Here is a 57,671-nt window from a genome sequence, read left to right on the forward strand (position 1 = left end):
TTTCGTTCAATTAATAAAGACCTGGCCGCTTGATCCCCTTTTGGTAATTTATTTAATAAAACTTCTTCTTCCTCTTTTGTTAAAGGCGGTGGTAATGCCTCACTGCCACCAATATAATAAATTTCATCGGTCTTAATTCCCAACTTCATCAATATTTTATACCAAAGATAAACGAAATACAGCTTCAACTTCACCATGTTTCCCCACCTCTCCCTATTAAGCAATCGTTACTTTTTGTGATATCAACATCTTCGGATGAACGATACATTGATACTCCCCATTAGTAGAGAACCGTTGTACATTTAAGCCAAGTAGCACTTTATTTACAATAATATTTCGTCCTTCATGTTGAATATGAACAGCATCAGGCTTGATAGCCCATAAAAATTGATGATCAATTCCTACTGCTCGAAAAGGAATTAAGCGCAATCGCGTCGCCCAGCCCGAATCATCTTCCGGTATTTGAGGAACTTCCGTTTTCGTATAAACTTGTTCGGTTAACCATGCTGGCAAACAATGTTCTAAACATGAAATATGAATAACCATAACTGGTGTTTTTGTTAATGGATCATAAAGCTGATTTCCACTATCAATTAAACCATCTAACACAATTTCATTTTCTGCAAGTTTAATATTCACTTTAATAATTTGATCATAATGAATTTTCGTTACTTCTACATTTTCAATGCGCTTCTTCGAAAAATAATAAATAATGGGAAAACCAACAACGACAAATATCCAACTGACTGGATCACCATAAGAAATAGATTGTGATTGTACCAAACCATTTACCATTTCATTTGTTTGGAGAAAAAAATGAGTTCCTATTAAACCTCCTCCTACCATGAATGTAACAAAATAAAAAGTAAAAACGGTCTGTGCATAATCTCTAAAATTCGAAAAGCCAAATGCTGTATACACAATGCATAACGAATATAGTAGTTTCATAATTGGATGTGTCATCATAGAAGAAAAAGGAGTAAAGGCAAAAATAACAATTGTGGAACCAATCAACGCTCCCAGCACTAGCCTCCATCTTTTGATCCTCTTTTTTAGCACAGTTGCTGTTAATAAAAGCAAAAGAAAATCAATGCAGGCGTTTAACAACCAAACAATGTCGGCGTAAACAACCAAACCATTCACCTCTTTTTTTTAGTTGAGACTAGTATAATGCATATCCAATGAGAAAGTGTGTCAATTTGCGGAGTGGTTTTTTTGTTATTTTGGTGGTTCTAGACAGAATCTGTCGCAGAGAATAGGAAACAAGCAAAAGGGACCTATAAAAATATAGATCCCTTTTGCTTATTGTAATAGTTTTCAAAATAAAAAGGAGCTTTATAATGCTCCTTTTTATTTCCTTATCTTCTACGACGGTTGCGTAAAAATGCTGGAATATCAATATCATCTGCGTCTGTATTACGATCGTGGATAACAGGCTCTTCGCGCTTCACTTCTCGTTTGACTTCACGATGTTTTGGTGGTTGAACTGCAGCCTGTTGTTGTACATGACTTGAATTTATTTTTGGACGTACTAATGTTTTTTGTTGTTGCGCTACAATGCTATCATCGAAACCAGTTGCAATAACAGTTACAACAATATCATCTTTTAATCCTTCATTGATTACAGAACCAAAAATCATATTCACTTCAGGATCTGAAGCTGAAGCTACAATGTCTGCTGCTTCTTGTACTTCATATAAACTTAAGTTTGCGCCACCTGTAATATTCATAATAACACCTTGCGCACCATCAATAGATGTTTCTAGCAATGGGCTAGAAATTGCCTTTTTCGCAGCCTCTGCAGCACGGTTTTCACCATTACCAGAACCGATACCCATTAATGCTGAACCTCTATTAGACATAATTGTTTTCACGTCTGCAAAGTCTAAGTTGATTAAACCAGGCGTTGCAATTAAATCTGAAATACCTTGAACACCTTGGCGTAATACGTTATCCGCTTCACGGAAAGCTTCTAACATTGGTGTGTTTTTGTCTACAATCTCTAATAAGCGATCATTTGGAATGACAATCAATGTATCTACATTTTCTTTAAATGCAGCGATACCAGATGCTGCTTGCGTAGCACGTTTGCGTCCTTCAAATGTAAACGGGCGTGTTACGACACCTACTGTTAATGCGCCTAATTCCTTTGCAACTTGTGCAACAACTGGAGCTGCACCAGTTCCAGTTCCACCGCCCATACCAGCCGTTACAAAGACCATATCTGCGCCGCGAAGTGCTTCTTGAATCTGTTCTTTGCTCTCTTCAGCAGCTTTTTTTCCTACTTCAGGATTCGCACCAGCACCAAGCCCACGCGTTAGTTTTTCACCAATTTGCATTTTGGTTTCAGCTTTTGATAGATTTAATGCTTGTGCATCAGTATTCACAGCGATAAAGTCTACACCTTGTACGCCATGTTCAATCATACGGTTTACAGCATTATTTCCGCCACCGCCGACACCGATAACTTTAATATTCGCTAATTGATCTTGAGTAGTATCAAACTCTAACATGTCGAAATCCCCCTAGAACCTCATTTTTCGTGTCCAAATTTAATCCCATAAATACTGGAATACACGTTTTACTTTTGACATCATACGTTCATCTTTTTGTTTTTTGTTGTTTTGATTACGAGTTTTTTGTTTCGCTGGTTGCTGTTGTTGTACCGGCATAGGCGCAGGCATCGGTTCAAACTGCTCCTCAGTTTCTTGAACACTTTTTCCTCGTAATTTTGCTTTTTGGTAAGAGTATTTGATTAATCCAACCCCAATTGTATATTGAGGTTCACGAACACCGATATAATCTGGCGTTGTAATACGAACATTTTCATGTAAAATATCATACGCAAGATCAAGAACACCTGGCATAGAAGCAATACCGCCTGTGAGCACATAACCAGAAGCTACCTGCTTCACTCCCAATTTACGCACTTCTTCTTGAACAAGCATTAAAATTTCCTCTACACGTGCTTCGATGATATCAGATAACTCTAGTTGAGAATATTGTTCTGTTTGGTCACTTCCCATAATAGGAACTGTGAACACCTCTTCTTCAGAAGCAGTGTCATAAAAGGCATGTCCATATTTCAGTTTAATTTGCTCCGCATTCTCTGTTGAAGTTTTTAGCCCAATTGCAATGTCCTTCGTTATGTGATCTCCACCAATTGGCAATACACTTGTTGCTTGTAACTCTCCATCTCTAAAAATAGCTAAAGTGGTAGAACCTCCGCCAATATCAACAAGGGCTACTCCTCTATTTTTTTCATCTGATGATAAAGCAACTGTGGCAGCCGCTAAAGGCTGTAAACAAATATCAACAATTTCAAGACCCGCCTTCTCTACACAACGAAGTAGGTTATGTAGTAAAGTTCTTGAGCCTGTAATTAATGTACCTTCCATCTCTAATCTTACACCAATCATCCCGCGTGGATCGTTAATCTCGTCAAGGCCGTCTACAATAAACTGTCGAGGTACCACATCAATAAATTCACGTTCAGGAGCAATCGACACAACTTGTGCTGCATCTAGAACTCGTAAAACATCTTCATTTCCGATTTCACGATCTTCATTTGAAACAGCTACTACTCCATGACAAGGGAGTAACTGCACTTGGTTTGCATTGACACCTACAACAACCTGTTCAATATGGATCCCTACCATACGCTCAGCTTGTTCAATTGCTTTTTTTATCGATTGAACAGTCTCGTCTATGTCAACTATTGAGCCTTTTTTTAACCCATTTGATTTTACATTTCCAACACCAATAATGTTTAAAGTATCATTGACCATTTCGCCAATGATAACTTTAACATTGGATGTACCGATGTCAAGACTAACATATATTTCATTGCTGTTCATTCTTTGGCACCTCCTTCTTTATTTATACCATACAACTCCATATATGGAACAACAATCGCAGCTTTACTATTTATAAGAAAAATATTCAACGTCTTTATGCGTTTCCCTTTTTTAACCCTATATTTTTCTTATTTTTATTTCATATTCATTTTAAAATAGGCTGTAACCCACAAATGAATGCTTTATCTTGAAATAATTCTATTTCAAGTGTAAAGACTACCGCCAAATATAAGTCTACACTAAGATGTTCTTATAGAAAAGTGAAACTTGTATCAATCCTAGGCGAATCAAAGAAAATCTAACTATTTTTTAACAAATCGTTCCTTATCGCTAAATAAAATCTAATTAAAAGAACATACGTGCTTATATGCTATTAAAAAGAAACAAAACTACTATTCTACTATTTCTTCTTTTCATCATCTAAATATTTAAAGTATGTGGCAACCTCCAAATCAATTAAAGCCTTTCTACCCGGCTCAATTTGTTTCAAAATTAATGGATAAGCTTCCATCCGCTTTGCAAAATCTTGAATGGTTGTACTAACTTCATAACCTTCATTCATATATAAGGTAAGATGACTTTCATTTGAGGTCGTTGGAGTATAACGAATCTCAGAAATGGATCTTAGAATAGTTGGAGTTAATTTTTCTAATTCTGAAATTAATTCTTTCATTTTTTCCTCTTTAAACGGTTCAAAAATTGGAGCTGCGACAGGCAACTTTCCGCTCGGTAGTATATCTAATGTTTTCCCATTTTCTAAAAGCGGTTGTAACTTCCCATTCTTATTAATATAACCTATCGTTACGTATTCTTCGATGTGTATGTCAATTTTATTTGGAAAACGTTTCTTAACATCCACCGATTTAATTTCTATTTGCTTCTTTAAATTTTCTTCTGCTTGACGCGCTGTTACTCGGAAATAACTTGTTTTATACGTTATCCCAGACTTCTCCATAACCTGCTCATCTGTCATATAATGATTACCAAAAACACTAATCTTTTTTATATTACTTAGCGGAGACCGAAAATAAATTAAAAAAAGCACTAATAAAAATAAAATTGATATGTATAAAATTAATCGGTGATTGACAGGCGGTTTATTCCTCTTCTTTTGATTTTTTAATTTTGGTACACGATCTTGTAGCTTGATAACTTTACTATTTTTCATGTACGATCCCCCTATGTAACATAAAGAACGGCATGTTTGTCATGCCGTTCTATCTTCTTATTATACCATAAATGATATCGAGCGGAACAGATAACAGTTATCTTCCAATGATTTCTACTTCTGTATGCATATCTATATCAAATTTTTCTTTAATGTTTCTTTTAACAAAGCCAATTAAGTCTAAAACATCTTGAGCTGATGCTGTTCCTGTATTGACAATAAAATTCCCATGCACTTCAGACACTTTCGCACCACCAATTTGGTATCCACGAAGTCCAGCCCTTTCGATTAAATCTCCAGCAAAATGGGGCAGCGGATTTCTAAATATACTTCCTGCGCAAGGGTGGCTCCACGGCTGTGTGTCACGGCGATACTCTTTATTCTTTTGCATAATGCGAACAATTTCTTCTCGATTTCCTCGTTCGAGTTGAAATTCAGCTCCTAATACAATGCCCGGAAGCTTTGTCTGTAAAACCGAAGTACGGTAAGAAAATTCCATTTCTTCTTTTGACAACCAGGCAACTGTTCCATCTTCCAACATAACGCAAGCTCTCGTTAAAATTTTCGAAATATCGGACTTATGAGCTCCAGCATTCATATATACTGCACCGCCAACACTTCCTGGAATTCCACTTGCAAATTCCAATCCTGCTAATCCTTGGCGGCTAAGTAATGTTGACAACTTAATAAGGGGGTATCCTCCACCAACTCTTACAGTAGCTTCTTCGACTTCAAGATGGTCTAATCCTTCTCCTAAGCGAATCACAACACCCTCTATACCTTTATCAGAAACAAGAAGGTTGGAACCACGTCCAATTGCCGTCCAGTTCACTTTATATTTCTTCACTAAAGCTAAAATCTTTTCAATACTAGAAATGCTTGTCGGAATAACAAATATATCAGCTGGCCCACCTATTTTCATAGTTGTATATCGAGCTAATGATTCATTTAGGAACACTTTCCCAACTTTTGCTTCTATGAGTTCCTTTGCTAATTGTTTCATAATGATCTCCCCCATATTAAGTCTCCTTATTACAGTAATATGCAGGACATTCACCTAAGGTTATTTTTTCATAAGTTGTTTCATTACTTCAAATAGCTTATTCGCCGCATCTGGAATCCCTAACTGTTTCGCAGCTAGTTTCATATTTTGCAATGTTTGAGTGTTTAACAAAATTTCATCAATATTATGAAGAAGTGTTTCAGCTGTTAAATCTTTTTCAAGAAGCATTTTAGCTGCTCCTTTATCAACAATGGATTTCGCATTTTTCTCTTGATGATTATTTGTTACATAAGGACTCGGAATAAGAATACTCGGCTTTCCTAACGCAGTCAATTCTGCCAATGTCGTTGCACCAGCTCGTGAAACAACGAGATCCACGCCAGTAAGTACCTCTGGCATATTATGAATAAACGGCTTAATCATAACGTTATCTGGATTTCCTTTTTCTCTCACAATTTCCATAACTTTATCATAATGTACTTCACCAGTAATATACAATACTTCATAGTTTTTGTTACCAAATTGTTCAATCGCTTCTACAAAAGCATCATTAATCGGTCTTGCGCCACGGCTTCCGCCAAAAATAAGAACCGATTTTTTAGAAAGTGATAATCCAACAGAACGCTTTCCTTTCATTCCATTTTGATTCATTACTTCCGACGCACGTGGATTTCCCGTCATTACGACTTTAGATTGTGGGAAATGTTCCGCCGCTGCTTCAAAACAAACCGCAACTTTATCCACATAGCGACTTAAAAACTTATTTGTTACACCTGGTACACTATTTTGTTCGTGCACAATCGTTGGAATTCCTAATTTTGCTGCTGCATATACAACAGGACCACATACATATCCACCCGTTCCGATTACGACATCAGGATTAAAACGACGAATATATCTTTTACTATCTTGTACACCTTTCACAAAACGCATAACAGTTTTCACATTATCAAAGGATATTTTACGTTTAAATCCACTAATTACAATGGATTGGAATGGTATACCTGCCTTTGGAACGATGGTACTCTCCAGTCCATTTTCTGTACCGATATATAAAAATCGTGCTTCTGGATGTAGCTTCTTTATTTCTCTAATTAAAGCAAGAGCTGGATAGATATGACCACCTGTGCCACCACCACTAACTAATATTCGCACTACAAATTCCTCCGCTTCTCTATTCTAATTTCAATTGTACACATGTTTATATTTGTATGATAAAGTGAAACTTTAATGAATGGGGTTCTTCATCCCCCATTCATTATGAGCCCTCACCAATCAGGCTGTTGCGAGATAAATGACGTTCTCATACATACGAAAAACCCTGTCTTATAAACAGGGTTTAGTAGCGAGAATGTCGGCTTATATTCAACAATACGCCCACTGCCATTAGCATCAAAGTCAAACTTGATCCACCATAACTTAAAAATGGCAAAGTGATTCCTGTAACAGGCATCAGCCCTGTTACAACACCAATATTAATCATCACTTGAATCGCAATCATCGCCACAATACCTACTGCTAAAAACGTGCCATATAAATCAGGCGCTCCTAACGCTATACGAATTCCACGCCACAATAACAGACTAAATAATAATAACACAAACGAACCGCCAATAAAACCTAGTTCTTCTGATAAAATTGCAAATATAAAGTCTGTTTGTGGTTCTGGTAAATACAGAAACTTTTGTCTGCTTTGCCCTAACCCTAGTCCAAATAAACCGCCCGGACCAATCGCAAGTAATGATTGAATAATTTGGAATCCACTTCCAAGAGGATCCGACCAAGGATCTAAATAAGATGTAATTCGCTTTATTCGATAAGGTGCTGAGGCAATTAGTCCAACAAATCCAGCTATACCAACTAATCCTAACATTGCAAAATGAAAAACACGCGCTCCTGAAATAAAGATCATAATAATACATGTCCCAACCATAACTGTTCCTGTTCCTAAATCAGGCTGAAGCATAATCATTCCAAAAGCTACAAAAACAAAACTAAGTGCAGGAAGTAACCCTCGTTTAAACGACGGAATCACCTTCTGTTTTTCAGCCAAAAATTTGGCTAAGAAAATAATCATCGCAAACTTCATAAACTCTGAAGGTTGAATGGAAAACGCTCCGATACCAATCCAGCTCCGCGCTCCTCCTCGAACAAGTCCGACTCCAGGAATGAGGACAAGAATAAGAAGAATAAAACAAACAAGTAAAATGACCTTGGAATAGTTTCGCCACACCCAATAATCGACTTTCATAATAAAAAACATCGCCACTACTCCAAGGCCTGCAAATAGTAGTTGCCGTTTCGCAAAAAAGAATGAATCTCCCATCTTATAGGAAGCCCAGACAGCGCTTGCACTGTAGACCATAATCATTCCGATTGTTAATAATAAAAGCGTAACAATAATGAGAATAAAATCAGGCGTTTTTTTCATTGGCAATGACCACCACCTTTATAGACAAAGCATTTTTGTCCTATGTAACAAAACATCAGTAGGTGTTAGCCTACTGATGTTTTGTTTTACTTTATATAAGTTTATGCACAGCTTGTATAAAAATGTCTCCTCTTTCTTCAAATGTTTTAAATTGATCCCAGCTCGCGCATGCTGGTGAAAGTAGGATAACATCTCCATCAGCAGAGTGAGCATATGCTCTTTCTACCGCTTCTTCTAAATGATGGACAGCTTCAATAATTGCTACCCCTGCTTTTTCAGCTGCATGAACGAGTTTCGGTGCAGTTTGTCCATAAGTTACAATCGCTTTTACATGTTGTTCAAAATACGGAATTAAATCATCAAATTCATTCCCGCGATCTAGTCCGCCTGCAAGTAGAATAACAGGGCTTGTAAATGCTGATAATGCCTTCTCCGTCGCCAATATATTCGTTGCTTTTGAATCATTATAAAACTTTCGGTTATGAATCGTTGTTACATATTCTAAACGATGCTTTACACCTGTGAATCGTTTTAACACGGCAACAATTGCCTCATTTGCTACACCTAACAATTTCGCAATACTCATTGCCGCCAAAATATTTTCCAAGTTGTGTTTACCTGGTAAAACAATGTCCTTGATTTCAACAACTTTCTCACCTTTAAAATACAGAGCATTCTCTTTTATACATGCGCCATCTTCAATTTCTTTTGTAGTAGAAAACAATATCTTTTGCCCTTTGCTATTAGCAGATAATTCCATCACATCCGCATCATCTGCATTTATCACACTATAATCTGCTGCCGTCTGGTTTTTAAAAATATTCGCTTTCGCTAAACCATATTCTTTTTTTGTACCATGGTAATCTAAATGTGCTTCAAATAAGTTTAAAAATGCGGCAATCTTAGGCTGAAATGTCTCCACACCCATTAATTGAAATGATGAAAGTTCTGTCACAAGCACTTCATTCGCTTTCGCCGCCTGTGCTACTTCACATGCTACTGTTCCTATGTTACCAGCAATAGCGGGATGCTTTTCTCCCTCTTTTAACATTTCAAACGTTAGCATTGTTGTTGTTGTTTTACCATTTGATCCTGTAATACCAATAAATGGCGCCTCTGAAATACGATATGCTAATTCTATTTCCGTGATAATAGGAATCTGTTTCTCTGTCGCTGCAACTAGCAGTGGGTTGGAATATGGGATTCCTGGATTTTTCACTACAAGCGCAATATTTCTTTCTAATAATTCTAATGGATGGCCTCCACATACTACATCCATCCCTTTCGCTTGTAGTTCTGCTGCTAACTCATTATTCGCTAAAGGCTTCCCATCATTTACAATGACATTTGCTCCTAAGCTTTTTAATAAATTTGCTGCTGCATACCCACTTTTTGCAATACCTAATACAAGAATATTTTTATTTTGATAATCAGTTACCGTTTTCAATTACATCCACACCCCGATATAAATTCCTAATACTGCTAGTAAAAATCCTACAGACCAAAATGTTACAACAACACGCCATTCTGACCAACCACATAATTCATAATGATGATGTAGTGGACTCATTTTAAAGACACGTTTTCCAGTTGTTTTAAATGAAATAACTTGGATAATAACAGATAAAGTTTCCATTACAAATACGCCGCCAATAATAACAAGTAATAATTCTTGTTTTAACAAAATCGCCACAGCTGCAATTGCGCCCCCTAAAGCAAGTGAGCCTGTATCACCCATAAAGACTTTGGCAGGGTTCGCATTAAATACTAAGAATCCAAGTACAGCCCCTACAACTGCCATACAGAAAATCGCTACTGCATATTGTTCTTGCGCTACTGCTATGATACTAAACGCACCAAATGCGATAGCGGCTGTTCCTGATAGTAATCCATCTAGGCCATCTGTCAAATTGACTGCATTTGATCCCCCAATAAGCATAAACAACACAAGAATAAAATATGCCCAGTATAAATCAAATGTAATATCAGTTCCTGGAATCATTAAATGTGTATCAAACCCTTGCCCTTTCGCAATAGCAAAAAACGCAATGGCAATAATCAGTTGCCCAAGTAGTTTCTGTTTTGACGTTAAACCTAGGTTACGTTTCTTAACGACTTTTATATAATCATCTAAAAAACCAATCAACCCGTAACCAAACGTTACTAATAATAGTAATGACACTTCTGCACCTAAATGTTCAAACTTAATTGCCATAATGAGTGTTGTTACCATCATAGACACATAAATAACAATACCACCCATCGTTGGTGTTCCTGATTTTTTTTGATGTGATTTCGGTCCTTCATCGCGAATGCTCTGTCCAAACTTTAATTTTCGTAAAAACGGAATAAACAATGGCGAAAGGGCAACTGAAATTAAGAACGCTACCCCAGCCGTTACTAATAAACCTTGTTCAAGCACATGTAGTCCCCCTCTCATGTTGTTACTCTCTGTTGTTTAAACGTTCTGTGATTGCTTCTTTAGCAACTTCACGATCGTCAAAATGATGTACTTCTTTTCCAATAATTTGATACGTTTCATGACCCTTTCCAGCAATAATAATAACATCTTCCGCTTGCGCTTCAGAAATAGCATGGAAAATCGCTTTCTTCCTATCAACAATTACTTCATAATTATTCCCTTTTACACCAGTTAACATATCATCCAAAATAGCTTGTGGATCTTCACTTCTCGGATTATCTGAAGTTAAGATGGCATGGGTTGCATATTCTGTCGCAACGCCTGCCATAATCGGTCTTTTCGTTCTATCACGATCACCACCGCAGCCAACGATGCAATATACATTACCTTTTGCAAATTGCTTCGCCGTTGTTAATACATTTTCTAAACTATCAGGCGTATGCGCATAATCAACAATTACTGTATAATCCTGCCCACCATCTACAACTTCAAATCGGCCTGCAACACCAGTTAAATGTTCTAAAACATCTATGATTGTTTGCAGAGATACACCAGATACAAGTCCTGCTGCTGTAGCGGCTAAAGCATTATATACATTAAACTTCCCAATTAATTTCATCGTAATTTTTTTACTTTCGTGCGGTGTAACAAGAGTAAATGTCGTACCGCCGCTTGTCATAACGATATCCTTCGCCATTACATCACTATGGGTATCAATTCCATACGTAACAACCGTAGCTGCTGTACTTCTTATATACGCTTCTGTTGCTGCATCATCATTATTTAATACGGCATACTTTTCTCGATTATGATGATAGCTATTACCAAGCTGAGCAAAAAGTAATCCTTTAGCATGCTTATACTCTTCCATCGTCTTGTGATAATCTAAATGATCTTGTGTTAAATTTGTAAATACTGCTACATCATAATCACAACCATGTACACGACCACGATCTAATGCATGTGAAGAAACTTCCATAACTGCACTATTCACATTTTCTTCCACCATACGGTGAAATGCTTGTTGAAGCGTCAATGCATCAGGTGTTGTATTTTTCACTGCAAATGTTTCATCGCCAATTTTCATATTAATTGTTCCAATTAGTCCTGTTTTATGACCGTGTGCTCGCATAATTTCATCTATAATGTGCGATGTTGTTGTCTTTCCATTTGTACCTGTAATACCAATGAGGTGCAATTTGTGTGTTGGCTGCTCATAAAAATAGTCCGCTAACACAGCTAATGAACGAAAAGTATCTTTCACAAGTACAACTGGAACGTCAACATCAATCGGTCTTTCCGCAACAATAGCAGCCGCACCTTGCGCGGCTGCTTGCTCAGCAAAATCATGGCTATCAACCGTATATCCTTTCATACATACAAATAAGCTTCCATTTGTTACCTTACGTGAATCTGCTTCAATAGATGTAATTTCTGGATTTTCTTTTGGAACAACTGGAAAATCATGCAAACATGATACAAGTGTGTGCAACTTCATTTCACTAAACCCTCTCTACATTGTTTATTTATCTTTTCTATAAATAAGTTACCTCCCACTTCTCATTTAAACCGGGAGGTAACACCCCATGGTCTAACAACAACCATGTATGAATGAGACTATCATTGTCTCATTCCAGTTCCCTTACCTTTCGTTCTCATACTTAAAAATCATATGCCTTCTTTTCATAAGAATGCATTTTCACGAGAACATTTCTCTAAATGATAGAACTAACTTCCACCAATTGTACCATAAAACACAATCTCTTACCTTTAATTACCGAAGTAAATTCTAATTTTTGAGCCTTCTTTTACTTTTGTACCAGCTTCTGGTGATTGCTTAATCACCTTTTTTCCTTCACCGCTCACATCAAGCTTCAAGTCTATGAGTTGTGTTTGTAAATCTTTTTTATCCATACCAATTAAATCCGGAACTTCTATAGTAGGTGTATCGCCCCATTTATATTCTTTTTCCACTTGTTCTTTTCTCGGTTCTACCCCCATAGCAGGAAGAACGTCACGAAGTATATTCCCTACAATCGGCGCAGCAACTACCCCACCAAATTGCGTGATCCCTTTCGGATTATCAACAGCAACATACACAACAATTTGCGGATCATCTGCTGGTGCAAAGCTGATAAAAGATACAATATAGTTATTGTCTAAATATTTTCCATCCTTTACCTTTTGCGCTGTTCCTGTCTTTCCCCCAACGCGATACCCATCAATATAAGCGCTCCTACCAGAACCCTTCGCAACAACATTTTCTAACGCATATCGAACCTTCTCTGATGTTTCCTTGGAAATAACCTTCCTTTTCACACTTGGACTTTTTTTACTGACAACTTGCTTCGTAATTGGATCAACGAATTCCTTAGCAATATAAGGTTGATATAAATTCCCGCCATTGACAGCAGCGGCTACTGCGGCTACTTGCTGAATAGGTGTAACAGAAACTCCTTGCCCAAATGATGTTGTCGCTTGTTCAACTGGTCCTACCTTATCAAGATTAAATAAAATCCCTTTTCCTTCTCCTTGCAAGTCAATTCCCGTTTTTTGCCCAAATCCAAAATCTCGAATGTATTGGAATAACTTCTCTTTACCGAGGCGGTCTCCAAGCTCAATAAATCCAGGGTTGCAAGAGTTTTGTACGACCTCTAAAAACGTTTGACTTCCGTGGCCTCCAGCTTTCCAGCATCGCAGCCTAGCGCCACCAACTTCCGCTGCTCCATCATCATAAAACGTATCTTTCTCTAAGTCTACTAATTTTTCATTTAGAGCCGCAGCTAAAGTAATAATTTTAAAAGTTGATCCTGGTTCATATGTACTCCATACGGGTAAGTTTCGATTAAATACTTCTGGAGAAACATTTTGAAAATCTGCTGGATCAAAACTTGGCCGGCTCGACATCCCTAGTATCTCACCATTTTTCGGATTCATCGCAATTGCAATCATACCATCCGGATTATAAGTCGAATCCGCGATGTTTAGTTCCCTCTCCATGATCGCTTGTATACGAGAGTCAATTGTTAACCTTAAATTCAAACCCGCTTCTGGCTTTTTAAAATCATCTCCCACATTAGGCATTCGCTGTCCTTTTGCATCAGCAAAAAAGCGAACATAACCTTTATCGCCATTTAGCTCTTTATCATAATATGCTTCAAGCCCCATCAGACCTTGATTATCACTCCCAGCAAAGCCTAACACATGTGCTAAATATTTACCAAATGGATAATGACGAATAGAATCTTCCGCAATATATACACCTTTTAAACTTAAACTTCGTACTTCTTTCGCCTTATCATGCGGAATTTTCCTTCCACCTTTGTCGAGTCTCACGATAGATTCTTTCTTTGTAATTCGTTTATAAATTTCTTCTTTCTCCACACCTAAAACTGCAGCCAACTTCTCTGCAGTTTCCGCTGGATTTTCGAGTTGTCTTGGTACCACAAAAACAGTTGGCGCACTTTTATTTGTTGCGAGTTCTACACCATTTCGATCTAAAATCTTCCCACGTTCCGGTTCAAAGGTAATATTACGACTCCATGAATCTTTTGCGCGATCCGTTAGCATATTCCCCAGGAAAAATTGTACATATCCAAGCCGAATATCGATAATCGTAAAAACAAGCAAGCCACATATCAGTATAAAAATCAGTCGTTTTCTCACCGTTACATTCGAAACACGCATATTGGAACAAGCCCCCCTTACGCCTAGCTTGTTCCAATATATGCTTGTACCGATTTGATTAGAACTTTCTACTTTTGTTTATCACTTTCACAATTTCCTACTGCGGCTCCTCCGCCTCTTGTTGTGGTTCAAGCGGTGGTATAAGTGTCACAGCTAATTCTGTCCCTGGTTGCAACAATGCTCCTTCTTCAACATTTTGCTCGGTTACATATCCTGTTCCAGAAGGTTTTAAATTGAGATTTAACGTTTTAGCTAAATTCATCACGTCTCGCAGTGCCCAGCCTTGGATATTCGGCATCTTAGGTTGCTCACCAACTAAGAAAATACGATCACCTTTTAATGTCTTTTCAGTTGCTTTCGGCACTTGTTGCTTCACTTTACCTTCCCCTAGTATAGTTGGTCTAAAATTCGCTTTTTCTAGTATTTTTTTTGCTTCTTCCATTGTTTTACCTGTAACGTCCGGAACGACTACTTGCTGTTCTTTCACATATTTCTTCGGATCTTTTACTTCCTTCGGCTTAATCTTTAAATATTCTAAGCTATCTTTTGTTACCGATTTGAAAATTTCAGCAAGCGGCTTTGCTCCGTATTCATCGTCTTTTAGTTTTGGTTGTTTAATTGCTAAGTACACAACCAATTGCGGATCATCCATCGGTGCCATACCGAGGAAAGAGAAAATATAATTTTCTCTACCAGTCATGTATCCGCCTTTTCCATCAGGAATTTGTGCTGTACCCGTTTTACCACCTACTGAATATCCGTCAATCTTATAGGCATTCCCTGTTCCTTTTGGCGATGTAACGACACGTTCTAATAGTTGTCTAACTTGCGCTGCCGTTTCTTTTGAAACTGGTTTCCCTACCTCTTCTGGTTTATGCTGTAGTTCTACCTTTCCTGTTATCGGATCTACAATTCGATCAATAACATATGGTTTCATCATTTTCCCGTCATTGGCAATCGCTGTTGCAGCTTGTACAAGCTGTATTGGAGTTACAGTAGATCCTTGACCAAACGCAGTTGTTACTTGCTGAATTTGTGAATCAAATACAATTTTATTTTCAACTTCTCCGGGCAAATCGATGCCAGTCTTTTCATCCAAGCCAAACTTATGAATATATTGACGGAATAAATCCGGACCAAGTTTTTTATCCCCCAAAATTGCAAATGCGACGTTAGAAGAACGTTCAACTCCTTCATCAAATGTAATGGATCCCCATCCAGCACCGCCGTTATGGTCTTTTATTTTCCGATTGCCAACTGGATACGTACCGGATTGATAATATTCTTGTCCATTATATTTTCCTTCATTAATTGCTGCTGCTAATGTAAATATTTTCATTGTCGATCCTGGCTCAAATGTCGTTGCAACTGGTATATTTAAGTAGTTCTCTATCTTTGGTTTATTCGGATCATAGCTAGGGCTACTAGACATTGCTAATATTTTCCCTGTTTTCGGATCAGCGACTACTGCCGTTAGCATTTCGGGCTCATAATGCTTTGCCGCTGCCTTCATCGCATTTTCTAAAAAGCTTTGAATGCGTTGATCAATTGTCAAATAGACATTATCGCCGTTTTTAGGAGGCTTTATATTTTGTTTTCCTCCTTCAAGAGGAACACCGTTATGCCCTCCTGTATATCCTACACTTCCATTAGAAGCGCGTAAAAACTTATCTAAGCTCTTTTCTAAGCCTCCCGCCCCTACTGTGGTACCTTGATCATTTATCCTGGAGTACCCTAGTATGTAAGAAGCGAAGTCTCCATTTGGATATACTCTAGCTTTTTCTGTAATAAACGAAATTCCAGGTATCTTTAAAGCTTCTATTTGTTCTTTCGTTTCTTTCGTTAAATTCTTTCCTAACGGTCCAAATTCTACTTGGCTCTTGTCTTTTTTTAGAATCGTTAAAATTTTCTCTTCATCTTTACCAAGTACACCAGCAATTTTTTTCGCCGCTTCTTCTTTGTTTTTAACGGCATTATCCCCTTTAAGTACCGCAACAAGCTTATATGAGTTTGCATCCTGCGCAAGAACATGACCGTTTTGATCATAAATGGTACCGCGGTTTGCTTCTAGTACACCTGTTTTATTATGTTTAGCCTGAGCTAGTTTCCTTAAATCTTGATTATGCACTGTTCCTGTTGCTTGAATATAAAAGAATCGGGCTAACAACAGCAAAAAGAGCAGGAGGAAAAATATCATAAAGTAACCTGCTCCCTTATTGGTATGAAATTTGTTCATGTTCATCTTCATCATTGTTTCACACCTATTTGCATTAATGTAAACCTTTCACATTATTTGCATTAATTTCTAGCCCGTGTTTCTTTGCAATTTTAGCGATTCGCTCATAACGACTTAACTTTTCTACTTCGGCTTGCAACTCTTGATTTTCTTTTTGCTGTTTCACAATTGTATCTTCTATCTTCGCTGCTTCTCTATCCACTTGATATAATCCCGCCTTATTTCCAATAAACGTCACACAAGCGTATAATAAAAAACCGATAAATGCCATATACAACAACTTCTCTATTCGTGTAATCTTCGCCTTCTTTGGCTGTACCATCTGCTGTGGCGCTTGCGATTGTACTTGTTCTTGCGTTTGTTGTTTGTACTTTACAGCTAAATTACTCATACCTCTCTCTCCTTTTTATCGTTTTTCAGCAATCCGTAACTTTGCCGAACGCGCTCGATTATTTTCTTCTAACTCTACGTCAGATGGTAAAATCGGTTTTCTTGTAATAAGCTTTAGTTTCGGCTTAAACTCCTCTGGAATAATCGGCAATCCTGGAGGGAGCTCTGGTGTTGTACTATTTCTTTTAAATGTTGTTTTGCAAATACGATCTTCTAGTGAATGGAACGTAATAACGCTAATTCTTCCACCAGGTTTCACTATTTCAATTGCCGCTTCCAACGCTTCCTCAAATACTTTCAACTCATCATTTACAGCAATGCGAATCGCTTGAAACACTCGTTTTGCAGGATGTCCGCCAGTCCTACGAGCAGGAGCAGGAATTCCTTCTTTGATTAACTCCACTAATTCCCCAGTCGTTTCAATTTTCTTCTTTTCACGATACGCTTCAATTTTCCTTGCAATTTGTTTTGAAAATTTCTCTTCACCATATTGAAAGAAAATCCTTACAAGTTGCTCATATGACCAATTATTCACAACATCATATGCTGTTAATGGAGCTTCTTGGTCCATTCGCATATCTAACGGTGCATCATGATGATAGCTAAAACCGCGTTCTGGTGTATCTAATTGTGGAGAAGAAACACCTAAGTCAAATAAAATCCCATCTACTTCTGTAATCCCTAACTCATGTAGTTTCTCTGATAAATAACGAAAATTACTTTTTACTGCTATAAATTGCTCACCATAAGAAGAAAATTTGTCTTTTGCATTTTGAATTGCAATTTCATCTTGATCAAATGCAATTAACTTTCCTCCTTCCGTTAGCTGAGATAACAAATAAGAACTATGTCCTCCACCACCTAGTGTACAATCTACATATGTACCATTTGGCTTTATATCCAAGCCATCTACTGTTTCCTCTAAAAGCACTGTTACGTGTTTAAACATCGTTGCACCTACTCTTTTTCCAAATAATTATGTTGAACTTTTTTCTCTTCCCCTATAAATTTAGTGAAGAAATAAAACGCTACAAGCAAGCAGCTCATTTAGCGCACCATGAGTGAAAATCGATTTCCACAAATCGTAGTTTTAATTTATTATATACTAAATTTTATCATTTTTTGCGGGAATTTAAATAAAAACCTGTCGAAAAAACCAATAATACGTTTACATTTTGCGCTATTTTGTCATATACGTCTCTTTTGATTATCCTTAACGTTTCCTTATCTATAAAACTAATAATTCTGAAAAAATCATTTTACAGGTAATTCCACGAAACAAAAATAAAATCCTGCTCCAAAGAGCAAGATTTTATAGTTTTATAACATGATGTGTTCCATTCCAAGAATACGATTGCTTTGTTACTCTTTCAACAAAATCAAGACCATACTGATTAAGATAATAACATACGTTCCATACTCGCTCTTGCGGTGCTCCTAACGGCCGAAGTGCATATTGCAAACGACGAAACTTATTTAATTCCACTTCATGCCTTCTTTCCAGATTTTGTTTTAGCATTCTTTCTAACAGCTCAATTTGTTCTTGAATCTTTCTTTCATTTTTTCCGGCAAATTCCTTTAAACCTGGATCAATTCTATTTACAAATTGTTGCAGGGAAGAGTGAATGTCCATCATATTCTTTTTCGCTTCCTGAAATTTCTCTTCAACCGGTTCTTCCACTTGATTCGATAGCCATTTTTCACGCAGCTTATCAAGATCTTTTACAAACGGATCCTCTTCTTGGAGATTTAAATCATATAAATCCGTTATAATATCGCGCTCCATGTAACTAATTGTAAGACGCGGAACAACAGGAGGCATTTGAAAATCAAACACATGAAATACTTGTTGCAATTCGCTCCAATAAGCAATTTCCCCCGGCCCTCCAATAAAAGCTACTGTTGGGAAGAGATATTCTTGCATAAGAGGTCTCGTTACAACATTATTACTAAAACGTTCTGGACTCTGTTCCATTTCCTCTATCAATTCTTCATATGAAAATGAATAAATGCCACTTTTTCCTACAAACTTACCGTTCTCTTCTTCTAGCAATACACGTTCTTCATCAATTTGCATAAATACATGTATAGCATTTTGTTTCGTTTCAATGATTGGTTTATAACCGTATTCTTTAACGATCTGTTGTTGATTATGAAGAGCTTCCTGGACTTCTTTGTACTGACTTATAATCCTTTTGAAAAAGGACACTTCTAATTTTCTAAGATTTGGATGATGTGAATCGACAAGAATTAAACCTGTATCCGCAAATAACTTCGTAATCAAACGCGCAAAGAAGTCTACGTATGTGCTAGATTCTTCTAAAGCCTCTTGAATAAACTGTAGTACATCTTTTGTGAAATTTGTCTCCGGATACGTTTTAAAAATCTCCTCGATCCACTTGCTACAATCTTCAATAGAAATCTCCGATTCTGAAGCACTCGTTTTTTTCGAATGGCGATCATGAAAAATCATCTTTTTAATTTTTTTATTTTTCGTTACAAACGTATGATTAATTTCATCAACATCGTGATCTTCACCAGCAATCCAAAAAACTGGAACAACTCGAGTACCTAGACTGGCTTCTTTTTCTTTTGCAAGCTGTACAATAGAGATCACTTTATGCACCGTATAAAGCGGCCCTGTCAATAACCCAGCCTGCTGCCCTCCAATCACAACATATGTATTCTCATCTGCTAACGCTTCTATATTTTGAATCGTAGATTGTCCTGCTTGCAATTGCTTATTATATTCTAATAAATGTTCCACCAACTCTTGACGGAAGAACTTGCGATTGCGCAAATCATACAAGCGTTGTTTAAAGCCTGCCTCTGTCAATGCATAGTCAAAACACGTTTGTATCTTATTATCACTCTTTATGTAGTCCCCTACAACACCTTGTAGCGGAACAGAGATTTCTTTTATCTCCATATAATTCTTCCTTTCATATCCTGTTCTTTCACCATTCCAAATTGTAGTCAATGTTTCGCCCAAAAGCAAAGAATATAACTTATGTTTCTAAACCTCTTATCGCATTGTATAAGAATGGAAGTATATGTACTTGTTTCTGCCGTGCTTTCGCTTCATCTAAAACATACCCAACGATCGCTTCAATTTCTGTTTTTCGCTTCTCTCGTATATCAGCTAACATAGAAGAAGTATTACAAGATGTTTTTTGACACACTTGACACACCATATTCCATAACTCTTCTTCTTTCTCTTTTTCAATAAGAAATGTAACTTCTTGAAATACTTGCTTCATCGATTGATAAAAGAAAGGGTTGGATATCAACTCTCCATTACAAACTCCAAATAAAGCTGTTAATGGATTAATACAAACATTTACGATTAATTTATTGTACATCATCTGTTTCCAGTCATCTTCAAATTGCATAGAAAAACGTTGCGAAGCAAAACACTCAAATATCGGTTCAAATTGAAGCACATCACCTTTAACAACACCAAATTTTGTGATTCCTACTCCCGTATGACATACCGTATGAAAATTTTCTTTTTTGGCTCCATGTTCGACAATACCTACAGCTATATTTTCACACTGTAATTCTTTTATAAGCTGAAGATGAGACATCCCATTTTGTAAAAATACGACTCGCTGCTTACTTAGAAAAGGGAGTATATGATTTACATGATATTGCTTGACAGCAATAAATATATAGTCCCAGTTCTCCTTTTCAACGCTTTCTACTGGTAATACTTTCGGAAACACCGTTTCTGATATTTCATCCTGAATACAAGTTACTCCTGTTTTTTCTAATTGTTTCGCTTGCTCAACAGTTCTTGTAAACAATGTAACATCTTGATTACTTTTTTTAAAATAAAACGCATATAACAAACCAATAGCTCCAGGGCCAACAATTCCAATTTTCATATTTATGGACATAAGAGCTTTGTATCAATAACAAGTTGTACAGATTACGTTGCTATCCCTTTAAAGCTCCTTAACTCCTCTCCATTCATATATTTGATCTCTATTTTAAAATTTCTAGGTAGAGAAAACACCTCTTTATGTAGAACATATATACTAACAAACACATCTCACCCTTTAGTGTAACAAATTTACAAAAAAATACGAAAGAAATATCCCATACCCTTCATAAAAATAACAAAATAAGTTATAATATTATTGTAAATATTTTTACTTTTCTTTTTTTAAGACAAGAAAAGGATGTGATGATGTGACATTCCCAAAAGTTGAGCGCTTGCTCATCAATTATAAAACGTTAGACGAATTTAGAAAATTTAAAGGATGTGGTGCTCAAGAGCTTTCTATGTTCGAAGAGTTACAAGCTAACATGATTGAGAACGATAGTGAATCCCCGTTTTACGGAATTTATTACGGCGGTTCTCTCATTGCACGCATGAGCTTGTATATGAGAAGACATGACGAAGCAAATCTTGATATTACAGGACCTTATATCGAACTGTCCAAACTGGAAGTATTACCGTCTTTTCAAAAACAAGGTTTTGGTCGAATGCTTGTAAATTATGCGAAAAATTTGCAATTCCCTATCAAAACAATTGCTCGTATTCAATCCGCACCATTTTGGAATGCATTATCATTCCAACAAATCACAACTGCAGAGGGCGAATTTTATATTTGGCATCCAGCAACTAATTTGAATGCGGTTACAAATGAAGAGTCTGCATAAAATAGTATTTTCGTGAGTCTCTCATTCATTATGTTCTATCTTAACATTCAAGAATGCCTCGCGAAAAAATAAAAACAGCTGCTTCCCAGCTGTTTTTATTTTTTTATTTTTTCCAATGTTTCATTCGTATGAATAACGTTTTCTCCTGTTTTCTCTAAAATCATTACACTTCTTTTTCGGTCAATATAATCAAGCAGCGTTCGGTACTCTTCCTCATATACGGATAGACGCTGAAGAAGCCTTTCTCTTTCCTTTTGTAACAATTCAATTTTCTGTTGTAACACTCTTGATTCTTGTTCATCTCTATATGTTTGCAAAAAATGTATCACATCATCGAATGTAATTGTTGTAGAAGTATGAGACATAACTTTCGGTTGCTTTTGTTCATAATTTTCTCGTTTTCGCATTTGTTTCGCTTCTTCAATACGTTCCTTATATTGCTTTCTAACATAAGAATTCCATCTAAATCCACAGGCTGCAGGTGTGCGAGATAGGTTTCTCCCAACTTCCTTAAAAGCAGACAGTTGTGTTCCACCTTCTCGAATATGCCGGAGTACTACCTCTGCTAGAAGCAAATCTTCATCATCAGTCCATGCATCTTGTCTTGTTGTCACCATCTTTCTAGTCCTCCTTATGCATTTTTTATTAAACATATGCAGTTACTAGAAAAGATAGAATACAAACAAGCAAAGAATATATTTTTTATTTTCTAAAAGCTACAGGAAAACGAGCTCCTAGCTTTCTTCCTTATTTCTCTCCGAACCTTAAGGCGCACGTCTTGCTGCCCTAAAATAGCGGAATCCATTCAAACACTTTTATAAAAAAACAAAAAAAATAAACGCAAAAGGACATCCTTCTACGTTTATTTTTTCGCAATTACTTGCTGATTACTTCTTTACCTTTGTAAGTACCGCATGCTTTACATACACGGTGAGCTAATTTTGCTTCACCACAGCTTGGGCACTCTACCATACCAGGTACTGATAATTTGAAATGCGTACGACGCTTTCTTTTTACTGTTTTAGAAGTTCTTCTAAAAGGTACAGCCATTCTTCCCACCTCCTTAAAAGAAATTATTATTTTCATATGAAGGCCTGAACCAGTCTTCCGATTATTTGTCAAAAAACTTCGCAAGTCCTGCTAATCGTGGATCAACAGACTTTTCTTTGCTTTCCTCCGAAATCACTTGCCAGTCTTGACCTTGCATCGGTGTTCCTCCAGAAACATCATCACTGAAAATTTGCATTGGGATTTCCAAAAGTATATTTTCCTTGATTATAGGGAGTAAGTCAAGTACTTCTCCTTCTAAATAATGGATTTCTGCTTCTGTTTCATACTCTTCTTTTGAAGTTTGGAACACCTCAGTTGTTTTCACGTCAAATGGTAATGTCACATCTACTAAAGAGCGAGAACATGGTAAAATCATGCTTCCTGTTATATGTAGATGAAACGTAAACTTATTGGAGCCAAAATCAACTCTACCTGTTACATGAACAGGATCAATCGAACGAATGTCTTTCTCGATTTCTTTCAGCTCACTTACATCTACCATCTCATCCAAAGTCAATCCTTTATGTCTCAATTTGTTTAATTGATGGATGGACCATTTCATATCATATCACCTCAAGGCAACAAACAAAATTATAGCTAGCCATTTTATATTTGTCAATGTTTTTTCTTTACACTATAATGAAGTCATTATAGTAAATAATATATAGATTATCATGTTTTTCGAAAAGATGCTACACTGAAAGGAGAGATTATTATAAAGGCAAGCGGTATTATCGTTGAATACAACCCCTTTCATAACGGTCATGTTTATCATGTGCAACAAACAAAAAAGTTAACACAATGTGATGTTACTATCGCGGTCATGAGTGGATCATTTTTACAACGTGGTGAGCCTGCTCTCGTCTCTAAATGGTATCGAACAAAAATGGCTCTAGCTGGCGGTATTGATCTTGTTGTAGAACTTCCTTATGCATTTGCAACTCAAAAAGCGGAAACATTTGCAAATGGGGCCATTTCTATTTTAAATGCACTTGGTGTTTCAGATATTTGTTTCGGAAGTGAAGATGGACACATTCAACACTTCTACAATACTCTATCGTTACAGCAAAAGAAGCAAAATACTTTTAATCAGCTCGTGCAGCAATATATAAGCGAAGGAAATAGCTATGCAAAAGCAACTTCTGAAGCCTTTTCTCATATTTTATCAGGACATGACACAATCGATATGTCACAGCCAAACAATATATTAGGGCTACATTATATTCAAGCCATTTTGTCACAAAAAAGTACGATTCGTGCTCATACGATAAAAAGATTCGCAGCTCATTATCACGATGAATCCTTTACAAATAAGCATATCGCCAGCGCAACAAGCATTCGCAAACAACTGTTCATCGGGGATTGCTCCTTTACTAGTATATATCCATTTGTACCGAATTGTACCTCTTCTCTTTTAGAAGAATATTATCATATATACCATGTATTACATAATTGGGAAACGTATTTTCCTCTTTTCAAGTATAAACTCTTGACGATGTCTGCTAAAGAACTCCAACATATATATGAAATGGAAGAAGGTTTAGAACATCGTATATTAGCTAAAATACAGAATGCCACGTCCTTCCTTACATTTATGGAGGCTATAAAAACAAAACGATATACGTGGACAAGATTGCAACGAGTATGCACACATATTTTAACCAATACAACAAAAGAAGAGATAAAGAGCGCAGCAATCGAAAACCATGCACCGTATATTCGGTTACTTGGCATGTCCCAAAAAGGACAATCTTACCTTTCTAAAAATAAAAAACAAATGAGTCTCCCTCTTCTGACACATACAAAAACATTTGAACACCCTGTTTTAAATATAGAACGACGAGCAAATGCCGTCTATCTTTCCGCTTTACAAGAACCTTTACGCACAAAATGTATACAACAAAATATAACACAATATCCAATTCGATATAATGAAATAGACAAAACATTTTTATAACGTAGAAACGGAAAGCTATATGAACGATTCGTTCATATAGCTTTCCGTTTTAAGTTCAATGAAAAACTTTGCAAAGAGAAGTTACTTTTTCTCTGGCAACTTCTCTAAATAAGCCAAAGCATCATCCAATGTATCCACTGGTACAATTTTCATTTTTGTTTTAATATCTTTGGCCGCTTCAAGCGCCTTTTTATAATTTGAGTTTTTCGCTCCTTTTTCATTTGGAGCAAAGAAGATTTCAGCCCCTGCATCACTGGCAGCTACCACCTTTTGCTGAATTCCGCCAATCGGACCAACCTCGCCTTTTTCATTGATTGTACCTGTTCCAGCAATTTCATGCCCTTTTGTCATATCGTTTTCAATTAATTGATTATAAATCTCTAACGTAAACATCAGGCCTGCTGATGGTCCCCCAATCTCATGGGAATCAATCTTCACTTTTGGATCTGCAACTAACTCTCGTTCTGTAACAATAGAAACTCCAATACCAACACGCCCCTTACCACCAGGGATTTCTTTTACTGCCAATTGTTCTTTGAAATGTTTTCCATTTCTTATATATTCAATATGTACAACATCGCCTTCTTTTTTATTTGCCATATATTCAGCAAATCGCTCTGTCATTTCAAATGTTTTTTCATCAACAACTACAATTACATCCCCAAGCTTTAATTTTCCCGCTGCCGGCATATTTTCTGCAACACCAGCGACTAATATTCCTTTATTTTGAAAAGAAACAGGACGATTCGCTCTCTTATATGCATTATAAATAGCAGCATTTTGAGAGTGTTTCATCGCATACTCTTGGCGAAATTGATATTCTTCATCACTCTCACCTTTTTGTAATATTTCCTCCGCTTTTGAAATGTGATTATATTTGCTAAATTGTGCAGCTATTAAATTGATTACATTAGCAGGTCCCATTGAAACTGTCACAAGCATAAAGTCACCAGATTCTTTCTTTCCGCCTTCCACTTGTACATAAGGGGTTAACTTCGCAGCCATTCCTGGTTTTGTTATATAGTAAGGTAGACGAATATATACAAGTAGCATCGCCAATATAACTCCAATTAAAATCGCATATATAAACCGAAAACGCTTAAACATTATTTTTCTCCTTCCACTGCTCAATTAATAAATAAATATCTTGAATATGTTTCTTTGCTTCTTCTTCTCCTACTCGAATAATTTCTTCAATATTTGTAAAAGCACGAGAACTAAACTGTTCTACTGTTGGACGCATCATTAAATCCGATGCAGTTTGTCGATTAACAACAAGTTCATACTGCATAATTTCAATACTTTGCATAATTACGTCATAAATAGAATTAATTTCACCATTTACTTTAATAGGGGATACATCTACAGCAATTACAATATCAGCTCCTAAATCCTTGACGACGGATACAGGAATCCGATCAATTACCCCTCCATCCACTAATAAGCGCCCATCTATTTTTTCAGGAACAAACACTCCTGGTACAGAAATACTCGCCCTAACAGCATCAGCAATAGACCCTTTTGTAAATACAACTTTTTCTCCCTTTAAAATGTCAGTGGCTACAACTGCAGTTGGAATTTCTAACTCTTCCATTTTTTTGTTATATGTAAACATTTTAATCATATCTTTTACACGTTTTCCAGAAATAAATCCCATTTTCGGCACAGTAAAATCTAAATAATATTTCCTCTTAAATACTGAGGCCATTCGATAAAGTCTTTCAACATTACAATTTGTAGCATAAAATGTTCCAATTAGCGCCCCCATACTACTTCCTGCTATCATGTCAATAGGAATATTAGACTCACGTAATATCTTAATAATCCCTACATGAGCAAATCCTTTTGCCCCACCAGAGCCAAGAGCCAAGCCTATTTTCGGTTCTCGCATATGAATCACCCTTAAACTTTTTTTACTCCTTTTTCATACTTATGGTCTAAATTTACTATGTATCCACGTATACTGAAATGAACGTTTTTTGGGACAAAGGGGGATTTTGCAGTATGTATGAAAAATGGAAAACAGCTTTTCTCACAATCACAACGCTATTTCTAACATTCTCTCTTGTACTTCATCCCCAAGCCGCATTACAATCTTCTATTCGCGGATTAAATATGTGGTGGGAGGTTGTCTTTCCTTCATTATTACCTTTTTTTATCGTTGCCGAGCTTTTAATTAGCATAGGCGTTGTAAAATTTATCGGTGTCCTGTTAGAACCTCTTATGCGCCCTCTCTTCCGAGTCCCTGGTATCGGTGGGTTTGTTTGGGCAATGGGAATGGCCTCTGGTTTTCCTGCTGGCGCGAAATTAAGCGCTAGATTACGTCAAAGTAACCAACTAACACAAATTGAAGCAGAACGCCTCGTCTCTTTCACAAATTCTTCCAACCCATTATTTATTTTCGGTGCTGTATCTATCGGATTCTTTAATAATCCAAAATTAGGCTTCATTTTAGCCGCCGCACATTATATAAGTAACTTTACTGTCGGACTACTTATGCGCTTTTATGGTGACAATAAACCTTACATAAAACGTGCATCACCCGTTCAAAGACGTCTATTACAACATGCTTTTTCCATTCTCCATGAGACACGTTTACAAGAAAAAAGACCGATTGGAAAACTGCTAGGAGATGCCATTATTTCTTCCATTCAAACGTTACTTATGATCGGCGGATTTATTATCTTATTCTCTGTGTTAAATAAAATGATTACCATTTTTCAAATTACAGCAACTCTGAATTTTATTATGCAACATATTTTATCTTTCTTCCAATTGTCCACTCATTTTAGTATTCCTATTTTATCTGGTCTTTTTGAAATGACACTAGGAAGTAAAATGATTAGCCAAACAAATGGTACAACTATTTTGGAACAAGCAATGATTACAAGTTTTATCCTTGCCTTCAGCGGTCTTTCAATTCAAGCGCAAGTAGCGAGTATACTAGCAGATACCGATATTCGCTTTAAACCCTACTTTTTTGCTCGAATCATTCAAAGTATTCTTGCTCCTATTTACACATTTATATTTTGGGGACCACTGTATGAAAAATCACATTCTTTTTCACCGAACCAACAAGATATTCCTGTCTTTTTATCAAATTATTCTTCAGCACTTACAAATACTTGGGAATTACTTCTTCACTATGGCCCCATTTTTACACTACTTTGTTTGTATCTATATGTTATTTTATTATTCGTACGCACCATACGATAACTCTGTAACGTGCTAGCGAATCGAACAGAGTTATGAGAAGACTCTCGCTGCTCTCTATAACAAAATCAGTAAAGAAAAACCCCGTTTTATTTTAACGGGGTTTGAAACTTGTCTTTTAAAGCACGTTCAACACAAGATGGAACAAGCCCTGATACATTCCCTCCGTAACGAGCTACCTCCTTTACAATACTTGAACTTAGAAATGAATATTGATTATTTGTCATAATAAAAAACGTTTCAATATTTTCATCTAACTTTCGATTCATCGAAGTAATTTGCATCTCATACTCGAAATCAGAAACAGCTCGTAAACCTCGTAAAATGGCATTTGCATTGCGCATTTTCGCGTATTCAACCAACAACCCACTATGTGAATCTACTTTTACATTTGGAATCTCCTTTGTTGCCTCTCGGATTAACTCTAAACGCTCTTCCACTGAAAAGAATGGCTTCTTTGCTGAGTTATTTAAGACAACAACATATACTTCGTCGAACACCTTTGCTCCCCTTTTAATGATATCCAAATGTCCAAGTGTTATTGGATCAAAACTCCCTGAAGAAATTGCTATGCTTGTCATTCGGTCCCCTCCCCTTCATACTTATAAATCGAAATGGCTGTAATACCGTACTTTTCTGCCCGCACCTTTACAAGCTTCCCTATTGTTTCAGGTAAGATTACTTCATTCCCATGCTCTGCCATAATCAAACCATCTTCATTCAGCAATCCATGTTGATCTATAATGCTAATGAGAGAGACTATTTTTTGATCTTTATATGGCGGATCTAGTAGGATTAGATCGAATGAAATCTCACGTTTAATTAGCGCTTTCACAGCTCTTTCCGCATCATTTCTATATACTTCAGCTTGATTATGTACTCTACAACTTTCCAAATTTTGACGAATTATCTTCACTGCTTTATGATCTCGATCAACAAAGATTACTTTGTCCATCCCTCGGCTAAGCGCTTCAATCCCAAGCCCTCCGCTTCCTCCAAATAAATCAAGGGCACTCCCTCCATCAAAGTATGGACCTATTATATTGAAGATAGATTCTTTTACTTTATCTGTTGTTGGACGCGTTGTACTACCAGGTACAGCTTTAAGCGGATGTCCCTTGCATTTACCAGAAACTACTCTCATTTGTTGTCACTACCTTTATTTCAATCTATAAACTATGGAGCGATTATTCGTAACCGCTATCAAATCTAAATATTTTCTAATTATTTTACCATTACAGAATACCTGAATCCGTTACTTATGAAAAGAAAAATATTTGTTTTCAGCAATATTTCATGTGCATATTCAGCTAACAATCATTTCAAAAATATAACAGAAAATGAATGAACCTGTACACTTTATCTACGTATTAGTTCATTTCATAACACCATCTTACCCTCTATGTAAGGTTCACTTTACCTTTTTTATCCTATCATAAAATAAAAGAAAAATAAAAAGCCTACGATAAATTTTAAATTCATTATGTATATCTTCAATTAGATTGGACATAAATAAAGATAACAACATCACCTTCGATGTTGTTGCCAACCGCGGAGAAGACTTACGTTTCCCCATAAGTTCTTCCTCCGGTTTCTCCTCTCCCTTTGCCTTCTTACTAGTACATACTAGTATAAGAAGGGCCCTGCTTTGCAGGGTTTTTTTTCTTTGCCTTCTTTTCATTTAAAAAATGAAATGATACAGTAAAAGAAAGAGGAGGAAAATGATATGATTCAACGCTTTATTGAACTAGGAGAAGGCTACTCTGACTTATATGAATTACTTGAAATTGCCAAAGCAAACAAAGAACGTGTAACCCATATGTTACAATTCGAAACCGTTAAAAATAATAAAAAAGTATGTTCACTTGTTGTCATCCTAAAACCAACAACTGTAGGCGATTTTCAGCCACTATACATATGTCGTGAAGGCATCCCTATACTCGATCATAAAAAAAGTAAGCGAATTATTTTATTTGAAGAAACCGCCAAACAAATCGAAAAAAAAGTAATTCCCTTTACCGTGAAACCATCTACAACTTTTCCAGAAAAAGAGTTGTACTTTAATCATCTAATTGGCATTTTACGAATGAATCACTTTATTCCCCCAATGAAATAGGGTGAAACTTTCATCCCGCTATTTTAGGGCAGCCCGATTGATGAGGGCTCATAATCAGTGGGGGATGAAGAAACCCCCACTGATTAAAGTTTCACTTTATCAGTAGGGAGCCTTCATCCACACGAAAATCCCCCCTATCAAATTGGCTAGGGGGATTTTACTTAACTATAATCATATTCTTTCGCACGATCTGGACGTGAATTTTCAAATTCCGTTTTTAGAAACGGACGATACGATTGTTCAATCCTCTTAACAAACGGAAGTTTATTTAACTTATGCATCATATGTTCTAATTGATCCATATCACAATATACAACTGCATATTTTAATCGTTTTGATATGTAATGAATATTACCATATTTACGTAAAATTTTGGCATGTTTTAATGAATGTAAATAAACAATCAAACTCTGTCGTTGTCCAAACATAACCTTCTCCTTCATCATACTTTTCATATATTCTACTAACATAAATCAGAAATTTTCGACATTATAGCACGCCATAGATTCGATCCTATTCTTCTTCTTCTACATTTCAAAAACGGGGCATATTACCCCGTTTTTTTACAGCCACAACTACCTCCGGAGCCACAACCGCCTCCGCAACCACCTGCATCAAAAAACGGATTCCCGGTAGGAACTTTAATCGAAGATGAAATTTCCGAGCCGATTACTACGCTCACTTCATCTAGTAATTTTTGCAAATTACTTTCCGCTTTTTTAAAAGCCGCAATCTTATCATGCAAATCTACAGATCGCTTTAACTCTCGCATCTTTTTCGAAACAAAAGCATAATCCGGGTGATACTTGCCAAATCTTCTAACTTCCTCATAACGCTCTTTCATCGCCGCAAACTGACGAATGAGCTCCTGTGCTTCCGAATCCTCCTGTAAGTCCTTGAAACACTTTCGATAGTTCTCTGCTATATCTGAATAAACAACTGCCTGTGCCAGTTGTTCTGCCTTATCTAAAATTAATACGCTTTCTAGCGTCGCTACAATCATGAGAGACACCTCCAAGTATCTATCATAACACATTTTACAGCAGAACTACTAATCTGGCCGTCTCATTTATATATAACATAGTAGCAATAGAACTACTCCTTCTCCTCCTTACACGCAAATGTGCTCGGCAATGTTATATTTTAAAACTTCCCATTTTCCTTGATCTTCTTTTACATAATTGATACAAGCGTTTTTCAAAGGTGTTTTAAATGTAATTTCTTCTGGCAAAATCGCATGCAAAATCGCTTTAATCGCATGTGAATGTGCCACAATGATAATGCGCTTTCCCGCATGCTTTTTTGCAACATCTTGTAGTGCTGTAAAACAGCGATTTACAATCTCTTCATCCGTTTCCATACCTTCTACGTTTCCGATTGCAATCTGTTCTCTCACTGTCGCAACTGGCTTCCCAGAAGCTTCTCCAAAATTCCGTTCAACAAAGCGCTCATCCAATATAATGGAATGTATTCCTACCGCTTCTCCAATTGCTTGCGCTGTTTCCTGAGCTCGAATCAAAGGACTACTAATAATGACATCCCATGTCTCTAATTGTAAAGCAGCAGCACTTTGACTCGCTTGCTTTTTCCCAACTTCATTTAGCGGAATATCTTCACGCCCTTGAATAATTTCTTGAAAGTTCCAATCAGTTTGTCCATGTCGTACTAAACAAATTTCCGTCATGCTGTAACTCCTTTTTTCAATAATACCTTTCTATTGTAACAAAAGTTTTACATGACGGACATAGTTTTTCCTTCCCATTATGTTGCATTTTGCTGAGCCATGTATTGAAACATATCAATCATAATGGAAGCCACTGCTAATTGATTTTGAAACTTTTCTACTTTATCCGGTATCGTTTTTTTGAAATGTTGTAAAGCAGCAAGCTCAAAAGCTTCCTTTTCATCTGGATTGCGCGACAGTTTACGATACCAATACGGCGCTTCTCGAATATAGCGTTCTAAATCTTCATTCGCTTTTATAAATTCCATAAGTTCTGCTCTCATCCTCTTTTCCCCCTAGTCTTTTTGAAAGAAAAACGGATTATTTTCAGAATTTCTTTGCTCTGGTTTTGTACGATTCTCTTTAAATTGTTGAATAACTTGTTGAACACTTCCGATTGCACTCGTTACATTTGTTAAGTGTTGTTGCATCTCTTCTACATTTAATTTTTTGAAAAAAGAAAGCATTTGCTCCATTAAATCTGATGTTCTTTCCTCTTTACTTTCTTGTGCAGGAGAAGATACTTGTTCACCATCCGCTTGATACTGTTTCCATATTTCATCTTTTTCCCCTAGTAAATACCATTCTTCATAAAATTGTTGCCATGTTTTTTGACCACTGCGAACGTCATGAACCATTTTAGGATGATGATTGACAAACTCTTTAAATTGTTGAACAGAAGGATGTAACGCTCTTTTTGTCGTTGGCATAATCCTCACCTCTTCATATATATCTACTATATTGTAAGAAAAAAAAGGCGCATGGTTCGCCTATTTTTAAACGATTCATGCACCTTTTTATCTTCTTATAAAATTTTGCGTATAAAACTTGTCATATACACCAACACCAAGTCCAGTAAACTGCTCATTCAGCAAATTTTTCCGGTGACCCTCACTATTCAACCAGCCTTGCAGCGCAGCAATGCCATCGCTATGTTGAGCTGCTATATTTTCACCAGCTAATTGGAAAGCAACTTGTCCTCGCTGTAATCGATCTCCTAATGTGCCATATTTCGGCGAATCATGTGAAAAATAATTATTTTCCTTCATATCTTTGCTGTGTCCAAGTGCAACATCGGCCGTTTGTTGATCCCATGTTAATAAAGGTAACCGATGACGTTCTCGAATAATATTTGTTAAATCTAAAATTTGCTGCATATTTCCATGCTCTACTTGTGACATTTTCTCTGGGGACATCGGTTGTTCTGGCATTAATTCACCGGAATATACAAGTTGATACGGTCTTTGACGTAGTAATATATCATCATCCATATACCGAATCCCAACAAGCTCATGCGTAAAGTGATCAAAATACAATTGTGCCCAACTATCTTTTTCAATTGAAATAAGTGGCTGTTCCATTATTTCAGTATCAGACAATTCAAATTGATAACTATTCCTTCCTTTTTTCAAAGAAATCTCATGAGAAAATGGCTTCTTTTTATATGCTTCTTCATATTTTTCATTCATACGAAATGGGGTCACATCAACTTGATCTCCAGCTACATAAGCTGTTACAACTTTATGTTCAGCAAGTCCAAATTGAACATACTGTGATAAATCTTGATTATATACCCACCATTCATACCCATATGCAGAAGGCTCAATCCGAGATGGTTCCCCCCACTTGGCTAGTAAATTCTCAGCATCTCTTCCTAAAAAATCAGCAATCGTTTGTGCCTCTCCCTCAGTTACCTGCTTCTTTTTCTTTACGAGTTTTTGTTCTTGCTTATAATGAGAAGGGCTTAATATATATTGTGAAACGAGTAATTTCCCGTACAGATCAATAGCTAAAATAAAAATCGTAATCATTACGATACGCAATAATTTCTTCAAACGATATACCTCCTGGGCAAACATAAAGTTGAGATATACACAAATGCCTTACTAGTCTTTCCCTTTTGTGTGTACCGTACTCTTTCACTATACCATATTTTGATGAAAAAAGTTGTGATTCTCTCTTTTCTCCCAATACGAATTGCGTTTTCTAATTTTTCATACTATTATAAAATTGATATCTACTATTTTATAAGGAGGGATTCCATGCAATTCGCAAATTCAAAACTCATTGGAACAGTAATTGACTTTACACTTCTTACAGAAATTATGAAAAATCACCATTTCGTGCTGGCAGGACAATGGGATTATGAGAGGGTTACATATGATTATAAATTCGAGATATTAAAAGATGTATATTATTTAAGAGTACAAGGTATCGCAGTCGAGGGAGATATTGGAAGGCGACACGCACAGATCAAATTGCTTTCCCCACTGTTGGGAAAACATTATTATCCACATGGGGTTGAGTATGGTACAGATGAAAATTTCCCTACAAATGTTATTCAAAAAAGTGAACAAATTCTTCAAAATATTGAAAAAGAACTAAAAGAATTTCAAATAGTTGAATAAGGTAACACTTTCATCAGTAGGAGTTTTCTTCATTCCTCACGAATAAGACTTTTACAGGCAGCTTAAATAAAACAGGCGCCTCTATACAGATATGCGCCTGTTTTATTTGTTCTCCCGAAAACTTTCTCTATTCTGTTTATTTTGTTTGCAAATATGGCGGAACTGCTTGTAATTGCTCTTTATCCTTTTCCCTTTCTTTACGAGCCCATTTAAAAAATACATATCCAATCATTGTACCATACACGATTTCCTGAACAATTTTCATAATGATTCCACCTGTTTGCTGATCTTGTACTACAGGCAGCCAATGCAAAAACTCTGGACCTGTGATATTTAAATCGCTCAATGTCCCTGCTGGTACACAAAGTTCCATCGCTTTCATCCAAGCGCTTGAATCTGTATAGGTCGCAAATAATGGCTCACTTGCAAAAATAATTAATGCACAAGCTGGCGTTAATAAAATACCGTTAGCAAACATATATCCTAATTTTTTTATATCACTTAATGATTGTTGCTCTGGCAATGGATTTAACATTGGCCACCACATCATGATCGATGTAAAAAACAATATTGCTAAAACAATGGGGTGTGCTACTTGACTTTGCTTTACCGCATCAAATACAAGTGGCAAATGATAAAAAGAAAACAAGCCATTAAATACAAATAAAGCAATCAATGGTTTCGCAAATAACTTTAAAATAACTTGAATCGCTTTAAAAGATGTAATATAGCTATATAACCAAACTGGTATTCCTAATAATAATAATGGGGGTACCGCGATATACATCACTGCCATTTCGAGCATATGAGCACTGAAAATAATATGTCCTATTAAATCAATTGGCCCTCCCTTTACAATATATAGAAGAATAATTCCTGACGTAAAATAAAATATCTGCTTTTTACTAACCTTTTCTGCATGTTCAAATCGTGTTCTATACGGCCCAATGATGAAAAAGTAAGAGATGAGAATGGAAAGCATAAACATGAAAAAAATCGGACTCCATAATGCTTGAAAACCAAATATCCACAAGTTACTCATGATTTACACCCACCTTTCAAAAAATGTAGTCGCTTCATAAAAAAGGAGGACCATAGTAATCCAAAGGCCCTCCTCTCATGTTTTCTTATATCCACACAATTGTCATGAAGGCCAAAATCGTTAATAGCCCTATTAACAATCCAGAGTATAGAAAGAACGAAGCTGCTTCATGTCCTTTATGACTCATGTGCATAAAATAATACAATTGAAAGATTACTTGAACGACCGCTAATAATAAAATAAACGGGACAGAGAAAATGGGACTAAATGTCTTTGGATACGCTACTGCTACAAATGCTACAATTGTCAAAAAAATCATTAATCCAAATGTAATAACTTGATGTTTCATTTCCTCTGCACTTTTTCTTCTACGATAAACGAGATCTACCTTTGAATTATTTGTATTTGTTTGCTTTGTCGCCATTGTTTATCCCACCATTCCCATCAAATATACTACAGTGAAAATAAACACCCAAACTACATCAATAAAGTGCCAATAAATAGATGCAACATAAAACTTTGGGGCATTATATAAATTTAAACCACGTTTCGCATTGCGAAAAATCAAAGTTAAAATCCAGCATAGTCCAAATAATACGTGTAATCCATGTGTACCAACTAACGCATAAAAAGCTGAACCAAATGCACTACTTCTCATAGTATGCTTAAATTCGTGCGCATAATGATAAAATTCATAAATTTCAAACCCTAGAAACCCTAAACCTAATAGCACTGTAACAAGTAACCAAAGCTGCATTTGTTTAAAATGAAAATTCTTCATATGATACATTGCATATACACTCGTTAAGCTACTTGTTAATAGAAGCATTGTCATAATAAACACAAGTGGCATTTGAAACATTTCTTGCGAAGAAGGACCGCCGTTTGTCGAATTTTTTAATGCTAAGTATGTTCCAAACAAGGAAGCGAACAATACTGTTTCGCCTCCAAGGAACAGCCAAAATCCGACAAACTTATTTTTTCCTTCGAGGGTTGCTTTTTCAGGCTCTGCTGGAAATGTTTCATTCGTTAATTTTCCCTCTACATGCATTATGCCGTGCCTCCCTTATCATCCAAGTCTTCTTTATGAATATGATAACCATGATCATCAATTATAGATCGGAAGAACATTGTACCAAATGTAATGATAAGCCCAATAATTGCTACCAAGAGCCAAAACTTATCTTTTCCACCTTGCATATACATCGCGCCAAATGCTGCTATAAATAAGCCAAGCGATATGACAAATGGTGAAAATGAAGCGTTTGGCATATGAATGTTACCAATAGGCTCTGCTGGTGTCATCGCTTTATTCCCATCACGTTTCTCAATCCAAAAAGGATCTAATCCACGGACAAACGGTAGTTGCTTAAAGTTATATTCTGGCGTAGGAGCAGGCATTGTCCACTCTAGCGTGCGACCATCCCATGGGTCACGCCCTGCTTGTTCTTTAGACACTGTCGTTTTCACAATGTTATATAAAAGAACTATTGTTCCAAGTCCCATAAACGCAGATCCAACCGAACTAATTAAGTTCCCCATTTCTAATCCTTGACCTGGTAAATACGTGTAATAACGGCGCGGCATACCAATTAACCCAAGGAAATGTTGAATAAAGAACGTTAAATGGAAACCGATAAAGAATAACCAAAATGTAACTTTCCCCAATGCTTCATTCAATACTTTGTTAAACATAAGAGGCCAATAATAATGCGCTCCTGCCAATAAACCAAACACAACGCCTCCAACGATTACGTAGTGAAAATGCGCTACAACGAAATAGTTATCATGGAACTGATAATCAGCTGGCGCAGAAGCAAGCATAACCCCTGTTACACCGCCCATTACAAATGATGGAATAAAACCAACAGCCCACATCATCGGTGTTGTAAAACGAATACTTCCTCCCCACATTGTAAAGAGCCAGTTAAAAATTTTAATTCCCGTCGGTACTGCAATTGCCATCGTCGCGACAGAAAAGATAGCATTAGCAACAGGGCCGAGACCAACTGTAAACATATGGTGCGCCCATACCATAAATCCTAAAAATCCAATTAAGACTGTTGCAAATACCATCGATGAATATCCGAATAATCGTTTTTTGGAAAAGGTCGCGAAGATTTCTGAGAATATTCCGAAAGCTGGAAGTATAAGAATGTACACTTCTGGGTGCCCAAAGATCCAGAATAAGTGCTCCCATATAATCGTATTCCCGCCCAAAGCTGGGTTGAAAAAACTTGTACCAAATAAACGATCTAACATAAGTAATCCTAATCCAACTGTTAACGGTGGGAAAGCGAATAAAATCAGTGAAGATGTGACAAATGTTGTCCATGTAAACATCGGCATTCGCATATACGTCATTCCTGGTGCACGCATATTAATAATAGTAACAAGAAAATTAATACCACCAATTAGCGTACCGAGACCTGATATTTGCAATCCCAATACATAAAAATCAATACCATGTCCTTTCGAAGCTAGCGATAACGATGCATACGATGTCCACCCTGCATCGGGAGCTCCTCCTAAAAACCAACTTAAGTTTAAAAATACGCCTCCAAAGAAAAATAACCAAAATCCAAGTGAGTTTAAAAATGGAAATGCTACATCACGCGCTCCAATTTGAAGCGGCACAGCAGCATTCATAAATGCAAACACAAGCGGCATAGCTGCGAGGAAAATCATTGTTGTACCGTGCATTGTTAATACTTGATTATAAGCATCTCCAACAAGAAAAGCATTGTTTGGAATTGCTAGTTGTAGACGGATAAATAGTGCTTCTATTCCGCCGATGATAAAAAATAATCCACCTGCAATTAAATAGAGAATGGCAATTTTTTTATGGTCTACTGTCGTTAAATAATCCCATATAACAGCACCCATCCCCTGTTTTTTTGCTACAGAACTCACGTCTTCAACCTCCCCTTCGCAAATAATAATCCCTATTATTTCTCAACTTTTAACGTCTTCAAATATGCATTTAATGCATCAACTTGGGCATCCGTTAAATTTCCATATTTGCCAGTCATTTTATTTCCCGGCTTCATATTTTCAGGATCTTTCAGCCATTTCTTCACATTTTCATCATTGTTTTCGGCAATGCCGGCAACCATATCGCGATCAGCGAAGTTTGCTAGGTTTGGTGCGATACGTGCAGAAGGTGGTCTACTATCATTTGATCCAACTGCATGACAACCAATACAGCTTTTATCAAATATTTCTTTACCTTCTTGCTCTTTTGTAGAAGCTACTTCTTTTTTGCCATCAATTTTCTTCATATCAGCAATCCAATTTTTGTACTCGCTTTCATTAACAGCTTTAACTTTAAATTGCATTAATGAATGTGATGGACCACAAAATTCTGTACAAAATCCATTATAAGTGCCCGCTTTATCTGCTTTTAACCACATTTTATTTACATTATCTGTATTCGTATCCATTTTTCCAGCTAATGATGGAACCCAGAACGAATGCTTAATGTCGGCACCTTTCAAATTTAAATAGACCTTCTTACCTGTGGGGATAACTAAATCTTGAGAAGTCACTATCTTTTCTGATTTATAAGAAAATTCCCACCAATAAAGATTCGCTGTTACATCAACAACGATTGTATCTTTATCGATATTCTTTTTCTCCATTGCACTTACATCAGCAAGTTTGAATGTATATGTAACCGTTGGAACAGCTAATATCAATAAAAGTAGAATCGGAATAACCGTCCAGATAATCTCTAGTTTGTGATTTCCTTCAACTTGCTGTGGAATGTAATCCTCCTGCCCTTTCCTTTGTCGGAAACGCACAATTACATACAAGAAAATAATAGTAACTACCAATACTACACCTACCATAATTGCACTTGCTAACAACAGTAAATCATATTGCATTTTCGCTACTTCACCTTGTGGAATTAAAGTAGATTGAAAGGCTTTACCGCATCCCCCTAACAGTAAAGCCATCAGTGAAACGAACGAAAACAGTCGCCACTGTTTCTTCATACAAACAACCCCCACTTTCTTTGTGAATTAGATTATACTTTATAATAAGTAAAGTAAATCTCAACGTAAAGAAATCCACTCGTGTCGTTGTCTTAGAAGAATGTAACTACAATCATTGACACAAATAAGATTGTCAAATAATTCAAGGAGTAGACAAACATTTGAACGGACCATTTGATGTCATCTTTCTTACGGAATCCATAGAATCCCAAAACAATCCATCCGATGTTAAGCAATGTTGCAATTATCATAAATGTTATGCCAAGCCCACTCATATAAAATGGTAATGGTAATAAACATACTGTCCAAATCATAATTTGGCGTTTTGTAATATCAAATCCATGAACAACCGGAAGCATTGGAATTCCTGCGTTTCGATATTCATCAACACGCTTCATCGCCAAAGCGAGGAAATGTGGGATTTGCCAAATAAACATAATCAAGAATAACATCCAAGCAATTGGATGATCTAAGCTAGGATGAATTGCCGCCCAACCAATTAAAGGTGGAACCGCTCCAGATACGCTACCTACCACTGTATTTAGCGTATATGCTCTTTTTGTCCACAAAGAATATAAAACAACATATGTGAAAGCACCAATAAAACCTATAAGTGCTGCCATCGCTGTTGTCAACAACAAAAATACAAATCCAAGAAGCAATAAAGTAACACCTAGCGTTAATACAAATCCAGGTTTATATTTTCCTGTTACCGTCGGACGGTTTTTTGTCCGTTCCATTAAGTGATCAATATCGCGATCAATATAGTTATTTAAGCTACATGACCCAGCCATAATGAGTGCGGAACCTACGATTGTAAAGAACATTTTATCTAAATGCTCTAAAGCATTCAACCCATTAAAATGTAGCGCTAACCAAAATCCAGTAAATACAGTTAATGTATTTGAATTGACAATCCCCATTTTAACGAGCGCTAATAAATCTTGTACACGCGTTGTCTCCGGTACATCTGTTACAGCTGACTCATCATGCAGCTCACTTGTTGCATGGTTCATCATTTCAACCCCCTCTTAAAACATTCGTCCTTCTTCTATGCTTAGACTCTCTAAAGCAGCGCGCTTCTATATGGCTATATTATTACAATAGAAATATTGTTAACTCATTCCACTGCTACTCTACGCTCATACTCCCATATATTAAATCATATTTTCCAAACATTTTGTGAAGAAAACATGAACTTTTTGTGTCGAATATTTAAAAACTTTTTCCGATTCATCCCTATCATAACATGATACTATTCTCTATAATAAACTATTTTGTCATATTTAGCATGCATTCTCTCTATTTCTTTTCATAATAAAAGTATTTTTCACTAAAATATGTATTTTTTATCCGTTTTTTCTTTTTGAACGCGTTTTATTCTATCTCTTCATGTCTTTGCTATTTTATTAGTTTTTATATATTATTAGGACTGTAATGCGTTTGGCCCTCCAAACGCAATCAGAATGAAAATATTTCACAATAACTTCATAACAGAAAGATGGTGAAAAAGATTGCAACGCTTTATTAAATGGTTAGCAGTCATTACAAGCCTAGACCTATTAGGTGTTCTACTAGGAGGAGCATTAGTTACAAAAACTGATTCTGGTCAAGGATGCGGTAAGTCGTGGCCACTTTGTAACGGTGAACTTGTTCCATCTAATCTATCAATGGAAACGATTATTGAGCTAAGTCACCGTTTAACATCCGGATCGGCAGGAATTCTCGTTACACTCCTTTGTATTTTATCTTGGAAATATTATAAGCATGTGCGCGAAACAAAACCGCTTGCTATTTTATCTTTTGTGTTTTTAGTTGCACAAGCATTAATGGGCGCAGCAGCTGTCGTTTGGGGACAAGTCCCTGCTGTACTAGCTATTCATTTTGGTATTTCCTTAATTTCGTTTGCCTCTGTTATTTTATTAGCGTGTCTCATTTTTGAAATCGATAAAAAATTTGATGCACGTTCTCTTATTATGGACAAAAAGATGAAATTCCATATTTATGGTGTAACAATTTACAGCTATCTTGTTGTCTATACAGGGGCTCTTGTACGTCATGAACGTGCAAGCTTAGCATGTCCAGAATTTCCGCTTTGTAGCAAAAATCGACCATGGCCGACTCAATTACATGAATGGGTGCAAATGGGGCATCGTGTTGCTGCAATCTTACTATTTGCTTGGATCGTATATGCAATGATTCTCGCTATTCGTCATTATAAACAGGAACGAGTAGTATACCTTGGATGGATTACTTCATTCATCCTTGTTACACTTCAAGCGATCGTAGGAATTTTAGTTGTATATACAAACGCTAGTCTTACAATGGCATTACTACACTCTCTCTTTATTTCATGTCTCTTTGCTGTATTATGTTATTTAGTCATGTTGGGAACAAGAAGTAAAGTAAATGCAAAACAAACGACATCAACAGAAAACAAACGATTCTTTTCATAAAGAAAACGAGCTGCTTTATCGCAGCTCGTTTTCTTTATGTTTATTATTTACAACGACGAATCCATGTTAGAAAAATTCAACTGACTTGTAGTTGTTTTTATCATTATTGTTCCAGTTCAATTAATAAATCTCCTGTTTGAATTGCATCTCCATCTTTCACGTACACTTTCTTCACTTTTCCATTAAACGGCGCTTGAACAGTTGTTTCCATTTTCATTGCTTCTGTAATTGCCATGGAATCACCTTTTTTGACTTCATCGCCTTCATTCACAACAACTTTAATAACTGTCCCTGGCATTGTTGCACTAATGTGATTTGGATTCTCGCGATTTCCTTTCACTCGTTGTGCAACTGTCGCCTTAATACTTTCATCCTTCACAACAATTTCACGAGGTTGTCCATTAAATTCAAAGTAAAGTACACGCGTTCCATCTGGTTGTGGTTCTCCAATTGAAACTAATTTCACCATCAATGTTTTACCTCGTTCAATTTCAACACCGATTTCTTCTCCAAGTCTCATACCATGGAAGAATGTTGGAGTATCCAGCACAGATACATCTCCATAAAGCCCTGCAACCTTCTCATAATCCATAAATACTTTTGGATATAACGCATATGCGACAACATCAAAAATTGTTACTTCGCGTCCTAGCTTATGGAATAACTCTTCTTTTAAAGCTTCAAAGTCCACGGGTTCTAATAATTCACCTGGTCTTACAGTTAACGGCTCTTTTCCTTTTAAGATAATTTTTTGTAATTCTTTTGGAAAACCACCATATGGCTGTCCAAGGTCACCAGAGAACATCTCAACAACTGAGCTTGGGAAATCTAAAGCATGACCACGTTCAAAAATGTCTTGTTCTGTCAGATGGTTTTGTACCATAAACAATGCCATATCCCCAACAACTTTTGATGACGGTGTTACCTTTACAATATCTCCGAACATATCATTCACGCGGCGATACATCACTTTTACTTCATCGAAACGATCTCCTAATCCAACTGCTTTCGCTTGTTGTTGCAAGTTACTATACTGACCGCCTGGCATTTCATGCATATATACCTCAGTATGTGGAGCATTCATACCACTTTCAAACGGAGCATAATATTTTCGTATATCTTCCCAGTAATGAGAAAGTTTTTCTAACGATTGAATATTAACATCTGGTTGTCTTTCATTTCCACCTAATGCGTAGTATAACGTATTTGCACTTGGCTGTGACGTTAAGCCTGCCATAGAGCTTACTGCTACATCGACAATATCAACACCAGCTTCAATTGCTTTCGTATACGTTAAGATACCATTTCCACTCGTATCATGTGTATGAAGGTGAATTGGAATTGATACTGTGTCTTTTAAAGCTGAAATGAGGTCATAAGCCGCATTTGGCTTTAATAAGCCAGCCATATCTTTAATACCTAAAATATGAGCACCAGATGCTTCTAGTTCTTTTGCTAAGTCTTTATAGTATTGTAAATCGTATTTACTGCGCATTGGGTCATGAATATCCCCTGTATAGCACATTGTTGCTTCCGCAATCTTACCGCTATCTCGTACAGCATTAATAGCAATGCTCATACCTTCAACCCAGTTTAAACTATCAAATATGCGGAAAACATCAATACCAGCTTGCGCGGAACATTCTACAAACTTTTGAATGAGATTATCGGGATAGTTTTTGTAACCCACTGCATTTGCTGAACGAAGTAACATTTGGAATAATACATTCGGCATACTTTCACGAAGTTGCAGTAATCGTTCCCATGGATCTTCTTTCAAGAAACGGTATGCCACATCAAATGTAGCTCCTCCCCACATCTCTGTAGAGAATAAATTTGGTAACATTCTCGCCGTCGGCTCAGCAATTTGCATTAAATCCTTCGTACGAACACGCGTTGCCAATAGAGATTGATGGGCATCACGGAATGTTGTGTCTGTTAACAATACACGTTTTTGATCTTGTACCCATTTTACAAGGCCATCTGCCCCATGCTTATCTAAAATTTGTTTTGTACCTGTTTGGATTGGTTCATAATGTTTTACATTTGGTATACGTGCATCTGGGAAAATCGGCTTTTCTTTTTTTCCTACTCCTGGGAAACCATTTACCGTTACTGTCCCGATATAGCTTAACATTTTTGTACCACGGTCTTTACGTTTCGGGAATACAAATAATTCAGGTGATGCATCTATAAATGATGTGTCATATTCTCCTGATAAGAAATTTTTATGCTTCACTACATTCTCTAAGAATGGAATATTTGTTTTAATACCACGAATACGGAATTCTTTTAAGTTACGCTCCATTTTTGCAGCAGCTTGTTCAAATGTAAGTGCCCAAGTTGTCACTTTTACAAGTAATGAATCATAGTACGGCGTAATAACTGCCCCTTGAAAGCTATTACCTGTGTCAAGACGAACACCGAATCCTCCCCCTGAACGGTATGCCATAATTTTTCCTGTATCAGGCATAAAGTTATTGAGCGGATCTTCTGTTGTTACACGTGATTGGATAGCATAACCATGAATGATGATATCTTCTTGTTTTGGTATGCTCATAATCTCGCTATGTAAAGTGTGGCCATCTGCAATTAAAATTTGTGATTGTACGATATCAATTCCTGTAACCATCTCTGTAATCGTATGTTCTACTTGTACACGTGGATTTACTTCGATGAAGTAAAAATCATCACCTTTCACAAGAAATTCCACCGTACCAGCATTTAAATAATTCACATTTTTTGTTAACTTCACTGCCGCCTCACAAATACGATGGCGCAGGTCATCCGAAAGTGACACACTTGGTGCAATTTCAACCACTTTTTGATGACGACGTTGTACAGAGCAATCTCGCTCATATAAATGAACGACATTTCCTTCTTCATCTGCTAATATTTGTACTTCTATATGCTTAGGCTTTTCAACAAATTTTTCAACATATACTTCATCGTTACCAAAAGCTGCTTTTGCTTCTGACTTTGCTCGATTATATGAGTCTTCCAGCTCATTATGATTACGAACAATACGCATACCTCTACCGCCACCACCAAGGGAAGCTTTAATCATAATTGGATACCCATATTTTGTCGCAAATTCTTCAACGTCTTCTAATGAATCCACAGGTCCGTCGCTACCAGGAATAACTGGAATATTTGCTAATTGCGCCTGTGTTCTTGCTTTTACCTTATCCCCAAACATATCTAGATGTTTGCTCTTCGGCCCAATAAAAATGATTCCCTCTTCTTCACAGCGTTTTGCAAATTGAATATTTTCTGATAAGAAGCCATAACCAGGATGAATCGCATCTACATTGTTATTTTTGGCAATTTCAATAATCCCTTCAATATCCAAGTAAGCATCAATCGGTTTCTTGCCTTCCCCCACTAAATAAGATTCATCCGCTTTATATCGATGATAAGAACGGCTATCTTCTTTTGAATAAATTGCAACTGTACTTAAACCAAGCTCTGCACAAGCTCTAAATACACGAATTGCAATTTCCCCACGGTTAGCTACCAATACTTTTTTAATGCGTTGCAGCTTTGTCATAATTTTCCCCTCTACTTTCCTACCACTCTAGAGATTACATAGATATAGATATACACCTTAAAGAGCGTGAAGTTCTTCACTTTCTTTTTCAATCTATATCTAGAAAGTTTTACTTTATTTTTATACATCATACCTTATTTTTCAACAAATGATAAGTTTTCTAATCAATTTGTTTCATAAAAATAGTATAGCATACCTTTCCATATTGTAACACCCTTTTTGTATAACACATTTAAGTAAAAACGACATACTTTTATTGTATAAAAACAAAAAGCATAACACTTTTACTTATAATAAAAGAGGTTACCCTAAAAATATGACTTTCAGGACAACCTCTTTTCTGGAAATTATAATGTTGTAATACTCATGATCTTTCACTCTACTTCACCACAACAAGATGCGGTTCTCTTTTCTCTCTTTCTGATTCCACTTCACTTCGTTGTTTCTCTTGCTGTTTCACATGGCTACTTATATTACATAATATGCCCATTGCAATTAAATTCGCCGTTAAAGAACTACCACCGTAACTGACAAATGGTAAAGGTACACCAGTAAGCGGGATTACGCCCGACATACCACCAACATTAACAAACGTTTGAACACCAATTAAACTAGCAAGTCCAATTGCAATTAAACTACCAAAAGGATCTTTACATTTTTGTGCAATTCGAAATGCGCGAATGATAATAAGTAACAAACTAATTAAAACAATCGCTACCCCGATAAAACCAAGTTCCTCAGATATGATTGCCATAATAAAGTCTGTTTGTGGTTCTGGTAAATACCCATATTTTTGTATACTATTACTTAGCCCCTTACCATGTAGACCTCCTGAAGCAATGGCAACATAGGAATTTATGAGCTGAAATCCATCCCCTTGTGGATCTGCAAATGGATCAAGAAACACAGCAAAACGAGCTTTTTGGTATTCGCTAAGCATGTGATTCCCTATAAAATACAGAGCAGGAATCCAAACGATGGAGGTTAATGCAAGTCGTTTTATCCATATGTTAATGCGAACGCCTGAGCAAAGGAACATACTTCCTACCATGCCCACAATTAATATATCAGTTCCTAAATCATTTTGCTTTAAAATAATAAACATGATCAAACCAACAACAAACAATGTAAGTGCGGAACCTTGAAAAACCGGCGTATCCGTCTCTTGTTTCTTTGCAAAAAAACGAGCTAATAAAATAATAACGAATATTTTCACGAATTCTGCCGGCTGTATTCCTAATATCCAGCCTCTTGCACCGTTTACCTCTTTACCAAAAACGTAAGCCGCTGCTAATAATCCTATACTTCCTAAACCCATTAATACGACAATAATTCTTTTTCTCCAAAGTCTATACGGAATAATCGAAATAAAAACGAAGACGATTCCTCCAATAGCTAAAATGAATAATTGTTTATTAAAAAAGAAGTTCGCTGGTTTATTCTTCATAATCGCAACGATGGAGCTAGCACTGTATACCATTATAACTCCCAATACACATAAAATAATAAGAGGAAGTAATAATGAATAGTCCATTCTTTTCCATATTTTTTTCATTTCATTTCCTCTTTCTATTTTCATTTTAATTATTGTTGTATTCCATATGTGTATATTGTCTTCCTGCTTTATAGACAAATAAAAAGCTCAAACTGATTCAGTTTGAGCCCCTTTATTTGAACCCGTCATCATTTTTTATTTGTAAATGCTTCATGAAGTGCTGATAATTCCCGTTCAAGCTCTCCTAACATCTCTTTTCCTTGTTCTTCAGAAATAAGATCAAGACGAACCGCAAAGTCAACCTCACGGGATAAACCAAACATTTGTGTATCTAGCACTTCTTCATATAATGGACACTGCGGCATCGTAAGGTGGTCCATTTGTACCTTAATAAGTCTTAAAATCTTCTCCGCATCCGCTTGTAGAAGGGCAAGTGCCTTTTCCTGATGATTTGTTACTGTCTCAGACGCCAAATTGATTCCCTCCGTTTCCGTCCTACTCTCCTATCCTATCTATTAATATTAGCGATAGTTTTGACAAATTGCAATAGAAACATTTTTTGTGACATCCTTGTCTAATCCTATTATACTGAAAAGTGGGAGTATAATACAAATGGGGGAACAACAATGAGCGAAATTTTGTTTATTAGTGGAAAAGTTCGTTTTCCACTTACGATTGATCCAAGCGTTTGGATCTTTGATGATCGAAAAGTAGACTTAACAACTTACTTTCATGAACCACAACAAGAAACATCTGAATTAGAAACATATTTAAAGCATACTTCTGAACATTGGGATCGAGAGATTCGTGATGGAGCAGCTTTCCCACCAATTCAAAAAAGCGTCAAAAAATTTAAAAAGGAAAAACTTATTACAGGAACTTTCGGAATGCCATTTCAACCTTTTCTTAAAAACGCGGAAGTTATGAACGGTGTGACGAAGATAAAAATAAAAACACTTCATGATGAAATTACATTGCCGCTAGAACAAGCAAAAGATGCCATTCTTGGTTTTTCAAAAGATGGGAAACCACTGAGAGAAGACGGGCCTGTTCATCTTTATTTTGGAGATGGCTCGAATCAAAATAATCCCATTCGAAATATCCGGAAATTCATAATTATATGAGTAATACTCTGTATTCCATCACAAGTGATTCTTTCCTGTTTTGACAAAAAGGAGTAGGGATAATCCCCTACTCCTTTTTACAATAAATCCGCTGCTAATTGAGCTAAATTAGACCGCTCACCTTTCACAAACTTCACATGACCGCTAATTTTTTGTTCCTTCAGTTTCTCAACCACATATGTTAAACCATTATTATATTCATCTAAATAAGGATGGTCAATTTGCTGCGGGTCTCCCATTAATACGATCTTACTCTTTTCTCCTACCCTTGTTAAAATCGTCTTCACTTCATGCTTTGTTAAGTTTTGCGCTTCATCGATAATAATAAATTGATCTGGAATACTTCTTCCTCTTATATACGTCAGTGCCTCTACTTCAATTGAGCCCATACCGGCTAATATAGCATCTAATTCTCCTGGCTTTTTTGTATTGAATAAATATTCAAGATTATCAAAAATCGGTTGCATCCACGGTCTCAACTTTTCCTCTTTTTCACCTGGCAAATAACCGATATCTTTCCCCACAGGAACAATAGGCCTTGCTACAAGGAGCTTTTTATACAATCCTAAATCTTCTGTTTGCATAAGCCCAGCAGCTAAAGCAAGCAATGTTTTCCCTGTCCCCGCTTTTCCTGTTAAAGTAACTAACGGAATATCTTCTCGCAACAACAATTCTAACCCCATAATTTGTTGTACATTGCGCGGACGTATTCCCCAAACTTGTTCATTATGAAACACTAACTTTTTCACTTTTTTCCCTGAACTATCTACAATGCCAAGTGCAGAGCTTGATCCACCAAGCGCATCTTTCATCACAATAAACTGATTGGGATAAAACGGATGATTCGCAATTTCCGATAAAGGAAGTTCTCCTTTTTCATAAAAATAATCCAATTGTACTTTTGATATGTAACCTTCTAAAAAACCTGAATATATATTCTCCACTTCAATAACTCGATCGCTTAAATAATCTTCAGCTTGCAGCCCTAAGGCATCCGCCTTTACTCTGACAAGGACATCCTTACTGACTAAAATAACCAGCTTTCCATTCTCTTTTTCTTGCTCTTCTAATGATAAATTTTTTGCCACTGCTAAAATGCGATTATCATTTGTTTTTTCTACAAAAATATCTTGCAGTTGAACAAATGAACGATGATTTAACTCAATCCGAAATGTCCCTCCATTTTCAAGAGGAATACTGTCATATAATTTTCCAAGCTCACGAAATTTATCAATTAACTTAGATACATAGCGAGCATTTCGTCCAACTTCATCCATATAGCGTTTTTTCGAATCAACCTCTTCTAATACAACTGCTGGAATCACTACTTCATTTGTTTCAAAAGAAAAAATAGATAACGGATCTTGTAAAAGTACATTCGTATCTAACACGTAGATTTTATCCAACCTGTTACCCCCTGACTCCACTTTTAAGTTTGTAGAACAAGGGTTTCATCCATAATATGGACGAACCATTGTTATAATTATATGTACCGTATAAACGAGGTAGAATCGAAATTCATATAAATTTAATTTTTCTTCCTCTTCAATTTAGAAAACAAATCAAAATTTATAACCTATAAGAAGACAAAAGTTACCTATTCACTCGCTGAAGTACATATAATCACCTTTATAATTCTTTCATACCCGTCAGCACTTGATTATCTAATTTTTTAGCCGCTCGTAAATCATATGTCTTCTCAAAAGTTGGTTCAGTAGCAAGTCTTGCCCCATAAAACATCACATCACGAACCTCTTGTATCGCTACCTCTATCACTGTTAATTTCAATGGAATTCCTTCCATCTTTTCAGTTATAAACTTTGCTTCGCCGCTTATGGAAAATACGGATTCATTCGCCATGATTGTTAATACAATTCCTGTATTGTGACGCAAATTTTCCACAATACGCGAGCGCTGATCAACAGCAAAACGAATACTTTCTTCACTCATTGCATATACCCATGAAATAGCACTTACATTAGGAATCTTTTTTTCAAAATCAACTGTAGCAACTGTAACAATATTCTCTCTACGTAAAATTCGCATTAAAGATTCTGATAATTTAAGCTCTACTACATTCGCCATATTTCCACCTCCAAGTTTTTCTTATCTTTATGATAACTTATTTTTAGAATTGCGAAAATATTATTTTTTTCCTCTATATCTCAAAAACATTGAACTTACATGATATACTTATATCGATAGAACTTGTATTGAGGTGACGAAATGAGAGTCAAATGCATGATTTGCGATAAGAAAGATAAGCTAGATGATGAAAATCCTTTGGCTAAAAAGCTTCGTAACCGCCCAATTCATACATATCTGTGTCCAGAATGTACAGAACGTATTGCAGAACGTACAATGAAACGTCACGCAACCGGAAAGTTTCATTTATACCAAGATAAAACAGTAGAAGATGAGTGGTAATATAAATAAGTCCTTAATCATTCAGATAAGGGCTTATTTATATTTCTCTGGTTCCCAATTTATCCCGCTACTTTAGGGCAGTAACAGTCCAATTGGTGAAAATTCATGATCAGCGGGGGGATGAAGAGCCCCCCACTAGTTAAAGTTTCACTTTATCTGGTCTATAAAACAATCGATTGATTCTAACAGAAACCTCACATACCCCATTTCTTGCTCTTTTTCATACGTAACTATATACATTTCTTCTCTTTTTTCTACTTTTACATTCTTTAATTGATAATCTTCGTATACTATGTTGTGAAATAGCTCATAGGTTTCTTGCGCAGCTATATCATCTGGTCGTGCTTCAACAACTGTTTTGATTGTTAACCAGTTGTATAATGCATCTTGTATAGAATGCATGAGCTCCCCCTCCTCTTGCTTAACTTGCTTTTTGTTGTTTTGCTTGTCGCAGGCGCAGCTTATAAATTCCTAATACAAGTGCCGCTACAACAAGTCCTTCTCCAACTGGTAAGAAAACAGCAAAAAATGTGAGAACGGTGCATCCAATCGCTAACGAAGCATAAATAACAATATTTTTTAATACCGATAATTTCCTCGCAAACCCTAAATGATAAACAATGGCACTTAAAACGATAATAGTACCGTAAAGCATCCACATTCCCACTTTAGGATTCGTATCTACTTGATATAGATTTGCAAAAAAAGACATTTTCTCAAGCATCCTCTTTTCTCCCCCTACTAACAACAAAAATCGCGTTCTTCTGTTTTTTATTATATGTTCTACTACCTACTATAAGAGTACCTTGCAACAAAAATACTGTCCACCTAAAAGAGTAAATTTTCAAAAAATAAAACCTTTAAAAAAAGAGCCGTCTTTTGAAAAGACAGCTCCTTCTCTTAAGCTTCTACAGATTTTTTTCTCTTCGCAGCTTTTTCACGTTCATTTTTATCTAGAATTTTTTTGCGCAAACGAATAGATTCTGGCGTTACTTCACAATACTCATCATCATTTAAATACTCTAATGATTCTTCTAATGTCATAATGCGTGGTTTTTTCATTGTTGAAGTTTGGTCTTTTGTTGCAGAACGAATATTAGTTTGTTGCTTCATTTTTACAATGTTAACCGTTAAATCATTTTCACGTGTATGCTCTCCAACAATCATACCTGTATATACTTCTGTACCAGGTTCAACGAAGATGACACCGCGATCTTCAACTTGCATAATACCATATTGTGATGCTTTCCCTGTTTCAAGTGAAACGAGAACACCTTGACGACGTCCACCAACTTGTCCAGCATGTACTGGTTGATAGCTGTCAAATGTGTGGTTCAAAATACCATAACCACGTGTTAACGTTAAGAATTCTGTTGTATAACCAATTAATCCACGTGCTGGCACCATAAATGTTAGACGAACTTGACCATTTCCGTTATTCACCATATCTAACATTTCGCCTTTGCGAGCTCCCATAGATTCCATAATGGAACCAGTATATTCTTCTGGTACATCGATTTGCACGCGCTCTACAGGCTCACATCTCACACCATCGATTTCTTTAATAATTACTTCTGGTTTTGATACTTGTAATTCATAGCCTTCACGACGCATATTTTCAATTAAGATTGACAAATGTAATTCCCCACGGCCAGATACAATCCATGCATCAGGAGAGTCTGTATTCTCTACACGTAAACTTACATCTGTTTCTAATTGCGAGCGAAGACGCTCTTCGATTTTACGAGATGTAATATATTTCCCTTCACGACCTGCAAATGGGCTATTATTTACAAGGAACGTCATTTGTAATGTCGGCTCATCAATGCGCAATAAAGGTAGAGCTTCTTGATGGTCAATCGGACATACTGTTTCCCCAACGTTAATGTCTTCCATACCAGAAACAGCTACTAAATCGCCGGCTTTTGCTTCTTCAATTTCTTGACGTTTTAATCCCATGTAACCAAAGATTTTTGTTACGCGGAATTGCTTCACACTTCCGTCCACTTTCATTAAAGCAACTTGCTGTCCTACTTTCATTGTACCGCGGAATACACGCCCAACTCCGATACGGCCTACATAATCATTATAGTCAAGAAGAGCTACTTGGAATTGCAATGGCTCATCGCTATTATCGATTGGTGCTGGAATATGATTGATAATTGTTTCAAATAATGACTTCATATTCTCTTCTTGATTTGCTGGATTTGGATCCAAGCTTGCTGTTCCGTTCATCGCTGAAGCGAATACAACCGGAAACTCTAATTGATCTTCATTTGCACCTAGCTCAATGAATAAATCTAATACTTCATCAACAACTTCTTCCGGACGAGCAAAGTCGCGATCAATTTTGTTTACAACAACGATTGGCGTTAAGTTTTGTTCAAGTGCTTTCTTTAATACAAATCGTGTTTGTGGCATACAACCTTCATATGCATCAACAACAAGTAAAACACCATCAACCATTCGCATGATTCGTTCTACTTCACCACCGAAATCAGCGTGTCCAGGTGTATCTAAAATGTTAATTCGTTTATCTCCATAGTGAATCGCTGTATTTTTCGCTAAAATCGTAATACCGCGTTCTCTCTCTAAATCATTCGAATCCATTGCACGTTCTTCTACATGCTCATTTGCACGGAACGTTCCCGCTTGACGTAATAACTGGTCAACAAGTGTTGTTTTACCATGGTCAACGTGGGCAATAATTGCTATATTACGTAAATCTTGTCGTTTTTTCAACATGTCCAACTCCTAGTGTCTTTTTAATCCTTCTCTATTATAAGAGCGAAGAGGATATAATGGCAATCAAAATAAAATCAAGAATGAAAATATAGTTGTATTCTTACTTTTGTGAAAGTAAAATAAAATTGGAGGGTGAAGATATGGAACACATTCAGTACCGCTTTTTATTAACAGCCATTATCGGTGTTATTTTCTTGATCGGCATCGGAATTATGATTGCTGAAAATAGCCCCATCGGTATTATTATTTGCATTATTGGTACATTTGTTACAGTTGGATACGGCTTTATAACAAAACGAAAAATGCGCAAATCACAATAACATGAAAAAGTAAGAAGCTTACTATAGCCTCTTACTTTTTTTGCTATTGTGATACAAATGGTAACAATTCATCATATACGCCTGGTTTCGCCACTAGTACACTACTTTTTTCTACAATAGAAATTGGTGTCCCAGTAAATGTTGTCACTTTGCCACCAACTTCTTCAACAATAATTTTCCCACCACCAAAATCCCAAGGAGATAACCGCGGCGTTATATAAGCATCCAACCTTCCAGTTGCCACATATACCATCTCTAATGCAGCACAACCATACGAACGTGTTCCTCTTGCCTTTTTAACAAGCTGCATCATTTTTTCCATATGAAGCAACGGGTTATCAGTAAGCCATGTCGCATTTAAAGCAACTATGCTACTTTCTAACGCTCCTTCTTGTAACAGCGGAATAGATACACCATTACAAAACGCCCCTTCCCCTTTTACAGCATGATATAACTCATCATGTACGGGATCATAGATAAGACCGATTATTCCGATACCGTTCTTATAAATACCAATCGAAATAGCAAAATTTCGTTTTTGATGAACAAAATTCATCGTACCATCGATTGGATCAATTAACCAAACAATCCCATTAGAAGAAGTGACTTCATCCCCATACCCTTCTTCCCCTAAAATATAATGTTCTGGGAATGTTTCTTTAATTTTCCCAATGAAAAATTGTTCTATTTCCCGATCCATATTCGTTACTAGATCGGCCGCATTTGACTTTGTTTCAATGATAAGGGCTTGTTTTAGCGATGCCCTTAAGCTCTCTCCTGCTTCTCGAACCCACTGTTTTGCATGTGTATCAATTTCTTTCCATACCTCTTGCATATTTTAAACACTCCGATCTATACTGTTCACAGAAAAAACGAACCCTTTATAAGGTTCGCACCAACTTAATTTTTATACATATACTATTATTACGCTTCTAAACGAATCATTTCAAGCCTTAAGGCTTCCAATTTTTGGACGCATTCTTCTTTTTTCCGATTGTCATTTTCCATCATCGCATCGTATAACGTTGCTAATTCATAATCTAACTCTAACCTTAATACCGGAATTCTTTTTTCAGCATCTGTTCTCTTTAATGCATTAATCACCTGTCTCATAGTATTTGCCTCCTCCCAATATTCGTCTGCCCTCGGACTAGAATTAACTTAATTTTCTGATTTTTTGTTTTATACTATACTATGTTGGATAAAGTATCTATGCAACAAATTTATATTTTTTTACCGATTTTTTTGTGCTGTTCTTTTTATGAATCGTACAAGCTATGCTAAAATAAAAACAAACTAGGAGTTGGAGGAACGATTATGACATTACAAACTTTTCAATCAGCTGACTTTGCTGTCTTTTCAGTTGACGGTCTTGAAAGACGCATGAATGCAATCAAAACACATATCCAGCCAAAATTAGAAACATTAGGGGAACGATTTTCCCATTACTTATCTGACCAAACTGGCGAACCTTTTTTCTATCATGTTGCCAAACATGCACGTCGCAAAGTCAATCCACCAAACGATACTTGGGTTGCTTTTTCAACAAATAAACGCGGCTATAAAATGTTGCCACACTTTCAAATTGGCTTATGGGGCACCCATGCTTTCATATACTTTGGTTTAATCTATGAGTGTCCACAAAAAGAGGTAGCGGCTCATGCCTTATTAGAACATTTAATTGATTTAAAAACAAATATACCAAATGACTTCGTTTGGTCCATTGACCACACTAAACCAGATGTTCTACCACATAACACATTAGAGGCAAAAGATTTACAAAAAATAATTGAGCGATTAGCTACTGTTAAAAAGGCCGAGTTATTAGTTGGAATTCATATAGCACCAGAGGAATTTTCGTCTATGACAAATGAACAATTTCAAACTAAGATTGAATCGACAATCCACTCACTCCTTCCTTTATATAACATTTGCAATCGATAGTAGAAAACGGACAATTACTATTGTCCGTTTTTAGTTGTTATCATATTATAGCACTCTAAAATTAATTTTTCAAAATTTTTTTACATTTTAACAATCTTATGTTCTTCTGTATCTTTCCCTTTTTGTATTGTACGATAGATTGAATAACCGCTTACTTCCTGAAATTCTTTATCAATTTTCTTTTCTTCGGCTTTGGATGGAACAATTTGTTTGAACTTGCGATATAAATCCATCAATTCTTCTTTAACAATTCCTTTTTCATTTGCTCTTTCTATCGCCTCATAAAATTTCACAACAGTAATCATCTCTTCATTCGACCAATCATAATCAAGTGGATATTGATATTCCATATTTACACCTCATCTATCTTTATTGTTCTGTTATTATGCTACCGTAAAGACTACAATTTCATCCTTGATATAGCTTCTTTGTATTATACACTATTTTGCTAGTCTAAGTTGTCATTATCCCCATAGACTATTTCAGTGTATATTATATTTTGTATCCATGCAGTTAAAAATAATATTTTTCTATACATCTATAATTATTGGTGATATAATGCTTTTGTTTTATAGAAAATAAAGTGATACTTCCATTTTTCACGAGTGGTAAGTCAAACAAATCTAGTTCTTGAAGACGATGATATAACAAACATCTTCTAAGTAGAACAGAGTCACATAAAACAAAATAAATAGAAGAAGGGGTGTATAGATTGTCCCAATACAAAACACCATTGTTTACCGCTTTAGTAGAGCACAGTAAGCGAAATCCAATTCAATTTCATATTCCTGGTCATAAGAAAGGCCAAGGAATGGATCCTGTATTTCGTGAATTTATTGGGCATAATGCATTAGCAATTGACTTAATTAACATTGCACCGCTTGATGATTTACATCATCCAAAAGGTATGATTAAAGAAGCACAAGATTTAGCAGCAGCAGCGTTCGGTGCAGATCATACGTTTTTTTCCGTTCAAGGTACAAGCGGAGCAATTATGACAATGGTGATGAGCGTATGTGGTCCCGGAGATAAAATTCTTGTACCACGAAACGTTCATAAATCTGTAATGTCAGCCATTATTTTCTCAGGTGCAAAACCAATTTTCATTCATCCTGAAATTGATGCGAAACTTGGTATTTCACATGGTATTACCATACATTCTGTAAAAAAAGCACTCGATGAACATCCCGATGCGAAAGGATTGCTTGTAATTAATCCAACATACTTTGGATTTGCCGCAGATTTGCAACAAATTGTTGAATTAGCCCATTCCTACGAAATACCTGTACTAGTTGATGAAGCTCATGGTGTCCATATCCATTTCCATGATGAATTACCGATGTCAGCGATGCAAGCTGGCGCAGATATGGCTGCAACAAGTGTGCATAAACTAGGTGGCTCTTTAACACAAAGTTCCATTTTAAATGTAAAAGAGGGCCTCGTAAATGTAAAGCATGTCCAATCCATTATTAGCATGCTTACTACAACATCGACTTCTTATATTTTATTAGCTTCCCTCGATGTTGCAAGAAAACGATTGGCAACAGAAGGAAGAGAGCTAATAACAAAAACAATAGAGCTAGCTGAACGTGTTCGTAGTGCTGTCAATCATATTGAACATCTTTATTGTCCTGGAAAAGAAATGTTAGGCACCGACGCAACATTTCGTTACGATCCAACAAAGCTTATCATATCTGTGAAAGACTTAGGAATTACAGGTCATGAAGCCGAATTATGGTTAAGACAACACTATAATATTGAAGTCGAGCTTTCAGACCTATATAACATTCTATGTCTGATTACACTAGGAGACACAGAAGACGAGACAAATGTACTCATTGCAGCTCTACAAGAACTAGCTACAACATTTAAACATCGTGCAGATAAAGGCGTTCAAGTACAAGTAGAAATTCCAGAAATTCCTGTACTAGCTCTTTCTCCACGAGATGCTTTTTATTCAGAAACAGAAGTTATTCCGTTTGAAAATGCTGCTGGCCGCATTATAGCAGATTTTGTAATGGTTTATCCCCCAGGGATTCCAATCTTTACTCCAGGAGAAATTATTACACAAGAAAACTTAGATTATATCCAGAAAAATTTAGAAGCTGGATTACCTGTTCAAGGTCCAGAAGATATGACACTCCAAACATTGCGTGTCATTAAGGAGTTTAAGCCTATCAGTTGATAGGCTTTTTTTTCACCATTTCCTCTTTTATTCATACGCTATTACAGAATGTAGCG

Annotated in this window: 58 protein-coding genes (1 of these 58 cut by a window edge); 11 read left to right on the forward strand and 47 right to left on the reverse strand. The window is 36.3% G+C overall.

Annotated features, from left to right (window positions below):
• From sigE to panE, 17 genes are all read right to left on the reverse strand, one after another.
• Window positions 1–197 carry the 5' portion of an RNA polymerase sporulation sigma factor SigE gene (gene sigE, locus MR059_RS07605; protein WP_012094994.1) on the reverse strand. Its footprint begins 523 nt before the window's first position, so 197 of the gene's 720 nt are visible here — the first part of the coding sequence; it begins with the start codon at window positions 195–197; its stop codon lies off the left edge, out of view.
• A gap of 19 nt (window positions 198–216) precedes the next feature.
• The gene (spoIIGA, locus tag MR059_RS07610) at window positions 217–1,134 is read right to left on the reverse strand and encodes a sigma-E processing peptidase SpoIIGA (RefSeq protein ID WP_012094995.1); all 918 of its coding nucleotides are present in this window, start codon (window positions 1,132–1,134) and stop codon (window positions 217–219) included.
• Window positions 1,135–1,358: 224 nt separating this feature from the next.
• The gene (gene ftsZ / locus MR059_RS07615; RefSeq protein WP_012094996.1) at window positions 1,359–2,513 is read right to left on the reverse strand and encodes a cell division protein FtsZ; all 1,155 of its coding nucleotides are present in this window, start codon (window positions 2,511–2,513) and stop codon (window positions 1,359–1,361) included.
• A gap of 39 nt (window positions 2,514–2,552) precedes the next feature.
• Window positions 2,553–3,857 (reverse strand): cell division protein FtsA, encoded by a 1,305-nt coding sequence (ftsA, locus tag MR059_RS07620; protein ID WP_012094997.1) that lies wholly within the window; start codon window positions 3,855–3,857, stop codon window positions 2,553–2,555.
• Window positions 3,858–4,257: 400 nt separating this feature from the next.
• The gene (gene divIB, locus MR059_RS07625; protein WP_012094999.1) at window positions 4,258–5,025 is read right to left on the reverse strand and encodes a cell division protein DivIB; all 768 of its coding nucleotides are present in this window, start codon (window positions 5,023–5,025) and stop codon (window positions 4,258–4,260) included.
• A 97-nt stretch (window positions 5,026–5,122) separates the two neighbouring features.
• Window positions 5,123–6,028, reverse strand: coding sequence for a UDP-N-acetylmuramate dehydrogenase (gene murB / locus MR059_RS07630; protein ID WP_041810494.1), 906 nt, complete (start codon window positions 6,026–6,028; stop codon window positions 5,123–5,125).
• A 60-nt stretch (window positions 6,029–6,088) separates the two neighbouring features.
• The gene (gene murG / locus MR059_RS07635) at window positions 6,089–7,183 is read right to left on the reverse strand and encodes an undecaprenyldiphospho-muramoylpentapeptide beta-N-acetylglucosaminyltransferase (RefSeq protein ID WP_012095001.1); all 1,095 of its coding nucleotides are present in this window, start codon (window positions 7,181–7,183) and stop codon (window positions 6,089–6,091) included.
• Between the two features lie 184 nt (window positions 7,184–7,367).
• Window positions 7,368–8,459 carry a stage V sporulation protein E gene (gene spoVE, locus MR059_RS07640; RefSeq protein WP_012095002.1) on the reverse strand — a complete coding sequence of 364 codons (1,092 nt, stop codon included), beginning with the start codon at window positions 8,457–8,459 and terminating at the stop codon, window positions 7,368–7,370.
• 91 nt (window positions 8,460–8,550) lie between these two features.
• Window positions 8,551–9,906 carry a UDP-N-acetylmuramoyl-L-alanine--D-glutamate ligase gene (murD, locus tag MR059_RS07645; RefSeq protein WP_048721934.1) on the reverse strand — a complete coding sequence of 452 codons (1,356 nt, stop codon included), beginning with the start codon at window positions 9,904–9,906 and terminating at the stop codon, window positions 8,551–8,553.
• Complete coding sequence (mraY, locus tag MR059_RS07650; RefSeq protein WP_012095004.1) at window positions 9,907–10,881, reverse strand: phospho-N-acetylmuramoyl-pentapeptide-transferase; 975 nt, start codon at window positions 10,879–10,881, stop codon at window positions 9,907–9,909.
• A 22-nt stretch (window positions 10,882–10,903) separates the two neighbouring features.
• Entirely contained in the window at window positions 10,904–12,379 is a 1,476-nt protein-coding gene (locus MR059_RS07655; RefSeq protein WP_012095005.1) for a UDP-N-acetylmuramoyl-L-alanyl-D-glutamate--2,6-diaminopimelate ligase, read from the reverse strand.
• A 272-nt stretch (window positions 12,380–12,651) separates the two neighbouring features.
• The gene (locus MR059_RS07660; protein WP_012095006.1) at window positions 12,652–14,568 is read right to left on the reverse strand and encodes a stage V sporulation protein D; all 1,917 of its coding nucleotides are present in this window, start codon (window positions 14,566–14,568) and stop codon (window positions 12,652–12,654) included.
• Window positions 14,569–14,665: 97 nt separating this feature from the next.
• Window positions 14,666–16,816: a penicillin-binding protein gene (locus tag MR059_RS07665; protein ID WP_041810497.1), complete on the reverse strand. Its 2,151-nt coding sequence runs from the start codon at window positions 16,814–16,816 to the stop codon at window positions 14,666–14,668.
• 22 nt (window positions 16,817–16,838) lie between these two features.
• Complete coding sequence (ftsL, locus tag MR059_RS07670) at window positions 16,839–17,195, reverse strand: cell division protein FtsL (RefSeq protein WP_087095247.1); 357 nt, start codon at window positions 17,193–17,195, stop codon at window positions 16,839–16,841.
• A gap of 15 nt (window positions 17,196–17,210) precedes the next feature.
• On the reverse strand, window positions 17,211–18,143 hold the full coding sequence (rsmH, locus tag MR059_RS07675; protein ID WP_012095009.1) for a 16S rRNA (cytosine(1402)-N(4))-methyltransferase RsmH: 933 nt from the start codon (window positions 18,141–18,143) through the stop codon (window positions 17,211–17,213).
• A 363-nt stretch (window positions 18,144–18,506) separates the two neighbouring features.
• Window positions 18,507–20,123: a bacillithiol biosynthesis cysteine-adding enzyme BshC gene (gene bshC, locus MR059_RS07680; protein ID WP_012095010.1), complete on the reverse strand. Its 1,617-nt coding sequence runs from the start codon at window positions 20,121–20,123 to the stop codon at window positions 18,507–18,509.
• Between the two features lie 79 nt (window positions 20,124–20,202).
• Window positions 20,203–21,087 carry a 2-dehydropantoate 2-reductase gene (panE, locus tag MR059_RS07685; protein WP_041810499.1) on the reverse strand — a complete coding sequence of 295 codons (885 nt, stop codon included), beginning with the start codon at window positions 21,085–21,087 and terminating at the stop codon, window positions 20,203–20,205.
• Window positions 21,088–21,388: 301 nt separating this feature from the next.
• On the opposite strand from panE, the gene MR059_RS07690 reads away from it, so the two are divergent.
• Entirely contained in the window at window positions 21,389–21,862 is a 474-nt protein-coding gene (locus tag MR059_RS07690) for an N-acetyltransferase (protein ID WP_012095012.1), read from the forward strand.
• 95 nt (window positions 21,863–21,957) lie between these two features.
• Here MR059_RS07690 and MR059_RS07695 read toward each other — a convergent pair whose 3' ends face one another.
• The 3 genes from MR059_RS07695 to MR059_RS07705 all read right to left on the reverse strand — a co-directional run bounded on the left by MR059_RS07695 (window position 21,958) and on the right by MR059_RS07705 (window position 23,474).
• Entirely contained in the window at window positions 21,958–22,479 is a 522-nt protein-coding gene (locus MR059_RS07695) for an RsfA family transcriptional regulator (protein ID WP_012095013.1), read from the reverse strand.
• Window positions 22,480–22,738: 259 nt separating this feature from the next.
• Complete coding sequence (gene rpmF, locus MR059_RS07700) at window positions 22,739–22,912, reverse strand: 50S ribosomal protein L32 (RefSeq protein WP_001984764.1); 174 nt, start codon at window positions 22,910–22,912, stop codon at window positions 22,739–22,741.
• A gap of 61 nt (window positions 22,913–22,973) precedes the next feature.
• The gene (locus tag MR059_RS07705) at window positions 22,974–23,474 is read right to left on the reverse strand and encodes a YceD family protein (RefSeq protein WP_012095016.1); all 501 of its coding nucleotides are present in this window, start codon (window positions 23,472–23,474) and stop codon (window positions 22,974–22,976) included.
• A gap of 153 nt (window positions 23,475–23,627) precedes the next feature.
• On the opposite strand from MR059_RS07705, the gene MR059_RS07710 reads away from it, so the two are divergent.
• Window positions 23,628–24,869: a nucleotidyltransferase gene (locus MR059_RS07710; RefSeq protein WP_087095272.1), complete on the forward strand. Its 1,242-nt coding sequence runs from the start codon at window positions 23,628–23,630 to the stop codon at window positions 24,867–24,869.
• An 81-nt stretch (window positions 24,870–24,950) separates the two neighbouring features.
• Here the strand turns inward: MR059_RS07710 and MR059_RS07715 are convergent, their stop codons facing one another.
• Together MR059_RS07715 and MR059_RS07720 are read right to left on the reverse strand one after the other, a co-directional pair.
• Window positions 24,951–25,976 carry a SepM family pheromone-processing serine protease gene (locus tag MR059_RS07715; protein ID WP_242161693.1) on the reverse strand — a complete coding sequence of 342 codons (1,026 nt, stop codon included), beginning with the start codon at window positions 25,974–25,976 and terminating at the stop codon, window positions 24,951–24,953.
• Entirely contained in the window at window positions 25,969–26,760 is a 792-nt protein-coding gene (locus MR059_RS07720) for a patatin-like phospholipase family protein (protein ID WP_012095078.1), read from the reverse strand. The genes MR059_RS07715 and MR059_RS07720 overlap by 8 nt, the downstream gene beginning before the upstream one ends.
• 113 nt (window positions 26,761–26,873) lie before the next feature.
• Between MR059_RS07720 and ylbJ the strand changes: the two genes are divergently transcribed.
• Window positions 26,874–28,085: a sporulation integral membrane protein YlbJ gene (gene ylbJ, locus MR059_RS07725; protein WP_012095079.1), complete on the forward strand. Its 1,212-nt coding sequence runs from the start codon at window positions 26,874–26,876 to the stop codon at window positions 28,083–28,085.
• Between the two features lie 86 nt (window positions 28,086–28,171).
• Here the strand turns inward: ylbJ and coaD are convergent, their stop codons facing one another.
• On the reverse strand, window positions 28,172–28,663 hold the full coding sequence (gene coaD, locus MR059_RS07730; protein WP_012095080.1) for a pantetheine-phosphate adenylyltransferase: 492 nt from the start codon (window positions 28,661–28,663) through the stop codon (window positions 28,172–28,174).
• Window positions 28,660–29,226, reverse strand: a complete 567-nt coding sequence (gene rsmD / locus MR059_RS07735) for a 16S rRNA (guanine(966)-N(2))-methyltransferase RsmD (RefSeq protein WP_012095081.1) — start codon at window positions 29,224–29,226, stop codon at window positions 28,660–28,662. Before rsmD ends, coaD begins: the two co-directional genes overlap by 4 nt.
• Window positions 29,227–29,808: 582 nt before the next feature.
• On the opposite strand from rsmD, the gene MR059_RS07740 reads away from it, so the two are divergent.
• Window positions 29,809–30,198 carry a DUF7147 family protein gene (locus MR059_RS07740; protein ID WP_012095082.1) on the forward strand — a complete coding sequence of 130 codons (390 nt, stop codon included), beginning with the start codon at window positions 29,809–29,811 and terminating at the stop codon, window positions 30,196–30,198.
• A gap of 161 nt (window positions 30,199–30,359) precedes the next feature.
• Here the strand turns inward: MR059_RS07740 and MR059_RS07745 are convergent, their stop codons facing one another.
• From MR059_RS07745 to MR059_RS07770, 6 genes are all read right to left on the reverse strand, one after another.
• Window positions 30,360–30,626 carry a YlbG family protein gene (locus tag MR059_RS07745; RefSeq protein WP_012095083.1) on the reverse strand — a complete coding sequence of 89 codons (267 nt, stop codon included), beginning with the start codon at window positions 30,624–30,626 and terminating at the stop codon, window positions 30,360–30,362.
• A 122-nt stretch (window positions 30,627–30,748) separates the two neighbouring features.
• Window positions 30,749–31,201 carry a YlbF/YmcA family competence regulator gene (locus MR059_RS07750; RefSeq protein WP_012095084.1) on the reverse strand — a complete coding sequence of 151 codons (453 nt, stop codon included), beginning with the start codon at window positions 31,199–31,201 and terminating at the stop codon, window positions 30,749–30,751.
• Window positions 31,202–31,309: 108 nt separating this feature from the next.
• Complete coding sequence (locus tag MR059_RS07755) at window positions 31,310–31,882, reverse strand: histidine phosphatase family protein (RefSeq protein WP_012095085.1); 573 nt, start codon at window positions 31,880–31,882, stop codon at window positions 31,310–31,312.
• Window positions 31,883–31,959: 77 nt separating this feature from the next.
• The gene (locus MR059_RS07760) at window positions 31,960–32,205 is read right to left on the reverse strand and encodes a YlbE-like family protein (protein WP_012095086.1); all 246 of its coding nucleotides are present in this window, start codon (window positions 32,203–32,205) and stop codon (window positions 31,960–31,962) included.
• A 12-nt stretch (window positions 32,206–32,217) separates the two neighbouring features.
• Window positions 32,218–32,631 (reverse strand): YlbD family protein, encoded by a 414-nt coding sequence (locus MR059_RS07765; protein ID WP_012095087.1) that lies wholly within the window; start codon window positions 32,629–32,631, stop codon window positions 32,218–32,220.
• Between the two features lie 87 nt (window positions 32,632–32,718).
• Window positions 32,719–33,756: a CAP domain-containing protein gene (locus MR059_RS07770; protein ID WP_041809947.1), complete on the reverse strand. Its 1,038-nt coding sequence runs from the start codon at window positions 33,754–33,756 to the stop codon at window positions 32,719–32,721.
• A 207-nt stretch (window positions 33,757–33,963) separates the two neighbouring features.
• On the opposite strand from MR059_RS07770, the gene MR059_RS07775 reads away from it, so the two are divergent.
• Entirely contained in the window at window positions 33,964–34,329 is a 366-nt protein-coding gene (locus MR059_RS07775; RefSeq protein WP_012095089.1) for a YugN family protein, read from the forward strand.
• 136 nt (window positions 34,330–34,465) lie between these two features.
• Here the strand turns inward: MR059_RS07775 and ctaG are convergent, their stop codons facing one another.
• The 6 genes from ctaG to cyoE form a co-directional block, all read right to left on the reverse strand.
• Window positions 34,466–35,371, reverse strand: a complete 906-nt coding sequence (gene ctaG / locus MR059_RS07780) for a cytochrome c oxidase assembly factor CtaG (protein ID WP_012095090.1) — start codon at window positions 35,369–35,371, stop codon at window positions 34,466–34,468.
• 85 nt (window positions 35,372–35,456) lie between these two features.
• Window positions 35,457–35,795 carry a cytochrome c oxidase subunit IVB gene (gene ctaF / locus MR059_RS07785; protein ID WP_012095091.1) on the reverse strand — a complete coding sequence of 113 codons (339 nt, stop codon included), beginning with the start codon at window positions 35,793–35,795 and terminating at the stop codon, window positions 35,457–35,459.
• Window positions 35,796–35,798: 3 nt separating this feature from the next.
• Window positions 35,799–36,422, reverse strand: a complete 624-nt coding sequence (gene ctaE / locus MR059_RS07790) for a cytochrome c oxidase subunit III (RefSeq protein WP_012095092.1) — start codon at window positions 36,420–36,422, stop codon at window positions 35,799–35,801.
• Window positions 36,422–38,257, reverse strand: a complete 1,836-nt coding sequence (gene ctaD, locus MR059_RS07795; RefSeq protein ID WP_176371946.1) for a cytochrome c oxidase subunit I — start codon at window positions 38,255–38,257, stop codon at window positions 36,422–36,424. The genes ctaE and ctaD overlap by 1 nt, the downstream gene beginning before the upstream one ends.
• Before the next feature lie 62 nt (window positions 38,258–38,319).
• Window positions 38,320–39,369 (reverse strand): cytochrome c oxidase subunit II, encoded by a 1,050-nt coding sequence (gene coxB / locus MR059_RS07800; RefSeq protein WP_012095094.1) that lies wholly within the window; start codon window positions 39,367–39,369, stop codon window positions 38,320–38,322.
• Between the two features lie 92 nt (window positions 39,370–39,461).
• Entirely contained in the window at window positions 39,462–40,385 is a 924-nt protein-coding gene (gene cyoE, locus MR059_RS07805; RefSeq protein WP_041809950.1) for a heme o synthase, read from the reverse strand.
• 498 nt (window positions 40,386–40,883) lie between these two features.
• Between cyoE and MR059_RS07810 the strand changes: the two genes are divergently transcribed.
• The gene (locus MR059_RS07810; RefSeq protein ID WP_012095096.1) at window positions 40,884–41,825 is read left to right on the forward strand and encodes a COX15/CtaA family protein; all 942 of its coding nucleotides are present in this window, start codon (window positions 40,884–40,886) and stop codon (window positions 41,823–41,825) included.
• A 103-nt stretch (window positions 41,826–41,928) separates the two neighbouring features.
• Here the strand turns inward: MR059_RS07810 and pyc are convergent, their stop codons facing one another.
• From pyc to MR059_RS07825, 3 genes are all read right to left on the reverse strand, one after another.
• On the reverse strand, window positions 41,929–45,375 hold the full coding sequence (gene pyc, locus MR059_RS07815) for a pyruvate carboxylase (protein WP_210351756.1): 3,447 nt from the start codon (window positions 45,373–45,375) through the stop codon (window positions 41,929–41,931).
• A 379-nt stretch (window positions 45,376–45,754) separates the two neighbouring features.
• Window positions 45,755–46,930, reverse strand: a complete 1,176-nt coding sequence (locus MR059_RS07820) for an FtsW/RodA/SpoVE family cell cycle protein (protein ID WP_012095098.1) — start codon at window positions 46,928–46,930, stop codon at window positions 45,755–45,757.
• A 128-nt stretch (window positions 46,931–47,058) separates the two neighbouring features.
• Complete coding sequence (locus tag MR059_RS07825; protein ID WP_012095099.1) at window positions 47,059–47,343, reverse strand: Fpa/YlaN family protein; 285 nt, start codon at window positions 47,341–47,343, stop codon at window positions 47,059–47,061.
• Between the two features lie 153 nt (window positions 47,344–47,496).
• Here MR059_RS07825 and MR059_RS07830 point away from each other — a divergent pair, with 153 nt between their 5' ends.
• On the forward strand, window positions 47,497–47,994 hold the full coding sequence (locus MR059_RS07830; protein WP_210351757.1) for a peptidyl-prolyl cis-trans isomerase: 498 nt from the start codon (window positions 47,497–47,499) through the stop codon (window positions 47,992–47,994).
• A 77-nt stretch (window positions 47,995–48,071) separates the two neighbouring features.
• Here MR059_RS07830 and MR059_RS07835 read toward each other — a convergent pair whose 3' ends face one another.
• Together MR059_RS07835 and MR059_RS07840 are read right to left on the reverse strand one after the other, a co-directional pair.
• Complete coding sequence (locus tag MR059_RS07835; RefSeq protein WP_210351758.1) at window positions 48,072–49,400, reverse strand: PhoH family protein; 1,329 nt, start codon at window positions 49,398–49,400, stop codon at window positions 48,072–48,074.
• 223 nt (window positions 49,401–49,623) lie between these two features.
• Window positions 49,624–50,079 (reverse strand): pyridoxamine 5'-phosphate oxidase family protein, encoded by a 456-nt coding sequence (locus MR059_RS07840; RefSeq protein ID WP_048721875.1) that lies wholly within the window; start codon window positions 50,077–50,079, stop codon window positions 49,624–49,626.
• 141 nt (window positions 50,080–50,220) lie between these two features.
• Between MR059_RS07840 and MR059_RS07845 the strand changes: the two genes are divergently transcribed.
• Window positions 50,221–50,421, forward strand: a complete 201-nt coding sequence (locus MR059_RS07845; RefSeq protein ID WP_012095103.1) for a YlaI family protein — start codon at window positions 50,221–50,223, stop codon at window positions 50,419–50,421.
• 147 nt (window positions 50,422–50,568) lie between these two features.
• Here the strand turns inward: MR059_RS07845 and MR059_RS07850 are convergent, their stop codons facing one another.
• From MR059_RS07850 to typA, 3 genes are all read right to left on the reverse strand, one after another.
• A complete protein-coding gene (locus tag MR059_RS07850; protein ID WP_012095104.1) occupies window positions 50,569–50,823 on the reverse strand; it encodes a hypothetical protein in 255 nt (84 codons plus the stop codon).
• 19 nt (window positions 50,824–50,842) lie between these two features.
• Complete coding sequence (locus MR059_RS07855) at window positions 50,843–51,145, reverse strand: YlaH-like family protein (RefSeq protein WP_012095105.1); 303 nt, start codon at window positions 51,143–51,145, stop codon at window positions 50,843–50,845.
• A gap of 176 nt (window positions 51,146–51,321) precedes the next feature.
• Entirely contained in the window at window positions 51,322–53,166 is a 1,845-nt protein-coding gene (gene typA, locus MR059_RS07860; protein ID WP_012095107.1) for a translational GTPase TypA, read from the reverse strand.
• Window positions 53,167–53,306: 140 nt separating this feature from the next.
• On the opposite strand from typA, the gene MR059_RS07865 reads away from it, so the two are divergent.
• A complete protein-coding gene (locus tag MR059_RS07865; RefSeq protein WP_000400124.1) occupies window positions 53,307–53,486 on the forward strand; it encodes a DUF5325 family protein in 180 nt (59 codons plus the stop codon).
• 43 nt (window positions 53,487–53,529) lie between these two features.
• Here the strand turns inward: MR059_RS07865 and MR059_RS07870 are convergent, their stop codons facing one another.
• Both MR059_RS07870 and MR059_RS07875 read right to left on the reverse strand, forming a co-directional pair.
• A complete protein-coding gene (locus tag MR059_RS07870) occupies window positions 53,530–54,321 on the reverse strand; it encodes an inositol monophosphatase family protein (RefSeq protein ID WP_012095110.1) in 792 nt (263 codons plus the stop codon).
• A gap of 89 nt (window positions 54,322–54,410) precedes the next feature.
• Window positions 54,411–54,599, reverse strand: coding sequence for a hypothetical protein (locus tag MR059_RS07875; RefSeq protein WP_012095114.1), 189 nt, complete (start codon window positions 54,597–54,599; stop codon window positions 54,411–54,413).
• Window positions 54,600–54,803: 204 nt separating this feature from the next.
• Between MR059_RS07875 and MR059_RS07880 the strand changes: the two genes are divergently transcribed.
• The gene (locus tag MR059_RS07880; RefSeq protein ID WP_210351759.1) at window positions 54,804–55,430 is read left to right on the forward strand and encodes a YktB family protein; all 627 of its coding nucleotides are present in this window, start codon (window positions 54,804–54,806) and stop codon (window positions 55,428–55,430) included.
• 80 nt (window positions 55,431–55,510) lie between these two features.
• Here the strand turns inward: MR059_RS07880 and MR059_RS07885 are convergent, their stop codons facing one another.
• Window positions 55,511–55,780, reverse strand: a complete 270-nt coding sequence (locus MR059_RS07885) for a UPF0223 family protein (RefSeq protein WP_012095116.1) — start codon at window positions 55,778–55,780, stop codon at window positions 55,511–55,513.
• A 362-nt stretch (window positions 55,781–56,142) separates the two neighbouring features.
• On the opposite strand from MR059_RS07885, the gene MR059_RS07890 reads away from it, so the two are divergent.
• Window positions 56,143–57,615, forward strand: coding sequence for an aminotransferase class I/II-fold pyridoxal phosphate-dependent enzyme (locus MR059_RS07890; protein ID WP_012095118.1), 1,473 nt, complete (start codon window positions 56,143–56,145; stop codon window positions 57,613–57,615).
• Window positions 57,616–57,671: the final 56 nt, after the last annotated feature.

Source organism: Bacillus cereus group sp. BfR-BA-01522 (genome assembly GCF_022662635.1).
In the GTDB taxonomy this organism is placed as follows: Bacteria; Bacillota; Bacilli; order Bacillales; family Bacillaceae_G; genus Bacillus_A; species Bacillus_A cytotoxicus.

What these genes read in the sequence shown, in the direction of transcription:
- ftsZ (WP_012094996.1), bottom strand. Translation starts at nt 2,513, where the DNA reads ATGTTAGAGTTTGATACTACTCAAGATCAATTAGCGAATATTAAAGTT.
- ftsA (WP_012094997.1), bottom strand. Translation starts at nt 3,857, where the DNA reads ATGAACAGCAATGAAATATATGTTAGTCTTGACATCGGTACATCCAAT.
- divIB (WP_012094999.1), bottom strand. Translation starts at nt 5,025, where the DNA reads ATGAAAAATAGTAAAGTTATCAAGCTACAAGATCGTGTACCAAAATTA.
- murB (WP_041810494.1), bottom strand. Translation starts at nt 6,028, where the DNA reads ATGAAACAATTAGCAAAGGAACTCATAGAAGCAAAAGTTGGGAAAGTG.
- spoVE (WP_012095002.1), bottom strand. Translation starts at nt 8,459, where the DNA reads ATGAAAAAAACGCCTGATTTTATTCTCATTATTGTTACGCTTTTATTA.
- MR059_RS07655 (WP_012095005.1), bottom strand. Translation starts at nt 12,379, where the DNA reads ATGAAGTTGCACACACTTGTATCATGTTTGCATGATTTTCCAGTTGTT.
- MR059_RS07660 (WP_012095006.1), bottom strand. Translation starts at nt 14,568, where the DNA reads ATGCGTGTTTCGAATGTAACGGTGAGAAAACGACTGATTTTTATACTG.
- MR059_RS07665 (WP_041810497.1), bottom strand. Translation starts at nt 16,816, where the DNA reads ATGAAGATGAACATGAACAAATTTCATACCAATAAGGGAGCAGGTTAC.
- ftsL (WP_087095247.1), bottom strand. Translation starts at nt 17,195, where the DNA reads ATGAGTAATTTAGCTGTAAAGTACAAACAACAAACGCAAGAACAAGTA.
- rsmH (WP_012095009.1), bottom strand. Translation starts at nt 18,143, where the DNA reads ATGTTTAAACACGTAACAGTGCTTTTAGAGGAAACAGTAGATGGCTTG.
- bshC (WP_012095010.1), bottom strand. Translation starts at nt 20,123, where the DNA reads ATGGAGATAAAAGAAATCTCTGTTCCGCTACAAGGTGTTGTAGGGGAC.
- MR059_RS07695 (WP_012095013.1), bottom strand. Translation starts at nt 22,479, where the DNA reads ATGGTGACAACAAGACAAGATGCATGGACTGATGATGAAGATTTGCTT.
- rpmF (WP_001984764.1), bottom strand. Translation starts at nt 22,912, where the DNA reads ATGGCTGTACCTTTTAGAAGAACTTCTAAAACAGTAAAAAGAAAGCGT.
- MR059_RS07705 (WP_012095016.1), bottom strand. Translation starts at nt 23,474, where the DNA reads ATGAAATGGTCCATCCATCAATTAAACAAATTGAGACATAAAGGATTG.
- MR059_RS07715 (WP_242161693.1), bottom strand. Translation starts at nt 25,976, where the DNA reads ATGTTTAAGCGTTTTCGGTTTATATATGCGATTTTAATTGGAGTTATA.
- MR059_RS07720 (WP_012095078.1), bottom strand. Translation starts at nt 26,760, where the DNA reads ATGCGAGAACCGAAAATAGGCTTGGCTCTTGGCTCTGGTGGGGCAAAA.
- ylbJ (WP_012095079.1), top strand. Translation starts at nt 26,874, where the DNA reads ATGTATGAAAAATGGAAAACAGCTTTTCTCACAATCACAACGCTATTT.
- coaD (WP_012095080.1), bottom strand. Translation starts at nt 28,663, where the DNA reads ATGACAAGCATAGCAATTTCTTCAGGGAGTTTTGATCCAATAACACTT.
- rsmD (WP_012095081.1), bottom strand. Translation starts at nt 29,226, where the DNA reads ATGAGAGTAGTTTCTGGTAAATGCAAGGGACATCCGCTTAAAGCTGTA.
- MR059_RS07740 (WP_012095082.1), top strand. Translation starts at nt 29,809, where the DNA reads ATGATTCAACGCTTTATTGAACTAGGAGAAGGCTACTCTGACTTATAT.
- MR059_RS07745 (WP_012095083.1), bottom strand. Translation starts at nt 30,626, where the DNA reads ATGTTTGGACAACGACAGAGTTTGATTGTTTATTTACATTCATTAAAA.
- MR059_RS07750 (WP_012095084.1), bottom strand. Translation starts at nt 31,201, where the DNA reads ATGATTGTAGCGACGCTAGAAAGCGTATTAATTTTAGATAAGGCAGAA.
- MR059_RS07755 (WP_012095085.1), bottom strand. Translation starts at nt 31,882, where the DNA reads ATGACGGAAATTTGTTTAGTACGACATGGACAAACTGATTGGAACTTT.
- MR059_RS07760 (WP_012095086.1), bottom strand. Translation starts at nt 32,205, where the DNA reads ATGAGAGCAGAACTTATGGAATTTATAAAAGCGAATGAAGATTTAGAA.
- MR059_RS07765 (WP_012095087.1), bottom strand. Translation starts at nt 32,631, where the DNA reads ATGCCAACGACAAAAAGAGCGTTACATCCTTCTGTTCAACAATTTAAA.
- MR059_RS07775 (WP_012095089.1), top strand. Translation starts at nt 33,964, where the DNA reads ATGCAATTCGCAAATTCAAAACTCATTGGAACAGTAATTGACTTTACA.
- ctaG (WP_012095090.1), bottom strand. Translation starts at nt 35,371, where the DNA reads ATGAGTAACTTGTGGATATTTGGTTTTCAAGCATTATGGAGTCCGATT.
- ctaF (WP_012095091.1), bottom strand. Translation starts at nt 35,795, where the DNA reads ATGGCGACAAAGCAAACAAATACAAATAATTCAAAGGTAGATCTCGTT.
- ctaE (WP_012095092.1), bottom strand. Translation starts at nt 36,422, where the DNA reads ATGCATGTAGAGGGAAAATTAACGAATGAAACATTTCCAGCAGAGCCT.
- ctaD (WP_176371946.1), bottom strand. Translation starts at nt 38,257, where the DNA reads ATGGGTGCTGTTATATGGGATTATTTAACGACAGTAGACCATAAAAAA.
- coxB (WP_012095094.1), bottom strand. Translation starts at nt 39,369, where the DNA reads ATGAAGAAACAGTGGCGACTGTTTTCGTTCGTTTCACTGATGGCTTTA.
- cyoE (WP_041809950.1), bottom strand. Translation starts at nt 40,385, where the DNA reads ATGAACCATGCAACAAGTGAGCTGCATGATGAGTCAGCTGTAACAGAT.
- pyc (WP_210351756.1), bottom strand. Translation starts at nt 45,375, where the DNA reads ATGACAAAGCTGCAACGCATTAAAAAAGTATTGGTAGCTAACCGTGGG.
- MR059_RS07820 (WP_012095098.1), bottom strand. Translation starts at nt 46,930, where the DNA reads ATGAAAAAAATATGGAAAAGAATGGACTATTCATTATTACTTCCTCTT.
- MR059_RS07830 (WP_210351757.1), top strand. Translation starts at nt 47,497, where the DNA reads ATGAGCGAAATTTTGTTTATTAGTGGAAAAGTTCGTTTTCCACTTACG.
- MR059_RS07840 (WP_048721875.1), bottom strand. Translation starts at nt 50,079, where the DNA reads ATGGCGAATGTAGTAGAGCTTAAATTATCAGAATCTTTAATGCGAATT.
- MR059_RS07845 (WP_012095103.1), top strand. Translation starts at nt 50,221, where the DNA reads ATGAGAGTCAAATGCATGATTTGCGATAAGAAAGATAAGCTAGATGAT.
- MR059_RS07850 (WP_012095104.1), bottom strand. Translation starts at nt 50,823, where the DNA reads ATGCATTCTATACAAGATGCATTATACAACTGGTTAACAATCAAAACA.
- MR059_RS07855 (WP_012095105.1), bottom strand. Translation starts at nt 51,145, where the DNA reads ATGCTTGAGAAAATGTCTTTTTTTGCAAATCTATATCAAGTAGATACG.
- typA (WP_012095107.1), bottom strand. Translation starts at nt 53,166, where the DNA reads ATGTTGAAAAAACGACAAGATTTACGTAATATAGCAATTATTGCCCAC.
- MR059_RS07865 (WP_000400124.1), top strand. Translation starts at nt 53,307, where the DNA reads ATGGAACACATTCAGTACCGCTTTTTATTAACAGCCATTATCGGTGTT.
- MR059_RS07870 (WP_012095110.1), bottom strand. Translation starts at nt 54,321, where the DNA reads ATGCAAGAGGTATGGAAAGAAATTGATACACATGCAAAACAGTGGGTT.
- MR059_RS07875 (WP_012095114.1), bottom strand. Translation starts at nt 54,599, where the DNA reads ATGAGACAGGTGATTAATGCATTAAAGAGAACAGATGCTGAAAAAAGA.
- MR059_RS07880 (WP_210351759.1), top strand. Translation starts at nt 54,804, where the DNA reads ATGACATTACAAACTTTTCAATCAGCTGACTTTGCTGTCTTTTCAGTT.
- MR059_RS07885 (WP_012095116.1), bottom strand. Translation starts at nt 55,780, where the DNA reads ATGGAATATCAATATCCACTTGATTATGATTGGTCGAATGAAGAGATG.